This is a genomic window from Stappia sp. P2PMeth1 (assembly GCF_900185735.1).
Classification (GTDB): Bacteria; Pseudomonadota; Alphaproteobacteria; order Rhizobiales; family Stappiaceae; genus Stappia.
Genome location: NZ_FYAW01000061.1, coordinates 57,672 through 106,624, shown reverse-complemented (window position 1 = coordinate 106,624; position 48,953 = coordinate 57,672). Strand labels below are relative to the sequence as shown.

Here is a 48,953-nt window from a genome sequence, read left to right as displayed (position 1 = left end):
GCAACCCATCTTGGGCCATGGCGGTTCACCATGCCGCCGAAACAGGCCGGACATACGAACCGCTGTCGATCCGGGCACTCCTCGACTAATCGCTTGCCCTCAGGGGGCCGTCCACATACGGGTCGCGCTCACGCTTGCCCGGGAAGACGCGAAGAGAGGCTGAAGCGACAAACCAACCGCCAGAAACACAAATGGCGGCCGAACCTCCCGGTCCGCCGCCATCGCCAGGCCGCACCTATGCGACCATGCCTGAACCCTACCCGACCACCGTTACGGTGTCAAGGATTTTTTTCCTAGAATCTCACCTCTCAATAAACCCCACCCGCACCGTCTCCTCCATCGGGTTCTCGCCCGGCCAGTCGGCGACAAAATTCTCGTAGTCTTCCAGCGGGATGCCGTCCTCGGGGAAGGTCTGCCCGCGCACCGAGATGCCGGCGGCGTGCACGCTCTCCGGGTCGCCGGAGACCAAAGGGTGCCACCAGTAGAGATCGCGCCCTTCGGCGACCAGCCGGTAGGCACAGGTCGGCGGCAGCCAGGCGAGCTGCGGCACCAGCTCGGCGGTGAGCTGCAGGCAGTCGGACACGGTGGCGAAGCGGTTGTCGTAGTCGGAGCAGCGGCAGCTCTCGCCGTCGAGCAGGGTGCAGGCGAGCGAGGTCCAGACGACCTCGCCGGTGTCCCAGTCCTCCAGCTTGTTGAGGCAGCAGCGGCCGCAGCCGTCGCACAGGGCTTCCCACTCGGCCGGGCTCAGCTCGCCGAGCCGCCGGCCGGTCCAGAACGGCGCGCCGCCCGCGGCGATATCCGTCCCGGCCCCTTCTGCCCCAGCGTTGTCCGTCCCGCCCCCTGCCGCCCCTTGTGCGTTGCTGTCCTGAGGCATTCGTGATCCATCCACCGCCGGCATATCCTTGAAAGGCCCGGCGGATCGGAGGTAAAACGGATCGCGCCGGGTTGCTCCCGCAGCGGGAGCCTGCCCACGGCCATAGCAGAACGGAAGACCAAGGTGAACCAGCGATCCGGCGATGCCGACCCGCAGGACAGCCCGCAGCCGGCGCCCGCTTCAGGGAAAGGGCCGGCGACGCGCCGCCCGTTCGGCGCCCGCATGCGCTCGGCGATGCTGTCGGTCGATGCATGGGTCGACACCGCCCTGTGGCGGTCGTTCTCGTCGCTGCGCCGGGGGATCGAGGCCTATTCGGCCTGGCTGCGCCGGTTCCGCGCCCGCGGCGCCGGGCGTGTCGCCGCCGAGCTTGCCTCCGACGGGGTCACCTTCGGCCTGCTCGGCCTCGTGCTGATGCTGGCGCTTGCCCAGGACGCGTTCCAGCAGACCGAGCGCGCCGACTGGCGCACCACCGAGGATTTCTCCGTCACCTTCCTCGACCGCTTCGGCAACGAGATCGGCAAGCGCGGCATCCTGCTCAACGACACGGTGCCGCTGGAGGAGATCCCGGACCACCTGATCAAGGCAGCGCTGGCGACCGAGGACCGGCGCTTCTTCTATCATTTCGGCATCGACGTGATGGGCACCGCCCGCGCCATGGTGGAGAATGTGCGCGCCCGCACCGTGGTGCAGGGCGGCTCGTCGATCACCCAGCAGCTCGCCAAGAACCTGTTCCTCACCAACGAGCGGACGCTGGAGCGCAAGATCAACGAGGCCTTCCTGGCGCTGTGGCTGGAGATGAACCTCTCCAAGCGCGAGATCCTGAAACTCTATCTCGACCGCGCCTATATGGGCGGCGGCACCTTCGGCGTCGCGGCGGCGTCGGAGTTCTATTTCGGCAAGAACGTGCGCGAGCTCAGCCTGGCGGAATCGGCCATGCTCGCGGGCCTGTTCAAGGCGCCGACCAAATACGCCCCGCATATCAACCTGCCGGCGGCGCGGGCGCGGGCCAACGACGTGCTGACCAACATGGTGCAGGCCGGCTTCATGACCGAGGGCCAGGTGATCGGCGCGAGGCGCAATCCGGCGCTCGCCATCGACCGCAGCAAGGACCGCTCGCCGGACCACTTCCTCGACTATGCCTTCACCGAGGTGCGCGAGCTGGCGCGCAGCCATCCCGAGCTTGCCAACGACCGCATCGTCATCGTGCGCACCACGCTCGATCCCGGCCTGCAGCGCCAGACCGAGCAGGCGCTGCTGGAAAACCTGCGCGAACACGGCGAGCGCTACAGGGTGCGCGAGGGCGCGGTCGCCGTCCTGGTGCCGGAGACCGGCGCCGTGCGCGCCATGGTCGGCGGGCGCGACTATGGCGAGAGCCAGTTCAACCGCGCGGTCGCGGCGGTGCGCCAGCCCGGCTCCTCGTTCAAGCCCTTCGTCTACATCACCGCCTTCATGAACGGCTACACCCCGGCCTCGGTGGTGCCGGACGCGCCGATCTCCATCGGCGGCTGGAGCCCGCGCAACTATTCGCGCGGCTATGCCGGGCCGGTGACGCTGAAGACCGCCCTGACCAAGTCGATCAACACCGTGCCGGTGCGCCTTGCCCAGGCGATCGGCCGCGACAAGATCGTCGAATATGCGACGGCGATGGGCATCACCACCGAATTGAAGATCACCCGGCCGCTGCCGCTCGGCGTCGCCGAGGTCACCGTCATCGACATGGCCGCCTCCTATGCCAGCTTCGCCAGCGGCGGGCTGAAGGTGACGCCGACCACGATCCTGGAAGTGCGCAACTCCGCCGGCAGGATGATCTACCAGCAGGCGAGCGACCGGGCGCCGCCGCAGCGCCTGTTTCCGGAGGAGAAGGCCGGCGAGATGAACGACGTGCTGGTCAACGCGGTGGAAAACGGCACCGGCCGGCGCGCCCGCGTGCCCGGCGTCACCGTCGCCGGCAAGACCGGCACCACCCAGGCCTATCGCGACGCCTGGTTCGTCGGCTATACCGGCAACTACGCGGCGGCGGTGTGGTTCGGCAATGACGACTTCACCTCCACCGCCCGGATGACCGGCGGCAGCCTGCCGGCGATGACCTGGCAGGTGATCATGGACTATGCGCACAAGGGCATCGAGCTGCGGCCGATGCCCGGCGTCGACCGGCCGGCCCGCGGGGACGGCGCCATTCCGGTGGCGGAGGGCGCCGGCGCCGACCGGCCGCGCCTCCTGCGGGTGCAGTCGATCGCCGTCTTGCGGGAGATCGGCGCCCGGCTGGATGCCATCGGCAAGCGCGCCGAGGCCCCCGCACAGGCGGAGCCCGTCGCCCGGTGACGCTCGCCCTTGCCCGCGATCCGGAGACCGACGGTCTGGTGCCCGACCGGGTGCCGCCGATCCTGCGGCGGCGGCGGCGCAGCCTCGCGCTCGATCTTGCCATCGTCGTCGCCATCGCCCTCGGCGTCGGCTTCTCCACCGCGTATCTGGCGGTCGACCGGACGCCGGCCTTCGGCACCTTGCGGCTCGGCGTGTGGGAGGCGCGGCCGCGCCAGGGCACGCGCGAGGCCGATCCCTATTCCACCGCCACCCATGCGCGCAGCGGCCGCGTGCCGCTGGCCGGCGGCGAGGGGCTGATGTTCCTTGCCGCGACCGACAGCGCCGGCGATCTCCTGTCGCCGCGCTGCGACTACGAGATTTCCGGCCAGACCGCCCCGGCGCGGCTGTGGACGCTGGTGGCGCTGGATGGCGAGATGCGGCTGGTCGCCGGCGCCGCGCCGCGCAGCGGGCTGAACAGCCGCCACCTGCTGCGCCGCCCCGGCGGCGACTTCACCATCACCGCCGCGCCGCGCGCCCGGCCGGGCAACTGGCTGCCGACCTCCGACACCGCCGACGGGCTGGTGCTGGCGCTGCGGCTCTACGACACGCCGCTGACCACCGGCACGGGCGTCGCCAATGTGCCGATGCCGGAGATCCGCCGGGGGCTTTGCCGATGAGCGCGCCCGCCGCCCGCTCCCGCCCCTCCCGCTCGGCACGGCTGCGCCAGGCCGTCGACGGCATGGTGCTGGCGCGTTTCGCGCTGCTGCTGCTCGCCGGCCTGTTCCTCGGCGGCATCATTCACATCGCCACCGTGCTCGGCGTGCCGGGCCAGGTGCCGGAAACCGCCTATGCGCGGGTCGCCGCCTTCGGTCCCGACGGGGTGTTCAACCGCCTGCCGGACGTGGCGCCGGGGGCCGAGCCGCTGCCGATGCTCGACCCGATGATGATCCACGCCGCCTGCCGTTTCGACCTTGCCGAGGGGCCGCTGAAGATCGAGGCGGCGCTGCCGCCGCCCTTCTGGTCCTTCGCCCTGTTCGATGCCGGCGGGCGGGCGATCTACAGCCTCAACGACCGCACCTCCGGTGCCGGCGGCCGGCTGGACGTGCTGGTGCTCACCACCGAGCAGCTCAGCGTCCTGCGCGAGAACCCGCCGGAGGGCCTCGAAGACCTGATCGTCATCGAGACCGACGCCCTGCACGGCTATGCCCTGCTGCGCGCCTTCGACGGCGACCCGCTCTACCGCGACCGCATCGAGGCGGCGCTGGCGCAGGCGAGCTGCCGCAGGTTGTGACACACCCGGCGCTCCGGCGCTGATATCGATCGAAGGGTTCGCATGTTTCAAAAACCCGCCCTCCGCCTCTGCGCGGCCTCGCTCCTTTGGATCGGCACCATGCTCCCCGTTGACGCGCAATCGCTGAACGAACAGCTTGAGACGAGCTTTGCGGCCGGAGAGCTGCCCGGCCTGCACGGCGCCATCGCCGATTTTCAGGGCAAACGGCTGGCGGAGGTGTATTTTCCCGGCGAGGACGAACGCTGGGGCCAGCCGCAAGGCCTGCAGGACCACACGGCCGCCTCGCTGCACGACCTGCGCTCGGTGACCAAGTCGGTCGTCGGCCTGCTCTACGGGATCGCCCTTGCCGAGGGCAAGGTTCCCGCCCCGGACGCGCCGCTTTACGCGCAGTTCCCGCAATATCCCGACCTTCTGGCGGAGCCGGGCCGCGAGCTGATCCTGGTCCGGCACGCGCTGTCGATGCAGATGGGGACCGAGTGGGACGAGGACCTGCCCTACAACGATCCGCGCAACAGCGAGATCGCGATGGAAAACGCCCCGGACCGCTACCGCTTCATCCTCGAGCAGCCGATCCGCGAGGCGCCGGGCGGGGCCTGGATCTACAGCGGCGGCGCCGTCGCCCTGCTGGGAAAGCTGATCGAAAACGGCACCGGCCTGCCGCTCGACCGCTATGCCGCCGAAAAACTCTTCGCGCCGCTCGGCATTACGACCTTCGAGTGGGTCGCGGGCGCCGACGGCGCGCCGTCCGCCGCCTCCGGGTTGCGGCTGACGCTGCCGGATCTGGCGCGGATCGGCCAGCTCGTCGCCGATTATGGTGTCCATGACGGGCGGCAGATCGTGCCCCGCGACTGGCTGGAGCTGTCGTTCGAGCCGCGGGCCGAGGTCAACGACGTCACGCGCTACGGCTATCTCTGGTATCTGGCGGGCACGCCGGAGCGGCCCATCGCCATCGCCGTCGGCAATGGCGGCCAGCGGCTGACCGTGCAGCCCGACCCGGGCCTCGTCGTCGCCTCCTTCGCGGGCCGCTACAACGATCCCGAGAGCTGGCAGACCTCCTTCAAGGTCCTGATCGACTTTGCCGTGCCCGAGGCAAAGCGGCTGCTCGGCAAGTAGCCGAGGCGCGGCGGACCTCGCCACACCGCTCTCCTTCCGCACTGCCGGCCGCGGATAGCCCGATCCGCGCCAGAGCCCGCGCCCGCGCCCGGCACGGGGCGATATCGCCCCGCTCTCCCCCCTTGCCGGGCCGTTCGACCGCCGGCAAAGCCGCCGCGCCACGCGCGAAAAACCGCCCTGCAACTTCACTTATCCCCGTACGGGTATTTTTCCCGTAATGATTTAGGAATATAAACCTAAAATTGATAAGTGGAGGCAGAAATGACTGGACTGTCCGGAATTTCAGACCTCGCCGGCCTTGCCGGCGCCATGCCCGCGGCCCTTCGGCCCCGCCCGATGCGGGGCGCGGGACTGCTCGTCACCGCCTGTGTCCTGTCGGTGTTCGAGGTGGAGGAGGCCGACCTGTCGCAGCCGAGCCGAGGCCGGGCGCAGGTCGCGCTGGCCCGCCAGGTGGCGATGTATCTGCATCACGTCATCCTCGCGCGCACGCTCACCGACATCGCCCGCGAGTTCGGGCGCGACCGCACCACCGTCGCCCATGCCTGCCGGCTGGTCGAGGACCGGCGCGACGAGCCGGAGTTCGACACGATGATCGGCGGGCTGGAGACCGCGCTGCAGACCGGGCTGGCCGCCCTGCCCGCCCGGCCGCCATCGACCCGCTCCCAGGCCACCCGTCTGCCGGCAACCCGCCCTCTGACCGCCCGTGTCCAGGCCACCCGCCCCCTTCCCACCCACGGGACGGAGGCGTGAGCCATGGCGCCCTCGCAACGCGCGCTGGACCGTCTTCTCGCCCGGCTCGGCACGGCGCCCGCCTGGCAGCTTCAGCAAACCGCCGACAAGAGCCTGCGGCTGTGCGCCATGCCCGCCCGGCGCGGAGGCGCCCGCCCAGACGGCGCCCCCACCTCGCCCATCTCTCCCTCGCCCGCCTCTCCCTCGCCCGTCTCTCCCTCTCCCGTCTCTCCTTCGCCGGCCCCCTCCCTTGCCCCCTCTCTCGCTGTCGATCCGGCGCAGTTGCGCGCCGCCTTTGCCGCCGGGCTGGTGGAGCGGGGCGCTGGCTGCCTCACTCTGTCGCCGGCCGGCCGCGCCCGGCTGCGCCGTCTCGCCTCCGGCGAGGAGGATTTCGCCGCCCAGCACCGGGAGATCGGCACCCGCCGCATCGCCATTGCCGGGGCGGCCGACGAGATCGTCACCGTCAATCATGCCGAGAGCCCGCTCGCCTGGCTGCGCCGGCGGCGTGGCCGCGACGGCGAGCCGATCCTCGACGAGGGACAGTTCGCCGCCGGCGAGCGGCTGCGCGCCGATCACGCCTTTGGCGCCATCGTGCCGGGGATGCGCGGCATGGCCTGGTCGGCGCTCGGCAGCGGCGCGGGCGGCGGCACGCGCGATCCGCGCGGCGGGCTGGTCGAGCTCACCGACGCCACTTTGGCCGCCCGCGCGCGGCTGGAGCGGGCGATCCGGGAGGTCGGGCCGGAACTCGCCGGCGTGCTGATCGATGTGTGCTGCGAGCTCAAGGGGCTGGAGCAGGTCGAGCGGGAGCGGCGCTGGCCGCCGCGCTCGGCCAAGGTGGTGCTGCTGCTCGGCCTCACCCGCCTCGCCCGCCACTACGGCACCGGCTGAGCGGCGTCCTCCTCGCTCCCGTCTTCTTTCTCACCGTCTCGATCCCCTGTCGCCTCGCTGCCCTTGCACCGTTCCCCTTGCACCGCCCCCTCCCCGCGTCTTCCCGGGCAAGCGAAGCGCGACCCGGGACCGGAGAGGCACGGTGCCACCTTTTTGCCTGAGCGCTGCTGCAACCGCCCTCGGCTCTCCGATCCCGGATCTCCGGCTTCGCCTGCGTCCGGGAGGACGAAGGAGAGGACCGTGTGGGCGAGGCGATGTTGCGGGGGGCCTGCGCGCGCCCGCCGCTGCTCTGGCAGCCAATAGACCCCGGCGCGCGCTGCGCTTGGCCGGGGTGACGGCAGAGGGGATGAGTGGCCTTGCCATTCTCTTCGGCTGTCATCCCGGCCGCGCGTCAGCGCAGAGCCGGGAACCATTGGCAACCTCGGCAGGCGTGAGGCGGGGCGGCGTCGCCTCCCCCTCCACTGTCGCGCCTGCGCAGGCAGGTATCCAGTATCCGCCGGGGCGTGTTGTTGCGCATCGGCCGCAGCTACGGCCCGGGCAGCCCCCGCCCGCCTCTTTTCCGCCTGCACCGCCCCCTTCGCCCACCTCTCCTTGCGTCATTCCGGGCAAGGCGAAGCCGCGACCCGGAACCGGCGAGCCACGGCGGTTGCGGCATCTTTCGGGAGCGCGCCTCCTGCGCCCTCGGCCCGATCCCGCATCTGCGCTCGCACGCCGTCCGGGAGAGCGAAAGGCCCCCTTCAGGCGTCGGCGAGCGCGGCGCGGGCGTCGGCGCGGATGCGTTCGACCATCGATTTCAGGCCGTTGGCGCGCTGCGCCGACAGGTGCTCCTTGAGGCCGATGCGGGAGAAGATCGCGTCGAGATCGGTCTCGGCGATCTCCGCGGCGCTGCGCCCGGAATAGGTGGCGAGCACGATGGCGACCAGGCCCTTGACGATATGGGCGTCGCTGTCGCCCTGGAACACCAGGCGGGGGGCACCGTCCGCGCCGCGCTCCACCGACTTGACCAGCCAGACCTGCGAGGCGCAGCCGCGCACCTTGTTGGCGTCGATGCGCGCCTCTTCGGGGAACTCCGGCAGCATCCGCCCCAGTTCGATCACATAGCGGTAGCGGTCGTCCCAATCGTCGAGCAGATCGAAATTCTCAAGGATGTCGTCGAGCGGCGGGATCATGGGCAGCCATCAGTTTTAGGCGGTCTTTGGGCGGTCTTTGGGCTGTCTTCGAGCGGAGCGCGAAGCGGAGCGGACTTTCGTGACCCGCTATATAGTCCCTGCGGCAAGAGATGGGAACCGGGGGCAACTGTTCAAATTGCACCACAAGTGCGCGTCTCGTGCATAGTGGCTCGCCGTACTACAGACTGGCCGTGACTATTCGAGTTCAAATTGCTAATTTTCTGTGGATCGGGCGCAAAGGAATGATTCCTGCTCCCAAAGTATGGGATTTAGCGTTTGGGCGAGACCACAACTCATTATTTCTGCTTTGATGGCGACAAGGTCGGCGAGAAAGTTCAGCTTCACTTAATGAGCGAAGACTTGGATGGGGCTATTTTATTCTCAAATAGATTTGATGCCGTGATGAACAAAATCACGGAGATCATGGAAGAAATGTCAGCCAAATGCCTCTTCCGAGGCGGCGATAGCCTCATATTTCGTGGTTACAACGACATTCCTGATGATATGATTCCTTATAAATTCGAAGATGTTTCATTTTCTGTTGGCATCGGAACGAGTCTGCAATTGGCAGCACTTGGACTTTTCAAGGCCAAGGCTTCAGGTCGTTGCAGAATAGGGAGAATTTTTCGATGAAGGCTGCGGTTTGCGTACAGAGCGATCGAGTCGAAACCTATGCGGATGTCATGGCCGCAATTGTAACGCAATATCCTGCGGTTCGGGAATTTGAGTTTGTGTTTTTGTCCGGGCAGGACGAAGAGAAATTACTGAAGCAAATTGAAGAAAATGTCCGCAATTCACTAGAGTACGAGGCATATGTATTGGCGGAAAGACCTGCAAGATCTACGAAAAAAGTTAATTTATTGAACAAGAGCTCTTTCAAAGGTTGCAAGATGATCGATGTAACAGGAATTTCTAAAGAATTAATGTCTGAAATAATCCCAATAGCAATGGCTTCCGGTCAATCTATCTGCTCTTTATCTTGGAGTGATCGAATTAACAAAGAGCGAAAATATGTGGGGCGCGATGAATACAATTACTTTGACGCCATGAAATCTTCTGTAGTTCAGAACATTTATAAAACACAAAAAGCAGTCTGGATAATGTTTTACATACTATCTATAATAGTTTTTTTAATTGCTTTTTTGTATGGATCTCAGTTGCTAGGAGTCGACTTGATATCGGATAAATTAATTAATTTTCTTGGCATATTGGTTGGGTTGGCCGGCCTATTTTTATCCTATATTGCACTGAACTTTGTTCCAAGCCAAAGCAAAACAGGCAGTTAACAGAACAAAAACCCCGCGGGTGAACAGGGCAGCAGTTCACCCGCGGGCGGCGGAAGGGTCCGCCTTCAGTTTGCGCAAAACTGCAAGAGACTTGCAGACAGTTCCGGACGGTGGGCGAGCCGCCGGTCCGGGGACAAGTGGCCGGACAAGCGGTCCCACCAGTCCGGGGATACTCTTCGGGCGGCGGCGTCCGCGGCGGCAATTCGGTCGGTCGTCGGCCCGCAGTGTCGACCCGGCTCAGGCCGGCTCGGCTCAGCCCGGACCTGATCAGGCCGGGCGGTCGGCGCCCTTCGGCCGGGGCAGCGGCACCGGACCATTGCCGGGAAGCTGGCCCACAGACTGGCCCACAGACTGGCCGACGATCTGACCCGCAGCCGGACCGGTTGCCTGATTGCCGGTCTGTCCTGTTGCCTGACTGGCAGTCTGATTGGCAGCCGGCTCGCCGGCGGCCGGGGCCGCGCTGCCCGTCCCGGCCGGGGCCGCGCCCTCGCCAAGGCTCCAGACCGGCTCCAGGTCGGCGGCGGTCAGCGTGCCGGTCGCGCCGGTGGTGAGTTCGCCGTTCTCGTCGAGGTACTCGTAGATCATCCGCGCGCTGACCTTGGCCTTGGCGCCGATCTGCGAGATCGCCTGGCCGCCGGTTTCGCAGGTCTGCGGGTTGCGCTCGCAGAAGCTCGACAGGTCGCTGATCGTCGACTGGGCCGCGAAGAACGCGGCGACCGGGTTGATGCCGATGCCGTCCTTGCCGTCCTCGCCGGTGTCGATGGGCAGGATCAGCAGCACGAGCGCGATCCAGAATGCGCATCTCAGAAGAAAGAACATGGGTGCCGCCCTTGGCTGTCGTGTCATGTTCGGGAGCCGGTCGCCGAGATCGGTCGCCGGACCCGTTATGCCCGCAATCTAGCACGGACCCGCCAATGCCGGGTTGAGTCGCCGCTCTCAATTTTTCGCAATTTCGAGACGAGTTTTCGCAAAATTTGTCTCAAATTTTATCGAAATTCCCAAGCCCTGCCAAAGGCACGCCAAGGGTCCGCCAGCGCGCCGAACCGCCCTGCCGATCCACCGTGAAAACCTGAGGTTTCATGGTTCCTTAAACCGTTCCTGTGACCATTGCGGGCATGAGATCGAACACCCGGCGCTCCGCCGGAAAGACAGGCCGAAAAAGGCAGGAATGATGCCAGTATTGCAGGATCGGCTGAGGCTTGCGGCAAGCCATGTCGATGCCCTGGTCCACCCGGACGCGGCCCGTCAGGCGGCCGCCCGCGCCAGCCATGGCGCCTTCATCCGCGGGCATCTGGCCTGCGGCGCGCTGGCGCTCGTCCTGCTGCCGCTGCTCCTCGCCTTCAATGGAATCACCACCCCTGCCGCCGCCCTGATTCTCGGCTGGCTGACGGCGCATCTGCCGCTCGCCATGTATGTCTCGCGCACCGGCGACCTGGCGCGGGGACAGATCGCCTCGGCGGTGCTGTTCGCGCTGAGCTTCGGCACGCTCGCCGCGCTCACCGGCGGCGCCGCTTCGCCGGTGCTGCCGCTGCTGGTGCTGGCCCCGGTCGAAGCGGCGCTGTCCGGCCGCCGCCGCGCCGTCGTGCTTGTCGCCGCGCTGACACTGGCATTGGCGCTGGCATTGGCGCTCGGCCCCTCGCTGGCCGGCCTGACACTGACGGATGTGCCGGCCGAGATCGGCGGTTTCCTGCCGGTTTCTCTCGCCGTCGCGGCGGTTGCCGTGCTCTATGCGGGGCTGCTGGCGCTGCGTCTTGGCGCGGCGCTCGATCGCCGCGAGGCCGCGCTTCTCCAACGCGAGGCATGGGCGTCGACGGGCGCGCGGCTCGCCGCCGAGGCGGTGCTGCGGCATGGGCCCGGCGGGCGCGTGGAAGAGGTCGGCGAGGCGGCCGCGCGTCTCCTCGCGCTCGGCTCTGCGGCCGCCGCCGAGCGGGAGTTGACCGGCGACGGGCTGTTCGCCCGCATCCATGTCGGCGACCGGCCGGCCTATCTCAAGGCGTTGAGCGACACGGCGGCGGAGGGCCGGCCGCAGCACCTGCGCCTGCGGCTGCGCCGGGGCGCCAGCCGTCCGGGCGAGGCCGGCCGCGCCGCCCATGCCGTCGTCGACATGACCTTCCACCCGGAGCCCGGCGGCGAGGCAGGCCTCGTCAGCGTGCTGCGCGACGTCACCGCCGAGGCGGCGCTGGCGGCCGAGCGCGACGCGGCGCTCGCCGAGGCCGAAAAGGCGCGCGAGGCGCATTCGCGCTTCCTCGCCATCGTCGGCCACGAGCTGCGCACGCCGCTCAACGCCATTCTCGGCTTCTCCGACCTGTTGCAAAGCGAGGCGCCGAACGCGGCCGCGGACGACCCGCTACGGGTGCGCGACTTTGCCGGAACCATCCACCAGTCGGGCAGCCACCTGCTGCATCTGGTCAACGACATGCTCAACATGGCGCGGATCGAGAGCGGCCATTTCGAGATCGTCGCCGAGCGCTTCGACCTGCGCACCTGCCTCGACACCTGCCGGCGGATGATGGAGCCGGAGGCGTCGCGGCTCGGCCTGCGGCTGTCGGCGGACCTGCCGCTGTCGCTCGGCGAGGTGCAGGCCGATCCGCGCGCCTGCCGCCAGATCGCGTTGAATCTGCTGTCGAATGCGCTGAAATTCACGCCGCAGGGCGGCCGCGTCGTGCTGTTTGCCAGGTGCGAGCCGCAGGGCTTCGTCTTCGGCGTGCGCGACACCGGTATCGGCATCGCGCCGCAGGATCAGGAGCGGATTACCGAGCCCTTCGTGCAGGCCAGCGCCGGCCTTGCCCGGCTGCATGACGGCGCCGGCCTCGGCCTTGCCGTGGTCAAGGGCTTGACCAGCTTGAGCGGCGGGCGGATGACACTGGACAGCCGCGAGGGCGAAGGCACCTGCGTCAGCATCGCCCTGCCGGCCGTGCCGCCGGCGCCGCAAGCCTCAAGGGGGACAGTGGAGGAGGCGGCCGGGGGCGCCACAGGGAGAGCGACAGTTACGGACAGGCTCGCGGCAGCTCGGGGGGAGGCCGGCCGCGGCATCGGACATGACCTCAAGCGCAGCGCATGAGCGCAAGGAAGAAGACTGACAGCATGAGCCGTTCGCCCCGAAACCAGCCCGCCCCCGCCGCCCGGCGCGGGCGACGCCACGAACCGCTGGCCCCGCCCCGTCCCGCGACGTCGCAGGGGCTCGGTGCCGTGGCGCTCGACAATCCGGTGGCGGCCGGCGGCTGGCTGGTCATGGCGCTGACCGGCGGGCTGATCATCGCCAACGCGCTCGCCTTCCAGTCCGGCAGCCACCCGGCGCCGCTGTTCGCCACCCGCGACAACGCCCGGGCCGCGGCACCGTCGGCACCGGCCGTCACCCAGGCCCAGTTGGAGCGGGAACAACTGGTGCGCGACGTGCAGTTGGAGCTGCGCCGCCTCGGCATGTATGGCGGCTTGCTGGACGGGGTGAACGGGCCGGCGACCGAGCGCGGGGTGCGGGCCTATCAGCGCGCGCGCGGCCTTCCCGAGACCGGCGACATCAACACGGCGCTGCTGGCGCGCCTCGCCATGGACACGGGCGGGGCGAGCGACGGCCTGCCTCCCCTGCCCCCGCTGCCGCCGGAAACCGCACCCGGTCACTCGTCGAGCCAGCCCGCCCCTTCGTCGGCGCAGGGGCCCGAGGGAGCCACCGGCACGGTTCGCACCATTCGGGTGACGCCGCCGGTGCCGGCCCCGTCCGCGCCGCGCACGCAGCCCGTCGCCACGCCTGCCGCCTCCGGACCGGTGCCGCCCGCCCCGGTCGGCGGCCAGGCGCTCAGCGGCGAGCGCGCCCGCATCGCCCGGCTGCAGGCGGCGCTGTCGGAAATGGGCTATGGTCCCCTCGACGTCGACGGCTTCGCCGGCGAGCAGACCGCCAATGCCATCCGCCGCTTCGAGCTCGACCGGGGCCTTGCCATCACCGGCGTGCTCGGCCCGGTGGTCGAGCAGGAGATCGGCAAGGTGCTGGGCCGGCCGCTTTAACGCCCCGCAAGGCCCCGATCGAAACCGGATGCCCCGCGCGAAAGGATCGCCATGCGACTGACTTCCGGCTTCTGGGTCTCCGCCCTGATCCGACGCTGCTTCGGCGAGAACGCCTACGCCGGTGTCGTCTCGAAGGGCGCCGAGGAAGCCGGCGCCATCTACCTGGTGGTCGACCGGCGCGACGGCACCTGCGACCTCTACGGCCCTGCCCCGCAAAGCCTGTTCATGGACGCCCCCGTCGGCGACCGGCTGTTCGAGCGCCTCGCCGAGCGCGCCGAACGGGAGAGCGTCGAGGCCCGGCTCGCCTCCGAGCGGCGGATGGACCCGGACATCTGGGTCGTCGAGATCGAGGACCGCGAGGGCCGCACCTTCTGGGACGTCGCTTCCGATTGAGCGCCGATCCCTTGCCGCCGATCCCTTGCTGCCGATCCCTGGCCGCTGGCCTCTATCCCCGCCCCTGCCTGCCCGCCGCATACTGCTTGCGACGGACGGGAGCGAGGCCGATGGGGAAGAAGTATACGGGCAGCAGCGGTGACGGGGATAAGCCGTTTTCGGACCTCCAGGCGCGGGTGAGCGCGCGGCTCGGCATGCCGGCGGGGATATCTCCCACCGACGGGATCCGCTGGCTGGAGCGCGCGGCGGCCCAGGAGCGGCAGCTCGGCCTTGCCCGCTCCTGGGCGCACGATCCCAACCGGCTGCTGGCCCTGCGGCAGGCCCTGGCCTTGAGCGCCGCGGCAGCCCGCCAGCACGGGAACGGTGCCCGGCCGTGAGACCCACGCTCGGCGCGGTCAGTCCTTCCAGGGGATGGCGCCGGCCGGCACATGGCGGGCGAGCGCATTGACCGCCAGCATCACCAGCACCGTCGCCGCCACGGTGACGCTCGACATGGCGGCGGCAAGCGTCGTGTAGCCGCCGTCCTCGTAATTGAAGATCGTCGTGCCGATGGTCTCGTTGCCCGCCGACCACAGCAGCGCGGACACCGTCACCTCGTTGTAGGAGGTGAGGAAGACGAGGATAGCGCCGGAGGCCGCCGCCGGCGCGACCAGCGGGGCATGCACCCGGTAGAGCCGGCGGAAGAAGCCCGCCCCCGACACCCGCGCGGCATCGTCGAGGCTGGCATCCACCTGCATATAGGCGGCCATCACCGCGTTGAGGCCGATGGCGAGGAACACCGCCACATAGGCGACGAGGATGATCGCCATGGTGCCGTAGAGGCTGACGCCGAGCACCGGCAGCGGGCGCAGGAACATCAGGATGAAGGCGATCGACATGACGAGGCCGGGCACCGCATAGGCGACGTCCGCCTGGGCGGCGGCAAGGCCGGCGATCCGGCGTGCCGCGCCCCGGCGCATGGCGAGGAAATAGCCGAGCAGGATCGACAGGGCGGCGATCAGCAGGGCGGCAAGCGCGGCCGCCGCCGTGGAATTGGCGAAGGCGCGCAGCGTCACCGCCTGGCGGAACAGGATCTCGGCATAGTTCTCCAGCGTCAGGCTGCTTGCGACCAGCGGCAGGCCGTAGGTGCGCATCAATGACGTGGCGAACAGCGACAGCGCCGGCAGCAGCAAGGTGGCGGCGAGCAGCAGCCAGACCGTCGCCTCAACCGGCAGCCGGGCGCGGCCGAGATCGACGGCCAGCGGCTGTTGCGGCAGGCCGACCAGCGCGTTGCGCAGGCGCCGCTGCAGCAGCACCTGGATGCCGACAAGGCCGAGGGTAACGATGGCGAGCAGGATCGAGATCAGCGCCACGTCGCCGAGCACCGAGGGGCCGTAGCCGGCGAGCCGGCGCCAGATCAGCACCGGCAGGGTGGTGTAGCGCGCCGGAATGCCGATCAGCGCATTGATGCCGAAATTGCCGAGCGCGCTGACGAAGGCGAGCACGAAGCCGGCCAGCAGCGAGGGCGCCAGCAGCGGCAGGGTGATGCGCCACAGCAGGCGCGGCGCGCGGGCACCGGAGACGCGGGCGGCATCGCTGAGCTCGCGCGGGAAGGCGCGCAGGCCCGCCCGCACCACCAGGAAGACGATGGGCATGTGCTGGAACGAGAGCAGCGCGACGAGGCCGGTCAGCGAGTAGACCGGATGCGGCGCGCCGGCCGCCGAGGCCAGTCCCAGCGCCTGCAGCACCGGGGATGCCGGCCCCAGCGCCTGGCTCCAGGCGATCGCCGTCACATGCGGCGGGATCATCATCGGCAGCAGGATAAGGAAGACCAGCGGCGCCTTGGCCCGCACATTGGTGAGGCCGAGGGCCAGCGCCAGCACGGTGCCGAGCGCCGTGGCAAGGCAGGCGGACAGGAAGCTGCTTTCCAGCGAATTCCACAGCGCCCGCTGGACGGAGCGCGAGGCGAGCGTGTCGGCAAGGGGGCCGAGCGACAGTCCGCCGCCCTCCCCGGTCAGGCCGATGGCGAAGAGCAGCGCCAGCGGCACGCCGCACAGCAGCGTGACCAGAAAGGCGACGGCGGCGAGGGAGAGCCCCTCGCCGCCGGCGATCGCGAAGGCGGACGGACTGCGCAAATCCCGGTTACCCGCCGAAGATCTCTTCGAACTTCATCTTGTTGGCGGCGTCGCCCTCGAGCGCGGCGGCCGGATCGAAGTCGAGCAGCTTGATCTTGTCGCGGGCCGGGAAGCCTTCCGGAGCGGGCACGCCCGGATGCGCCGGCAGGTAGCCCTGCGAGGCGGCAAGGGCCTGGCCCTCTTCCGAGATCAGGAAGTCGACGAAGGCCTTGGCGGCCTCGACATTCTTCGCGGTCTTGAGGATCGCGACCGGCTCGGTGACGGCGGAGACGCCCTCCTGCGGGAAGACGAAAGCCACCGGCGCGCCTTCCGCCGCGCCGCGGATCGCCATGAAGTCGACCAGGAAGCCATAGAGCTTCTCGCCGCCGGCAACCGCCTTGTAGACGCCGCCATTGGCGCCCTGGGCGAGCGCGCCCTGCTCGGCGAGCCCCTCGTAGAAGGCCCAGCCGAGGTCCGGATGGCTGGTCACCGAGACCATGTGGATGGTCGCCGCGCCCGAGGTCAGCGGCGACGGCATGACGAAGCTGTCCTTCGCCTCCGGCTTCAACAGGTCCTTGTAGGACGCCGGCACCATCGCGGCGCCGGTGTTGTAGACGATGCCGGTGGTGATCAGCTTGGTGGAGAAATAGGTGCGGTCGGCATCCATGATCGCCGGATCGTAGGCCGAAACGTCGGCGCCCTCATGCGCCAGCAGCCGGCCTTCCTTCTTCAGGCTTTCCATCGTCACCGTGTCGGCGATCAGCAGCAGGTCCGGCTGCGGGTCGCCGGCGGCGAATTCGGCCTCGAGCTTGGCCATCACCTTGGGCGTGCCGTCGCGCACCCACTCGACCTCGACGCCCGGATGCTTCGCCTTGAAGGCGTCGACGGTCTGCTGCGCGTCGGCATTGGGCTGCGAGGTGTAGAGCACCAGCTTGCCGGACAGGTCGGCGAAGGCGGGCGTTGCGAGCGAAACCGTCAGAACGGCCGCGAGCAGCTTGGTCTTGATCATGCGAAACCCCGTGACTGGCGTGAGCATCCCGTTCGACGAAACGGGCGAACACGGGCCATAGCAGGCGCATGTAACAGTTTCTTGTGCGCCGGCCCACAGGCTCGGGATTATTGCAAGGCTCGCCGGGCGTCAGCCGGCATCGCGGCGCGAGGGGGCGGTGGCGGCAGAGGACGGCGGGGCGACCGACCGTCCGCCCTGGCCGTCGTGGCGCTCCGCATGGGAGAGACCGCCATAGGGCGAGGCGAGGCCGGCGGCGCGGGCCCGGCCGAGGACGGCGCGCGGCGCCTCCTCGCGGGTGTCGGCAAGCTGCGCCAGGGCGGCGGCGGGTCCGGCGCACAGCCCCTCCATCACCAGCATCGCGGCGCGCGGCGTCACCCGGTCATGCAGGGCAATGAGGCCGCGCAGGTGCTCCAGCGGGGCAGTCTGGCCGAGCACCCGCACCAGGACGCGGCCGCTTTCGCTGTCGCCGGTGCCGAGCGCCCTGAGCGCCAGCACCAGGGCTTCGCCGCCCGGATCGTCGACGATGCGCGCGGCGGTCTCCGCCGGCAGCGCCAGCGCATGGGCAAGACGCGCCGCGAAGACGGCAACGCCGCCGGAGAGCGCCGCCGCGACCAGGGCCTCCAGCACGGCGGGCTTGAAGGCGACGTTGAGCAGCCTGGGGTCGCCCCGGCGGGCCAGTTCGGCGAGTGCCCGCGCCTCGGCGGCGGCGATCGCCTCCATGCGGCCCGTGCGATCGAGATCGAGGAACAGGGCGAAGAGCAGCGGCGCCGGCAGGGCATGGCGGCGGGCAAGGTCGGCGGCGAGCGCCCGCAGCATCTCCTCGCGTTCCGACAAGAGCTCCAGCACCCGGTCGCCGGGAGGGCAGTCGGGGCGGGCCAGCAGCACTTTCAGCGTCGAAAGGTCCGCATGGCGCAGCAGCACATGAGCCACGGGTTCGGGCATCTGCGAGCGCGCGGCGATGGCCCGGTGCACGGCGGCATCGCCGCTGGCGGCGCGGGCGATCAGATCCGGTTCGGACAGGGCGCCCTCGCCCGCGAGCGCGGCGGCGGCGATGCCGCTGTCGGGATCGGCGGCAAGCAGGCTGAGACACTCCTGCGGCGCCGCCGGGGCGGCGGCGAGCAGCCGGGCGATGACGAGCCGCTGGCTCGCCGGCGTATCGGGCAGGAGTTGGCGGAAGAGCTCGGCGAAGATGCGCCGTTCGGAGACGTCGTGCCCCTCGCGCGCGACATAGAGCTCGGTGGCGGCGAGCAGCAGCCCGGCCTTGCGGGCATCGCCCGGCTCCATTGCCAGATCGAGGACGCCGTCCATCGGACGATGGTGCGCGCGGCGACGGTCGTCCGCGCTCTCGGAAAGAGCCGCGCCGGGAGGCGGAGACTTGCTGGAAACGTCGAAGGATCTGGACACGGGCCGTGACTGCCTGCGCTACGCATCTACACGTGCCCGCCGCTGGATTTCGCCGAAGTGAACCTACCGGAAGCGGACTGCGTAAAACTGCCAGAAAAGCGTTAGCGAGTTGTTAACCCTGACTCGTTCCTACTCACCTTACGGCAGTTGGTACAGCGTGACCTGCCAGGGGTCTGGGGCCGGCGCGCCACCGCGCACCGGGTTGGCTCACGGAGGGTGCTATGGGCACCGTGCTGAACTTTCATTGCGGCTATCGGCCGGGACGTCCCATCCGTCGCGGCCTGCCGCGCGGCCGGACCGGGCCGGCCGAAATCGTCATCTTCCCCGGCGTGCGGATCGAACGTCGCGACGGCGCCGGAACGCTTGATCTCGGCGCGCGAATCGGGCGCAAACAGGATAGCCTTGGGCATCCGGGTCTGGAGCGCGATCCCGGCAAGGCTCACTGAGCCGGACCACCCGCCCCAACACGGGGCGCGGGGGGCTCGACGGGAAAGAGCGAAGGTGACGATCCGCCGTCCGACAGCGCATGCGACCCTGGCCGAACGGCCTCCGGTCGCGGGGCGTCCGATGATCAAACACCGCGCGGGACGCGCTCTCGCGGGCGTGCTTCTGGTTGCCTGCACCGGGCTGACGCTCGCCGCCTGCCAGCGGCCGACCGGAGATTTCGGGCGCGCCGCACCTTCGGTGATCCACGACCGGCTGATGCCGGAGGCCGGGGCGGAACTCGCCGTGTCGCGCGGCGAGCCGATGTCGCGCTTCAACCTCACCGATGACGAACGCGAGATGCGCGATCGCGGCTGGACGCTGATCCGCCCACCGGCCAGCGAAGACTGGATCGAGGGCACGCGCGTCGAACTGATCCGCACCCGCATCCTGCCGGAGACCGCCAGCAAGCTCGACCCCGACCGCTACTACTCCTATCTCCGCTCCGACCGCTACCGCTCCAGCGAGGTGCGCTACGACAAGGTGGCCGCCGATGCCCGCGCCGACGCGGCCCTCGTTCCGCCGTTCTGCGAGGTGGCGACGCGGGTGATGAAGGCGGACGTGGAGCGGCTGCGCGCCCTCGGCCGGCGCGACATCTCCACCAAGGAGGAACTGGCCGGCGCCCAGGCGCGCGTTTGGGAGAACCGGCGCTATGTCGACTGGGCGAGCCAGGCGCTGCGCTACCGCCTCGTCTCCTATCGCACCGCCATCGACGCGCTGGAGATCGAAACGCCGTCCCATTCCAAGGTGTGGGACGCCAATGTCGCCTGGAAGAAGCTCGCCGCCGAGGTGGTGCTGCTGGAAAAGGGCTGCGAGGCGATCAACCGCTATGGCCAGGAGGCGGAGGCGCGGCGCTCGCGCATCTATTCCAACTGGGGCACGGAACGGCCGGCACCGAAGAAGTGAGCCGGCGGATCCGCTGTCATGCGATCCTCACACAGTCATGCGAAGGGGCTCGGTTGCGGGCGGCTCCCGCACCGCCGCGCCCCTCGTCAGGCCGCTTTCCCGATCCGAACACAGAACCGGAGTCCCATGTCGGTTTCCCTTCGCGCGCTGACCAAGCGCTTCGGCCAGCAGACGGCCGTCCGCGACATCTCGCTGGACGTGGAGGCGGGCAGCTTCTTCGCCATTCTCGGCCCCTCCGGCTGCGGCAAATCGACCTTGCTGCGGCTGATCGCCGGACTGGAGACGCCGGACGGAGGCGAGATCGCCATCGGCGGCGAGACGGTCGCCTCCCGCTCCCGCCATGTGCCGCCGGAAGCGCGCAATGTCGGCGTCGTGTTCCAGTCCTATGCGCTGTGGCCGCATATGAGCGTGCGCGACAACGTCGCCTTTCCGGTCGAAAGCGCCGGCCTTGCCGCCAGCGACCGCAAGCAACGGGTCGAGGGCAGCCTCGACAAGGTGGGGCTCTCGGCCTTCGCGGCGCGCAAGCCCGCCTCGCTGTCGGGCGGCCAGCGCCAGCGCGTCGCCCTCGCCCGCTGCCTTGCCCAGCAGGCCGGCACCATCCTGATGGACGAGCCGCTCGCCAATCTCGACCCGCATCTGCGCCAGTCGATGGAGGAGGAGCTTGCGCTGTTTCATCGCCAGACCGGGGCGACGACGCTCTACATCACCCACGACCAGCGCGAGGCCATGGCGCTGGCCGACCGCATCGCCATCCTGTGGGAGGGGCGCCTGCTGCAGGCAGCGAGCCCCGAGACGGTCTATCTGCGCCCGGCGAGCGAATCGGTGGCGCGCTTCATCGGCCGCTCGGCGCTGACCCGCGTCGAGGTGGAGACGGTGGAGGCCGGATCGGCCCGGGTGCGCGCCGGCGCCCACGCTCTCGAGGTTCGCGCCGCGCCGCAGGCGCGCGCCGGCGCGGGCACGGTGATGCTGCGGCCCGAAGACGTCGAGATTGCCGGAGACGATGGCGCGCCGCGCGCAAGGGTGCTGCATGCGAGCTATCGCGGCGGTTTCTTCGAGGCGACGGCGACCCTTGCCGGCATCGACGAGCCGCTGGTGCTGCACCTTGCCCGCAGGGTGGCGCCCGGCGAGGAGGTGCCGGTGCGTCTCGCCGGCGGCTGGCTGCTGCCGCAGGACGGCTGAGCCCCAATCGCCGGGCTACGGTCGTCGGGCTAAAGTCGCCGGCCGGCACGCGCCCCCTTCAAAAGGGGCAAGCCCCTCAAAAGCAAAGACCGCCGCGGAGGGATCCGCGGCGGTCTTGCTTTATGGCCGAAATCTCAAGGTCGACGTTCCGGCCCTACAGCCGCGCCAGACCTTTCGGCAGGGCTTAGCGGCCGCGCTTGCGCTGCTGGCCGAGGCCCATCTTCTTGGCCAGTTCCGAACGGGCCGCCGCGTAGTTGGGCGCGACCATCGGATAGTCGCTCGGCAGGCCCCACTTCTCGCGGTACTCTTCCGGCGACATGTCGTAATGGGTGCGCAGGTGCCGCTTGAGCGACTTGAACTTCTTTCCGTCCTCAAGGCAGATGATGTAGTCGGGCGTCACCGACTTCTTCACCGGAACGGCCGGACGCAGCGGCTCCGGCTCGGGCTCGACGGTCGAGCCGCTGGTCCGCTGGAGCGCATTGTAAACCTCGTTGATCAGACCGGCGAGGTCGGACGAGGCAACGGTGTTGTTGGACACATAGGCCGAGACGATTTCGGCGGTCAGGTCGATGAGATTGTCGTCGGCGACCGTATCAGTCATTATTCCACCCATCAGTTTATTCGGAACTTTTGCGAAATAGACCGACAAAAGTACGGTCAGACAAGCTCAGCGTACTGTTTCGTTACTGACGCGAGGCAATATCTGACTACGATTCTGCCGACCGAAAGCCATGTGTGTCGTATATATCGACAAAAAGGCAATCACAAGAGAAATTTTTGAATGAAACCCATGTAGCCAGATCGCGTTGCCAATCGATTGCCAAGGACGAACTAGATTTCGCAAAAACAAGAAAAGCAGATTGCGAATAAAAAGGCGAAATCAGGGCAGTTTCCCGGCCCGCCGCGAACCCGCACCCGCACAGCGGCGCGGACGCGCGGCGGCTTCGCCGTTCAGGTGTCGCGCTTGCCCATCTCGTCGATATGGGTATCGGAGCAGGGCCGGTAGCCGACTTCGTAGGACGCCTTGGCCAGAAGATGCGCGGCGACGGGCGCCGTCAGCAGGAAGAACACCACGCCTGCGAGCGCCCGCGTCAGCACGTCCACCTCGCCGGTATGGACCGCCAGGGCGATCAGCATGAGGCCCGAGCCGAGCGTGCCGGCCTTCGATCCGGCATGCATCCGCATGTAGACGTCCTTCAGCCGCAACAGGCCGAGCGTGGCGATCAGCGAGAAGGCCGACCCGATCACGAGGACCAGACCGACGGCAATTTCGAGAAACGGGGTCATCGTGCGCCCTCCCCTTGCGGTCCGGCAGAGCCGGCGACATTCGCTTTCGACCGCCCTTCGCGCAGTTCGGTCTCGCGGATCTCGTCGACGATCGTCGGATCGCGGGCAAGGCCGCGGTTGAGCACGAAACGGGCGAAGGCGACCGTCGCGAGGAACCCGACAAGGCCGAGCGCGATGGCGATGTCGACATAAAGGAAATAGTCGGTCTGCACGCCGATGGCGGCGATATAGCCGATGCCCACCGCCACCAGCATGTCGAGCGCGACAACCCGGTCCGGAAGGGTCGGCCCCCTGACGATGCGCAACACGATCAGCACGAAAGCCACCGTCAGCACGGCGAGCGAGATGTTGACACACACGTCCAGGAAAGCGGACGAGAATTCGGCAAGGCCGCTCATCGGAAGGCCTCCAGGATCTTGCGTTCGAAGCTGTTCTTGATGTCGTCGATGGTCGCCTGCTTGTCCGGCACGTCGATGCAGTGGATGTAGAGCGTGCTGCGGTCGTCGGACACGTCGACGGACAGGGTGCCCGGCGTCAGCGTGATCAGATTGGCGAGCATGGTGATCTCGAAATCCCGGTCGACGGTGAGCGGATAGGCAATGATGCCGGGCTTCAGTTCGATCTTCGGCCGCAGGACGATGGAGGCGACCCTCACCGCCGACAGCACCAGTTCGTAGACGAATGTCATCGCCAGGACGAAAATCAGCCAGAACCGCCGCAGATAGCGATCGGACCCGGTCTGCTCGCGGATGAGGTAGAGCGCCATCGTGCCCAGCAGGAAGCCGAACAGCAGGTTGACTTCGGCAAAGCTGCCGGTGACCGCGCCCCAGGCAAGCGCCAGAAGGATGTTGATGAGGAAAAGGCCGGTCATTGGACGGTATCTCCGAAGACGGACCGCAGGTAGCCGAGCGGCTCGACAAGGGTCAAGGCACCGCGCTGCGCCACCTGCATCATGAACTCGGGCTGCAGGCCGATCAGCACCACCAGGCCGAGCAGCAGGCCGATGGGAAGCCAGACGCCGGGGCCGCGCACCTCGTCCGGGACGACAAGGGTCGCGGTCAACTGGCCGTCGGCGGTGCCTTCCGCGCCGCCGCGCCAGAACGCGTAGATCCAGACGCGGCCGACCGCGATGGTGGTCAGCAAGCCGGTGAGCAGGATGGCGCCGGCGATCCAGCCATGGCCGTCCTGCAGGGCCGCGTCGACCAGCAGCACCTTCGGCCAGAACCCGGAGAACGGCGGCAGGCCCGACACGGCGAAAGCCAGCATCAGGAAGACGGCGGCGAGCACCGGGCTCGCCCGGTAAAGGCCGCCGAGTTCGCGCATCGAATAGGAGCCGCCGAGCGCCCGCATGACGCCCGCCGCCATGTAGAGCGCCGTCATCACGAGGATCGAATGAACCGCGTAGAAGATCGCTCCGGCCATGGCCGGCGCGGTGCCGATGGCAAGGCCGGCCAGCATCGAGCCGATGCCGGAGATGACGAGAAAGCCGAGCAGGCGGCGCAGGTCCGTCTGGGCCAGCGCGCCGATCACGCCGGTCAGCATCGTCGCAATGGCGACGACGGCGATCAGGTCGGACAGCATCAGCCTTGCATCCGGCAGCAGCACGCCGAAGATCCGCAGCAGGGCATAGACGCCGACCTTGGTCAGCAGGCCGGCGAAGAGGGCCGCCACGACGATCCGCGGCGTATGGTAGGAGGCCGGCAGCCAGAAATTGACCGGGAAGGCCGCGGCCTTCATGGCGAAGGCCAGGAAATACAGCACCGCCACGGTCATCAGCGGCCCCTCGAAGCCGCCCGCCGCCGCCTTGCGCGCGATGTCGGCCATGTTCAGCGTGCCGAGGATGCCATAGAGCAGGCCGGTGGCGATCAGGAACAGGGTCGTGGCGACGATGTTGAGCAGGGCGTATTTCACCGCACCGTCGAGCTGCGCGCGCTCGTTGCCGAGCACCAGCATGCCGAAGGACGAGATCAGCAGAACCTCGAACCAGACATAGAGGTTGAAGATGTCGCCGGTCAGGAAGGCGCCGCAAACGCCGGTCATCAGCAACAGCAGGAACGGATAGAAGCCGTAGCGGCGGCCGGACTTGTCGATATCGTTGATGCCGAAGACGGCCGCGGCGAGCGCCACGATCGACGACACCAGTGCCAGCGTCGCCCCCATGGCATCGACCGTGAACGCAATGCCGAAAGGCGGCAGCCAGTTGCCGGCGACCATGGTCAGCACGCCCTTGTCGAGCACGCGGGCAAGCAGGCCGGCGCAGGACAGGACCAGCAGCGTCAGGAAGATGATCGCCACCTTCGGCTGCGCGTCGGTGTTCTTGCGCGTCATCAGGCAGATCGCACCGCCGAGGATGGTGATCAGCAGCGGCGCCACAATCAGCCAGTCGCCCGGCGGCACCGCATCCATCCGCATGGCCTGCGAGAGATCAACGGGGTAGTCGGAAGCGGCCATGCTCAGTATCCCTGCGGCGGGGCGGTTTCACCGGTGGGCTCGGCAACGCGCATTTCGACGACATTGTCGGTGCCCAGTTCCTGATAGGCGCGGTAGGCCAGCACCAGCAGGAAGGCGAAGAAGGAGAAGGAAATGACGATCGCCGTCAGGATCAGCGCCTGCGGCAGCGGGTTGGCGATCGTCACGTCCGGCACCTGCAGCGCTGCCGGAATGACCGGCGGCACCTCTCGCAGCAGCCGGCCGGAGGTGAAGATCAGCAGGTTCACCGCATTGCCGAAAATGGCGACGCCGAGCAGCACGCGCACCAACTGGCGCGACATCAGCAGATAGACGGCGACCGAGAAGAACAGGCCGATCAGAATGGCAAAGGCGGGTTCCATCAGTCGCTCTCCCGCTCTTCCAGGCCAAGCGCGATCGAGGTGATGGCCCCGACCACGACGAGATAGACGCCGATGTCGAAGAACAGCGGCGTCGACAACGGCACCTCGACACCAAGCATATGCACATACCACCACTGGCTGGTCATGAAGGGCTGGCCGGTGAACAGCGAGGGCAGGCCCGACACGCCGCCGAGGAACAGGCCGGCGGCGGCGATGCTCATCGGATGGAAGGTGATGGCCCGGCGCACCGCGGCAACGCCGCAGCCGATGCCGTAGATGGCGAAGGCGGAGGCGGCGATCAGCCCGCCGATGAAACCGCCGCCCGGTTCGTTATGGCCGCGCAGCAGCACGAAGATCGAGAAAAGCACCATCAGCGCGGCCAGATAGGGGGCGATGGTGCGGAAGATGACCGTTCTCACAGGCGTGCCTCCCCGCTCTTCTGCAGCGCCTCGTCACCGGCGGCGCGGTCGAACGCCTCCTCCCTGGCATGTTTCGGCCGCACCCGGATCAGCGCCAGCACGCAGAGGCCGGCGAGCATGACCACGGCGATCTCGCCGAAGGTGTCGAAGCCGCGGAAGTCGACGAGGATCACGTTCACGATGTTGCGCCCATGGGCGATGGTGCGGCTGTAGGTCTCGAAGAAGTCCGACAGCGACCGGTCGAAGGGCAGTTCGGTGACGCGCATCAGCAGCGCCGCCAGCCCGACGCCGACGCCGAGCGCGATGGTGCCCTGCACCACGCGCGGCAGCAGCGGACGGTGGTCGCGCGGGCGCAGGTTGAGGCGCGTCATCACCAGCGCCAGGATCACCACCGACAGGGTCTCGACCATGAACTGGGTGAAGGACAGGTCGGGGGCGCCGAACAGCATGAAGATGACCGCGACGGCAAAGCCCTGGATACCGAGCGAGACGATGGCGGTCAGGCGGGTCTTGGCGATCAGGACGGCGATGAGACCGCTGACGGCGATCGCCAGGATGCCCCATTCGTAGAACCGCAGGTCCGGCACCGGCACGGCCGAGGGCCAGTTGCCGGTGAGCGTCAGCGGCACCAGGAGCGCCAGCGCCGTGACCAGGAAGGTCAGCGTCATATAGACGTCCAGCCGGCCGCCCTGGACCAGCCGGGTGAAGCTGCCGGAGAACGAGACGAGGCCGGCGATGACCTGGTCGAAGCCCTTGTCCGGCCCCCAGCCGATGGCCGCGAGCAGGCGCTGCATCTGCGCCCGCAGGACATCGAGCTTGAGATAGAGGACAATGCCCAGCGCGACGGTGATCAGCGACAGGATGAGGGCCGCGCCGATATAGCCGGGCACGAGATGGACATCGACCACGGTCGCGGTGCCGAGCACCGAAGAGACCACCGGCGAGATGAAGTAGACGCCGGTCGCATGGGCCATCACGGCCGCCGCGAGGCCGGCGAGCGAGAGGGCAACCGGCCCGGCATAGAGCAGCACCGGCCCCTCATGCGCGTGCTTCGGCGTCTCGACCTTCGGCCCGAGGAAGGGCTTCAGCGCCACCGCAGCGGCGATCACCAGCATCAGCGCATTGCCGATCACCGCGACGGCGGTGATCGTCAGGTGGGCGCCCGACGCCCCCCAGATGCCGTCATAGAGATATTCCTTGGCGATGAAGCCGACAAAGGGCGGCAGGCCCGACATCGACAGGGCGGCAAGGCAGGCGGCGGCGAAGGTGATCGGCATCGCCCCGCGCAGGCCGCCGAGCCTGGTCACGTCGCGTGTGCCGGCCTCGTGATCGATGGTGCCGGCGACCATGAACAGCGCGCCCTTGAACAGCGAGTGGGCGAGCAGATAGAGCACCGCGCCCTCGATCGCCTTGTCCCAGCTCGTGCCGGTCAGCATCACCAGCAGGCCGAGCGAGGCGACCGTGGTGTAGGCGAGCATCAGCTTCAGGTCGGTCTGGCGCACGGCGAGCAGCGTGCCGACCAGCAGCGTGATGCCGCCGAAGATCGGCAGGATCGTCGTCCACAGCGCCGTGTCGCCGAGCACCGGATGCATGCGCATCAGCAGGTAGACGCCGGCCTTGACCATGGTCGCGGAGTGCAGGAAGGCGGAGACCGGGGTCGGCGCCTCCATCGCGTTCGGCAGCCAGAAATGGAACGGGAACTGCGCCGACTTGGTGAAGGCGCCGCCCAGCACCAGCAGCAGCACCAGCGGATAGAGCGCCTGTTCGCGCAGGATGTCGCCGCCGGCGAGCAGCGTCGCCATGTCGGTCACGCCGGTCAGCGCGATGATCATCAGGAAGCCGGCGAGCAGCAGCAGCCCGCCGCCGCCGGTCACCACCAGCGCCTGTAGCGCGGCACGGCGCGAGGCGGCGCGCAGGTGATCGAAGCCGATCAGCAGGAACGAGGTGATCGAGGTCAGTTCCCAGAAGATGAACAGCGTGATCAGGTCGTTGCCGAGCACCAGGCCGAGCATCGCGCCCATGAACAGGAACAGGAAGGAGAGGAACCGCCCCTGGTGCGGATGGCCCTTCAGATAGCCGCCGGCATAGAGGATGATGAAGGTGCCGATGCCGGAAATGAGCAGCGCGAACAGCGTCGACAGGCCGTCGACATAGAAGGAGAAGCTGACCCCGTAGGCCGGCACCCAGTCCACCGCCGGCGCAAAACTGGCGCCGCCTGCGACCTCAGGCACGAGCCCTGCGAAGAACAGGAAGATCGCGGCCGGCACGAGGGCGAGCGGCCAGGCGGCATTGGCTCCAAACAGCCGCGTCGCGAAGGGGGCGATCGCCGCCGCGGCAAAGGGAGCGAGGACGGCGGCAAAGGTCGCCTCGGGGCCTGTGATCGACATGTGCCTCCTCAAAAAGATGAAACGAACCGGACAGCCGGGCGATCTGACGAATCAGCCCACCCTACGGAGTGTTCATGAAGATTTGCCTCACATATAACCAGCACAACAGGCCGGGCAAGCGATTTAGGGCCGGCGCGTGACAGTTTTCGCCATCGCCCGCCAAGCCTATTGTCGCAGAGGCCACAGGTTCCTATTTCTGGCAGTCGGAGTTGTCACTTCACCACCGGAGTGCGGACATGACGAACGCGGACCAGCACAAGAAACTCATGAAGAGCGACGAGGAATGGCGCGCCGAACTGACGCCGGAGCAGTTCCATGTCTTGCGCCGGGCCGGCACGGAGCGCCCGTTCTCCGGCCCCTATTGGAACGTCTTTCGCGGCGGCCTCTATTCCTGCGCCGGCTGCGGCACGCCGCTGTTCCGCTCCGATACCAAGTTCGATGCCGGTTGCGGCTGGCCGAGCTTCTTCGAGCCGGTGACGCCGGATGCGGTGAGCGAGCACGAGGACCGCTCGCATTTCATGGTGCGCACGGAGGTGCGCTGCGGCACCTGCGAGGGGCATCTCGGCCATGTCTTCCCGGACGGCCCGCCGCCGACCGGCCTGCGCTATTGCATGAACGGCACGGCGCTCACCTTCGAGGAAGAGTGAGGGCAGCCCCTGGCCCTGGAGCATTTCCGGTTTCCCCCGAGCCACGGACATGCTCTATCCCTTTGTTTTTACGCAATTCCGGACGGAAAACCGGTTCCCACTTTTCCTGGAATTGCTCTAGTCATCGCGGCGGATGATGCCGGTGACCGCACCGGCGAAGATCGCCGCGACGATCCAGCCGAGGATCACGAACACCTTCTGGGCATGGTGGGCGAACCAGCCCAACCAGCCGCGTGCGGGCGACGGCGCCCAGGCCGCCTCCTGCCCGATTTCGACCAGCGGCAACACCACATCGACGGCATAGAACAGGGCGTTGAAGCTCTCGTAGTCGCGACCAGGCCCCGTCGCGGAGGACCAGATCGCAGCGGCGTTGATGTCGAGACCGTCCGGCGCATTGGCGATCTCCGTCCAGCCCTCCGACACCAGCACGACATCCGAGTTCGGCGCGAAATCGCCGGCGTTCCAGGTGGCGAAGGACAGGCCGGCCATCACCGCGACCATGGCAAGCAGCGTCCAGATGCTGCGCATGGGAGCATGGCCATAGCCGGCGACGAGATTGAACAGCGCGTTGCGAAGCTGCAGCAAAGCCCCTGCCGTGCGCGCAACCGTGTTGGCCGCGAGCAACCGGTTGCGGAAATCGAGCCGGGCCAGCTCTCGTTCATAGGCGCTGGTGCCGGGTTCGAGCGGACGGTCCTTGTGGCGCAGATTGAAGGCCGGCGCCAGCGTGCGGGAAAGTGCCGCGGCTCCGTGAGCAGGCTGTTCGATCACCTCCAAAGCGGTTTGCGAGCGCTCGCGACTCAAACGCCGCACGTCGCGCCGATAGTGGATCTCCCGCCGCCGCCAGCTTCGGGCGGCCCGGCGCCGCTCCCGCTCCATGGCGATGAGCACCGCCTGCGCCTCGGCCCGATGGCCGCTGCCGCGCAGCACCTTGGCGAGTTGCTGATACGGCTGGGGGTGAAAGACGCCGTTGGGTTTCGCGCCCTTGCGCAGCCAGGCGAGGCGCATCTCCTCGTCGAGCGGGCCGTGGAGGTTGTCATAGGTCAGGCCGACAAGACGAAGAGAGTCCACCTTCTCCCAGCTCTCGAGGTCATCGACCAGGTCCGAGACATGAGCCGAGACGAGATCGACCGCGCCTGTCACCGAACCCACGCCGCGCCAGAAAAAGCCCCGCTCCACGCGCAAACGCTGTGCGTTCAGTGCCTTGCCACCACGGCCGACGAGCTTTGCGCCCTCGCAAGAAAGCTGACCACCGATGCGAGCACCGCAAAAGCTCACCTCCCCCTTTGAGGTCAAACCGTTAAGAAACACGTCGTCTGCGATCTGCGCGCCTTGCGCGTTCAGCGCCATGCCGCCGCCGCCGTCGAGCGTGGCGACGTCGCAGCCGAGTTGACCGCCGATGCGAGCGCCGGAAAAGCTCACCTCCCCCTTTGAGGTCAAACCGCTAAGAAACACATCACTCGTGATTCGCGAGCCTTGCGCGTTGAGCGCCTTGCCATCGCCGCCAACGAGCTTTGCGCCCTCGCAGGCGAGCTGACCGCCGATGGTTGCACCAGCGAGCAGGACTGACGCTGACGTCTCGACCCCGTCAAGCCACACGTCGCCCGTGACCTGGCAACCGTTAGCCGACAAGCCCTTCAGCCGGCTCCCCTCGAGATCAAGCCTTTGTAGAGCGGCCTGATCGGCCTCAATTCCGTCCGGAAACCCACAATTCCTGAGCACTGTCGCACCGCGCGCGGTGGCGAAGGCGAGATCGAGATTGCCGTCGATCCAGGCCCCCTTGACCTGGACGCCACGCTCATGGGTGCGGAAGGCCTCGCAGCCGCCGAGGATGAGATAGCGCAGCAGGTCGGCGCGGATCGTCCGCTCGGGCGAGGCATAGTCGGGCCGGGTGCCGTCGCCCAGCACGACCGGCTCGCCGCTCCGGCATTCGGCGAGAAGCTGTTCCTCGGCCAAGGTCAACTCACCGGCCCGGCGCCTCTCTTCAATCTGCGAATAGCTGCGGAGGGGCACCATCGGATCCGGTCAATATCTGCCTGAAATGCAACCGGAAGAATAGCAGTCCGGGCCGCCGCCACAAGCCGGGAAAGGGCGCGGCAGCGCAGGTCGGGGAGCGGGGCCGGGCGCAGGGAATGGAGAGCGGGCGCCCTCCCCTCACCAGACCGGCGGGGGGGTGATCCAGAGAATGCGGGTCCTGCCGTTCGCGATGTTGCGGAACTTGTGCGGCAGCGTGCTCTCGAAATAGAACGAGTCGCCCTCCGCCAGCCGGTAGACCGCGCCGTCGACATAGAGCTCCAGCCGCCCCTCCAGGACGACGCCGCATTCCTCGCCCTCATGATTGTAAGGGTCCTCGCCCGACCCGCCGTCAACCTCCAGCGCGATCTCCATCACCTGCAAGGCGCCCTCGTTGCGCGCGGTGAGGAATTCCTTGACCATGCCGCGGTCGCCGAAATCGGCGCGGCGGCGCTGGTTGACGCGCACGATCCGGCGGCTCTCCTGCTCGAGCGCCGCCTCGGCATCGCCGAACAGCGCGTGCACGGGGATGTCCAGCGCGCTGCAGACGGCGCGCAGGGCCCGGATCGACGGCGAGGAGATGCCGCGCTCGATCTGGCTGAGCAGACCGACCGAGACATTGGCCGCCTCCGCGACACGCTGCAGGGACAGGCCGCGCGCCTGCCGCGCCCGCCGCACCGCCAGGCCCAAGGTGCGATCGTCGTCCGTCGTTTCATCGCCGATCTCGGCGATCCCGGGACCCGGCGATCCGGAATTCATCATACGCTCAAACGCCTCCAGGTTCACCTTGGTGAAAAAATCCGAATCCCTCACCAGATCGGCAGATCATGCGGTTTCGACCGGAAGTTTAAGCTGTATCAGCCGTATGGGCAATTCAAAACCTCCGCGCTGCGGCCTTCCAGAGAGCCAAATTCACGACAGTGAACAATTTCAGCAGACTCCGATTGAAACCTTGTTCGTTTTCATTATGGTGAAAAGTCGGATAGCCGAGCGGATATCCGCCCCATCGACGCCCGTCCGCCCGCGCGGCATGCGGCCGATGCAGCCAAACACCAGAGGAAACCGCTATGATAAAGAAGCTTGCAGCCACGCTGATCCTGTCGGTCGGACTGACCCTGCCGTCGCTCGCCAAGGACCTCACCGTCGGCGTGACCACGACCGGCGTGCCCTTCACCTTCGTCGACACCGCCACCCAGAAGCCGACCGGCGCCATGGTCGACATCGCCGAGGCCATCGCCGCCGAGGCCGGCCTGACCGTCAAGTTCGAGCTTTCCGCCTTCTCCGCGCTCATCCCGGCGCTGACGACGGGCAAGATCGACCTGATCTCGGCCGGCATGTTCGCCTCCGAAAAGCGCATGGAAGTCGTGGACTTCTCGACCGGCGTCTACACCTATGGCGACGCCATGTTCGTCGCTGCCGCGGACGACACCGCCTACACGCTCGACATGCTGAAGGGCGAGACCGTCGGCGCGCAGGTCGGCACCGTCTTCGCCGACAAGCTGAACAGCCTCGGCATCTTCAGCGAGGTGAAACAGTACGACTCCCTCGCCGACATCATGCGCGAGGTGAAGCTCGGCCGCATCAAGGCCGGCTTCGGCGACAAGCCGATCATCGCCTACCAGATCGCCCAGAACCCGGACTTCGGCGTGCGCCTCGTCGAGGGTTACACGCCGATGAGCGAGGGAACGGTCGCGCTGGCGGTGGCCAAGGACAATCCCGAGCTGCTGGAGACGGTCAACGCCGCCCTCGCGAAGATGTCGGACAGCGGCGAGCTCGCCAAGATCTTCGCCAAATACGGCCTCTGAGACGGCCCAAGCCTTCCGATAGGGGGTGAACCGGCCGCCGGCTCACCCCACCTCGCTTTCCGTCACAGGCAGGCCCTTCGATGAACAAGTTCCTCTCTCAGTCCGCCGAGTACCTTCCCTTCCTCCTGTCCGGCGTCTGGCTGACGATCGCCGTCACCGTGCTGTCGCTGACGCTGGCGACCGGGCTCGGCCTGTTCTGGGCGCTGTGCCGGACATCGGGGATCCGGGCGCTGGCAACGCCGGTGCGCCTGCTTGTGGAGTTCATCCGCGGCATCCCGATCCTCGTCATCCTGTTCTACATCTATTTCGTGATGCCCGAGGTCGGCCTCGATCTCACCGCCTTCCAGGCCGGCGTCATCGGTCTTGCCCTGACCTATTCCTGCTATATCGGCGAGACGTTCCGCGCCGGCATCGAGGCGGTTGACCGGGGCCAGGTCGAAGCGGCCAAATCGATCGGCATGCGCCAGGGCCTGATGATGCGCCGGGTGGTGCTGCCGCAGGCCTTCCGCATCGTCGTCCCGCCCTACACCAACAACATCGTGATGCTGCTGAAGGACTCCTCGCAGGTGTCCGTCATCTCGGTCGCCGAACTCACCATGCAGGGCAAGATGCTGGCCTCCTCCACCTTCAACAACCTGACGGTCTTCACGCTGGTCGCCCTGCTCTACCTGTGCCTGACGCTGCCGCTGAACTTCGTCATGCGCCGGGTGGAAGTGGCAATGGGGAAAGCCCGATGATCACCTTCGAGAACGTTCACAAGGCCTATGGCTCCCACGAGGTGCTGAAGGGCATCGACGCCGAGATCGGCAAGGGCAAGGTGGTGTGTCTGATCGGCCCCTCCGGCTCGGGCAAGTCCACCCTGCTTCGCTGCGTCAACGGGCTGGAGACCTACCAGCAGGGCCGCATCGCCATCAACGGCGAGCAGGTCGACGCGACCAGCTCGACGATCCACGCGATCCGCACCAGGGTTTCGATGGTGTTCCAGCGGTTCAACCTGTTTCCCCATCGCACCGCGCTGGAAAACGTCATGGAAGGACCGATCCACGTGCTGCGCGAGGATCGCCAAGTGGCGCGGCAACGCGCCGAGGACCTGCTGACGCGGGTGGGCCTGGCCGAGAAGATCGACGCCTATCCGGCCTCCCTGTCGGGCGGCCAGCAGCAGCGCGTGGCGATTGCCCGGGCGCTGGCCATGCGGCCGGAGGCGATCCTCTTCGACGAGCCGACCTCCGCCCTCGATCCGGAAATGGTGGGCGAGGTGCTGCAGGTGATGCGTTCGCTCGCCGAGGAGCACATGACAATGCTCGTCGTCACCCACGAGATCCAGTTCGCGCGCGAGGTCGCCGACAACGTGCTCTTCCTCGACGGCGGGCGCATCGTCGAGCAGGGGCCGGCCGCCGAGGTGCTGCGCAACCCGCAGCATGAACGCACCCAGGACTTCCTGCGCAGGGTCACCCATCCCGTCTGAGGCCGCCGACCATGTCCCACACCATTCCCTCGCTCTGGGCCGCGACCGCCCGCCCGCCGCTGACCCTGCCGCCGCCCGAAGGCGATATGCGGGCCGATGTGGCGATCATCGGCGCCGGCTATACCGGCCTTGCCGCCGCGCTCAGCCTGTCCCGCGGCGGCGCCTCCGTCATCGTGCTCGACACGCAGGCGCCTGGCTTCGGCGCCTCGGGCCGCAATGGCGGCCAGGTCATTCCGGGCATCAAGATCGATCCGGACGAGATCGACGCGGTCTTCGGCGAGGCGACCACCGATTTTGTCGGCAAGACCGCCGAGACGACCCTGGCGCTGATCGAGGCGGAGGGAATCGATTGCGAGGCGAGCCGCGACGGCTGGGTGCAGGGCAGCGTCAAGCGGGCACATCTCGGCCTGCTCGAGCGGCGGGGCAGGCAGTGGCAGACCCGAGGTGCCGATGTCGACCTGCTCACCCGCGACGAGGTCCGCGCCCACACGGGAACGGCGATCTTCGAAGGCGGCTGGCTCGACCGGCGGGCCGGCAGGCTCCACCCGCTGAACTATGCCACGGGCCTTGCGCAGGCCGCGCTCGCGCAAGGGGCGGACATCCGCGTCGGGGCGGCGGCAATCCGGCTGGCGCGGGAGGGACAGGGCTGGCGCGTCAGCCTTGCCAATGGCGCCAGCGTGCTCGCCGGCCAGGTGATCGTCGCGACCAACGGCTACAGCGGGCCGCTGTTTCCCAAGCTGAGGGCAAGCCTCGTTCCGGCGGGAAGCTTCCAGGTCGCGACCGCGCCGCTGCCGGACGCGCTGCTGCAGCGGATCCTGCCTGGACGCTGCGTCGTCTCGGACACCCGCCGCGTTGGCAACTATTTCCGGATCGGGCCGGAAAACCGCTTGATGATGGGCGGGCGCGGCACCTTCTCCGACACCCCGGCGGACGCGGCCTACACCCGGCTGATCGGCAACCTGCACCGGACCTTCCCGGAAACCCGCGGCCTGCCGATCGCCTATCGCTGGACCGGCCGGGTCGCCATGACAGCCGACCACCTGCCGCATGTCCACCAGCCCCTGCCGGGCCTCACCATGGCGGCGGGGTATAACGGGCGCGGCGTGGCGCTTTCCAGCGCACTTGGCACGGCGATCGGCAGCCACCTTCTCGACGGTGCGCAGCCCCTGCCCTTCCGCTTCACGGACATCCGCCCGCTTCCCGCCCACGCCCTGCACCCGATCTATGCGACGCTGGCGATCTGGTACTATCGCCTGCGGGACGCATTGGAGACCTGACGGCGAGGCGCAGGCCCTTTCAGGCGACCGGCACCTGTCGCAGCATCGCCGCGACAATGGCTTCCGGATAGTCCTCCTGCACCAGATGGCCGGCCTCGGGTATCACCACCAGCGGCCGGTCGGAGATGCGTTCGGCAAGGTCGCGGCCCTTTTCCAGCGGGATCCAGTCGTCCTTCTCGCCCCACAGCACCGTGACCGGGCAATCCATCCGGCGATAGAGCCTCTCGATCTCGTCGGTGTAGCGCTGATCCATCTGGGCGATCTGCCGGTAGAAGGCGCGCTGCCCCACGTCGCCCGTCCAGGGGGCGGCATAGACGCGCAGCGCCTCGTCATCGAGCACCCGGGCGGCCGAGGTCTGCAGATAGGCGGTCACGAGGGGCCCGTGCATATAGGCCGGCATGCCGGCGAAGGCCGCCTCATGCTGACGCACATGACGGACGAAGGGCGAGCCCCAGGGCGCCAGCGCCACCGCGTCGAAGATCGTCAGCGACCCATAGGCGAGGCCATCGAGGAAGTGACCGCGCAGCGCCGTCGCGCCGCCGAAGTCATGGGCCAGCACATGTGGCCGCTCCAGTCCCCACTCCCGCAGAAGCGCCGCGAGAACCCGGTTCTGCACGCCGAGCGAGACATCCTGCCCCTCCCGCATCTCCGATTGGCCATAGCCGGCAAGATCGAACCAGTACACCGTCCAGTGCGGCGCCAGATGCGGCACGATCCGTCGCCAGACCTGAGAGGAGAACGGCGTCCCATGGATGGCAACCAGCGGCGGACCATTGCCTGCCCGCCCCCAGCGGATGGCGGATCCGTCGACGACGCTGGTGTACGGCAGGTCGAGAAGCATCCTTCGGCCCTCCCTGGCCTCGTCTTCATATTTACATTTAGCGAAATGACTATATGAATAAGCGCATGAGCGATGCAACCCCTGCCCCGGCAAATGCCCTGCGCGAGGCGCAACTGCGGGCGATTTCCAGCGATGTGCGGATGACGATCCTGCGCCTGCTCCGCGATCCGGCGGAGCATTTCTCCGGACAGGTTTCGGCGGACCCGGTCGCCTTCGGCGTCTGCATGACACTGATTGCCGAAGCTCTCGGGATCGCCCAGCCGACGGCGAGCCGCCATCTCGACCTGTTGCGGCAGGCGGGTTTTCTGACCGTCCGGCGGCAGGGAAAATGGTCCTATTGCCGCCGTGACGAAACCGCGATCCAGGACTTCCTTGCGTGGCTGGGGCAGGACCTCGGCGCATAAGGCGCGCAAGAAAGAACAAGCGCTCCCGTGTCCTTATTCTGCGGCGTCCTGCCTGTCGCGACGATGGCGCATGATCTCAGGCATGCTGATCTCGATCCAGTCGGCAAGGGCGGCAACCCGCTGACCGGCCTCCCGGCCGAGGTCCGTCAGGCTGTATTCCACATGCGGCGGCACCACTGGCCGGGCGTGCCGAATGACCAGGCCGTCGGCCTCCAGCATCTGCAGCGTCTGGGCCAGCATCTTCTCGCTGACCCCGCCAATCCGGCGGCGCAGTTCGGCAAAGCGATGGGTGCCCTGCAGCAGGGCGAGCAAGACCAGCACGCCCCAGCGGCTGGTCACATGCTTCAGCACATCGCGCGAGGGGCAGGCGACGTCAAAAAGCGCGCCGCGTCGCATTCGCTCAGAAAGCGTCTCGACGCTCGGCTCCGCTGCCGCTACCGCCATCGCACCAATCTTCGCAGCATCCCTGTGCATCGCCACCCGTGCCTCGTTCGGCGCCAATGCGCCGGCTCCCTCCCTCTCAAGCTAACCTTTATGTACGTACTTACATTTCGAAAGTACACCCTGCATATGGATGTCATCCGATCCGAAAGATCGTCCCTGTGACCCCACACGGAGTGACCCATGACCAGATTTGCAGTGACCGGTGCCAGCGGCGCCCTTGGCCGCCTCGTCATAGACGAGCTTGCGAAGAGCGAGGCGCCGCAGACGATCCGCGCCCTTGTCCGCTCGCCGGAAAAGGCCGCCGATCTCGCCGCGCGCGGCATCGAGGTGGTGCGCGGCGATTATGATGCCCCGGAAACGCTGGCGGCGGCGCTTGCCGGCGTCGACCGGCTGCTGCTCGTCTCTTCCAGCGAAGTCGGCAAGCGCGCGCCTCAGCACGCGGCGGTGATCGAGGCGGCAAAGGCGGCCGGCGTCAAGCTTCTCGCCTATACCAGCATCCTGCACGCGGACAACTCGCCGATGCTGCTGGCGAACGAGCACAAGGCAACGGAAGCACTGCTTGCCGACTACCCCGGCACGGTCGTGCTGCTGCGCAACGGCTGGTATTTCGAGAATTACTTCGGCGATATCGCTGCCGCTCTCGCCCATGGCGCGGTGGCGGGGGCGTCTGGCGAGGGACAAATTTCGGCCGCCGCGCGGGCGGATTATGCGGCAGCGGCGGCCGCGGTCCTGCGCGATCCGCCGGCCTCCTCGACGACCTATGAGCTGGCCGGCGACAGCGCCTTCACCCGCGCCGAACTGGCCGCCGAGATCGCCCGCCAGAGCGGCAAGCCGGTGAGTTTCGCCAGCATGAGCGAGGCCGATTTCTCTGCGCTGCTGGTTCAGGCCGGACTGCCGGAAGGCTTCGCCGGTGTGGTGGCCGATGCCGATGTGGCGGCGGGGAAGGGCGCGCTCCACGACGACAGCCGCACCCTCTCCCGCTTGACCGGCCGTCCGACGGAAACACTGGCCAGTGCCGTCGCGCGGGCACTTGCAGCGCAAGGGTAAATCCGCCACCGACCGGACCGGCGACGTTCGTCGCCGGTCCGGCTTTCCTCGGCTTGGACGGTCAGCCCGGACCGCCTGGCATCCGCCTCGCCTCGAAGACCTCGCGGGCCGCGTTCAGCCCGTTGATCGCCGCCGGCAGCCCGCCATAGACCGCCATCTGCCAAATCGCCTCGAGGATTTCGGTCTCGCTGGCTCCCGCCGCGAGCGTATGCTCGATGTTCACCTTGAGCTGCGGCGCGGTCTGGCCGCCGAGCACCGTCAGCGCCGCGACCGTGCAGAGCTGGCGCGTCCTGAGGTCGAGCCCCTCCCGCGCATAGTGGCGGCCATAGGCCCATTCGACCAGGCTTTCCGAAAAGCCCGGCAGCAGCGCGTCATAGCGCTCAGCCAGCGCCTCCTCCAGCTCGGGATTGAGCCGGGCGACGATCTGTCTCCCCTTCTCCAGCGCCGCCGGGATCATGCGACCTCCTTCCGGCGACGGGCCGCGCCGCCGCCGATGGCTGCCTCCGCCATCGGCGCGACCGGGTCAGCCACCTCGCCGCTCTCGATCCGGCGGTAGAGCGCCACCTTGTCGTCCAGCAGCGCAAGGGTGTCGGTCAGGCGTCGCAGATCCGCCGCCACCTTGTCGCGATGCTGCTCCAGCATCTCGCGACGCTCGCGCACCGAGGCAACGCCAGGGCGCACGCGCAATTCCGCATAGCGAATCCGCTCGCGCATGCCGAGGCCGGTCGCCTTGAGCCGCTCCAGAAAGCCGAGCCAGCGGAGCGCTGCCGCGTCATAGACGCGCCGGCCGCCGGCATCCCGCAAGGGCGGCGGGACCAGCCCGATCTTCTCGTAGTAGCGCAGCGTATCGACACTGAGGCCGCTGTGCCGCGCGAGTTCACCGATCATCATATGGCTGTCTCCTGTGTCAACGGCTTCGCATCCTGGGAGCTGGAGCGCGCTCCAGGTCAACAGGGTATCTCGATTTTTCCGCTCGGCATCGCAAGGCTTGCTCCGGCGCCGCTCAGGGCGATAATGGCGCCAGCCAGAGCCGGCGGCCGCAGGGACCACCGCACGAGCAAGCGGACCGGACGCGCCCGCCCCTCCCCCATCCCTGACCTTCAGCCGAAAGCCCATGACCGACACGCAAAAGCCCGCCCTGACGATCACCTATTGCCGCCAGTGCAACTGGATGCTGCGCGCCGCCTGGATGGCGCAGGAACTGCTCTCGACCTTCTCAGAGGAGATCGGCTCCGTGACGCTGGTGCCCGGCACCGGCGGCACCTTCACCATCACCTGCGACGGGTCGACCATATGGGACCGCAAGGCGGACGGCGGCTTTCCCGAGGCGAAGGTGCTGAAGGCGCGCGTCCGCGACCTCGTCTGGCCGGACATGAGCCTCGGCCACAATGACGGGCACAAGGGAGAGGGGTGAGCGTGAAACGCTCACCCTAACAAGCCACACGTCAAGATGTCGCCAGGCGGCCTATCCGCCGCGGTCCGCCGCCTGAAAGACCTCCTGTGCTGCATTGAGGCCGTTGATGGAGGCGGGCAGTCCGCCGTAGACGGCCATCTGCCAGATCGCCTCGATGATCTCCGTTCGGCTGGCGCCAGCGGCGATCATATGCTCGATGTTGATCTTGAGTTGCGGGCCCGTCTGGCCGCCCAGAACCGCCAGCGCCGCGACCGTGCTGTGAACCGGCGTGCAAAGCTGGCGCGTCTTCAGATCGAGCTCTCCGCGCGCAGCGGTGCGGGAATAAGCCGATCGTCTCGTAGTGGCGCAGGGTATCGGCTCTCAGGCCGGTCCGCTGCGGCGGGTCGCCTATCATCATCACACAGCCTCGGCCGTCGACACCCCGAAGGCCGCTTCCAGTCGGGCCGTGTCCTCGAAAAACAGATAGTGCTCGATCTTCCCGTCGCACAGCTTCGCTCGCAAGGCCCAAGTGGACACGAACAGGCGCCCGGTGTGGCGGACGCGGTGCCGGAAGTGCCCCGATGCGAAGCCGAGCTTCGGGCTTTCCAGAGAATCCTCGACCTCGAAGGCCTCCGTTTCGAAGGCCGCGCGCAGCTCTCCAAGGAAGGCCCGCATCCCCTCCTGTCCGTGATAGGTGCCGTAGATCGGCAGGCGCGGGTCGGATGTCGCGCGAACCCCGACGATGATCGCGTCCGCTGCGATGAAGGGCAGAACCCTCTCCACATCGCCGCTCGTCAGGGCCGAAAAAAACGCTTCAATAACGCTCATGGAGCTGTCTCCTGTTGGAACCAGCCTCGGACCCTGGGAGCTGGGGTGCGCTCCAGGTCAAGAGGAAAATCTCAATCCGTCCCCTCCTGACACCGTTGTGTCAGCATGATGCGGGTTTCCGGCGGACAAAGCCGGAACACGGGGTTTCCCAAACGCGGCTTTGGGACCATATTGCCGCCATGGCCAAGCGACCCTCTACCTCCTCCCCGTCTTCTGCGTCGTCCTCCGGCAAAACCGGCAAGCCCCGCCCCGCCGAGGACCGTGACGATGCCCCGCCGCAAGGGTTCGGCGAGGCGCCGCAGGCTGCCTTCGAGGGAGCACCGCTCAGCGGCCCGGTGTCGGATTGGGTGCGGCAACTGACCGAGGACGAGCCTGCGCCCAAGGGGCGGAGCGCGGCGGAACCGGCGACGAAGGAGGCCAGGCCGGCGCGCACGGCGCGCGGCACCTCGATGGGCGTCGCCAGCACCCCGCGGGAGCGCGCAGCCGGCGGGCTCAACCCCGTCGCCGGGCTGGACATGAGCCTGGAAGACGCCGAAGCCCTGCTGGCGAAGCAGGTGGCGGAGACGAAGAAGGCGCGCAAGGGCCAGAAGGGGAGCAAGAAGCCGGCGCCGGAAATGTCGGACGGCACCACCGGCCACACGGCAACGGTGCAGGCGCTCACCGACCTGATCACCTCCGGCAATCCGCTGCACAAGAACGGCGTCGCCTGGGTGCCGCACCGTCCGGAGCGGCCTGCGAAGTCGGAAGGCGGCGTTCCGATCAAGCTCGTCTCCGAGTACGAGCCGCGCGGCGACCAGCCCACCGCCATCGCCGACCTGGTCGAGGGGCTGGAGAATGCCGACAAGACGCAGGTGCTGCTCGGCGTCACCGGCTCGGGCAAGACCTACACGATGGCGCAGGTGATCGCCCGCACCCAGCGTCCGGCGCTGATCCTGGCGCCGAACAAGACGCTGGCGGCCCAGCTCTACGGCGAATTCAAGTCGTTCTTTCCGGACAACGCGGTCGAGTACTTCGTCTCCTATTACGACTACTATCAGCCGGAAGCCTACGTCCCGCGCACCGACACCTATATCGAGAAGGAAAGCTCGGTGAACGAGCAGATCGACCGGATGCGCCACTCGGCCACCCGGGCGCTGCTGGAGCGCGACGACGTGATCATCGTCGCCTCGGTGTCCTGCATCTACGGTATCGGCTCGGTCGAGACCTATACTGCGATGACCTTCGCCATCGAGGTGGGCGAGCGCATCGACCAGCGCCAGTTGCTCGCCGATCTGGTGGCGCTGCAATACAAGCGCAACGATGCGGCGTTCCAGCGCGGCACCTTCCGGGTGCGCGGCGATACGGTCGAGATCTTCCCGGCGCACTACGAGGACCGGGCCTGGCGCATCTCGATGTTCGGCGACGAGATCGAGGCGATCACCGAATTCGACCCGCTCACGGGTCAGAAGTCGGCGGAGATGAAGAGCGTCAAGATCTACGCCAATTCGCATTATGTGACGCCGAAGCCGACGCTGGCCCAGGCGGTCAAGTCGATCAAGGCGGAGCTGGTGCAGCGGCTGGAGGAGTTGAACGCCCATGGCCGGCTGCTGGAAGCGCAGCGGCTGGAGCAGCGCACGCTGTTCGACCTGGAAATGCTGGAGGCGACCGGCTCCTGCGCCGGCATCGAGAACTATTCGCGCTACCTGACCGGACGCAACCCCGGCGAGCCGCCGCCGACCCTGTTCGAATACCTGCCGGACAACGCGCTGGTCTTCGCCGACGAGAGTCACGTCACCATTCCGCAGATCGGCGCCATGTATCGCGGCGACTTCCGCCGCAAGGCGACGCTGGCGGAATACGGCTTCCGCCTGCCCTCCTGCATGGACAACCGGCCGCTGCGCTTCGAGGAATGGGACGCGATGCGGCCGCAGACGGTCTGCGTGTCGGCAACGCCCGGCTCCTGGGAGATGGAGGAGGCCGGCGGCGTCTTCGCCGAACAGGTCATCCGCCCGACCGGTCTCGTCGATCCGCAGATCGACATCCGCCCCGCCTCCTCGCAGGTCGACGACCTCTTGGGCGAGGTGCGCGCGGTGGCGGCCAAGGGCTATCGCACACTGGTCACCGTGCTGACCAAGCGCATGGCCGAGGACCTGACCGAATACCTGCACGAGAACGGCGTGCGCGTGCGCTACATGCATTCCGACATCGACACGCTGGAGCGCATCGAGATCATCCGCGACCTGCGGCTCGGCGCCTTCGACGTGCTGGTCGGCATCAACCTGCTGCGCGAGGGCCTCGACATTCCCGAATGCGGGCTGGTCGCCATTCTCGACGCCGACAAGGAAGGCTTCCTGCGCTCCGAGACGTCGCTGATCCAGACCATCGGCCGCGCGGCGCGAAATGTCGACGGCCGGGTGGTGCTCTATGCCGACCGGACGACCGGGTCGATGGAGCGGGCGATCGCCGAGACCAACCGCCGCCGCGAGAAGCAGGAGGCCTACAATGCCGAGCACGGCATCACGCCGGAGAGCGTGCGCCGGTCCATCGGCGACATCCTGCAGTCGGTCTACGAGCAGGACCACGTCACGGTCGATGCCGGCTTCGCCGAGAGCGGGAACCTGGTCGGCCACAATCTCAAGGCGCATATCGAGGATCTCGAGAAGCAGATGCGCGAGGCGGCCGCGGACCTCGAGTTCGAGACCGCCGCGCGGCTGCGCGACGAGATCAAGCGGCTGCAGGAGACGGAACTGGCGCTGGCCGACGATCCGCTGGCCCGCCAGTCGATGGTGGAGGAGCGCAGCGGCGGTTTCCGGGGCGAAAAGAAATACGGCGCCAGCGCCAACTTGCCGAACGCCTCGAAAGTGCGGAAGAATACGCTCGACGAGATGACCGTCGGACGCACCGAGGTACCGCTGTCCAAGGGACCGCTGCCGAAGAAGCCCGGCAGTTCTCCGGAAGACGATGTCAGGCCGGTCGTGCGCGGCAAGATCGGGACGGGATCCTATGAGGACCCGGCGGAGGAGCGCCAGCGCCGCGGCCGCCCGAAAAAGAGCGGCCGTCCGGGGCGGTAGTTTGAAGCGCCGGCCTCAAGGCCTCTTAGCGAGCACAGCGACGTCCATTGGCTGATCCGGCAGCAGATGATGGAGACACGCCCCATCATCTGAGGCGCCGATCGCAGCACAAGGAACCGGGGCACTTCCTACCGCGACCGCAACCAGCACACGAGCTTCTCCGCGTTGTCCCGCATCATCTGCTCGATCGGAGGATTGTGGCACTGACAAGCGGCCATCTTTTCGACCGCTTCGATGAAGTCATCTTTCTTCGCATCGACTGTTGCAAGTCTCAGCAACTCGTTCTGATGAATGTCTCCATACGTCGCCGTATATTTGGTGCACCCTGGGTTAGCAAACGCCCCATTGTGGTCGAACTGATTCTGGGCGACAGTGAGGGTCGCGCCGCCGCCACCGCACCAAATCGCATCGCTGATGGGACTGGTGCCCGCATCAACCACGATGGAGCCGCATTTGCCCGCATCGAACGCAGCAATGTCTTGTGCCGCCCCATTCGATGCGGCGAATGTGAGGCCGATCAGGCAGGCCGCTGCCATGGTGAGAGTCTTCATCTCTGAATTCCTCCGTTCTCGAAGCTTCTGCTCATCTGCCTCGGCAATAGACTGCCGGGAAGATGGGCAGGCTGCCTCTCACCACCTAAAGTTGTCATGATGCAAATGAACCATGCCGGGCTCCATGGCAGCCGGCACCCCAACGTGGGCCACCAATCCCGCCAGTGGGCAGCGGATGCCACCCCTGAGGTTCCCGCAGCCTACCTCCCGCCGAGGCGATCCAGCAGCCTGACCAACTCGCTCTGGCGGGACGTGGCAGTCTTCGAGAACACGGACTGGAGTTGGTTGCGCACGGTGTGAATGCTCAGCGAACGCTGCTCAGCATAGGCTTTGAGGGAGAGTCCGTCGGCAAGCGCGGTCGCCAGGGCAGTTTCCGCCGGTGTCAGTCCGAACAGCGAAGCCAGCAGATGTGCACCCGCAAGCGACCCTCGCGACGGGTCCTTGACCACAAGCATCGCAGCAGCCATCGCGTTGCCGAGCAGGCCGGAGAGTTCGACCGTCGTCTCACTGCCGGACGGAAAGGGTAAGACCATCGCCACATGCGGCTGCCGATGTTCCTTGTCGCAAATCGGGAAGACATCCGGCACACGCCCCGCAAGCCCTGCGCGCAGGGCTGCCAACGCACCCACGATCATCTCGTTGGCTCGCGGATCGAAGGTTCGCAGACTGCGGAATGCATCGAAATGAAACAGATCGCCTCTCGCGGACAGCTCTTCGGCGGACCTGTTGCCGTGCAGTACGCGGCCGTCGCTGGATAGCAGGAAAACGGCATAACCGGACCGATCCAGTGCCTCTTGATAGCCTTGGCCGACGCGTTGCGCCTCGGCGAGGGCCCGCCAGGATTGGAATGCACGGCGCAGATGCGGCGCCAGCATGTCGAGCAGATCGATCCACTGCCGTTCCTTTCGGTCCCGATCACGGAAGCGTATGTTGCCGCCAAGCACGACGAAGCGGCCGCCATCGTTGAACAGGACAATTCCGCCGCCGCCGCCGATTTCCTCCTGCGGGCGTATCCAGTCGTTGAAGAACTCGGTCTTGATGAGTTCCTCTGTCGAACAATAGCTCTCGCTATAGTTGGCCTTGCCGATCTGCGAGCGCGCGATGCCGGGCAACCATGCATTTTTGTCGTAGTAGTGAGCGGCGTATACTTCGATCATGGCAGGGTCGTACCTTTCGCACTGAAGCGAGACCTGCCTCTGTGCCAAGATGTCGTACCCGAAGAACTGCGTGTGGATTCCCCCCATCGCCTCAGACAGAACCTCGATGAGAGCCTGCCAATTGCCGGTCATCGGCGCCTTGTAGATTGCCTCAATAATGCGGTTATATTGCTCCAATGAAATATCTATCATCGGCTTTCCTCGACATAACCGACACTTCCAGCTCGCACCGATCAACTGGCGTCATGAGCTGGGGCTTTGGACGAGCGGACTTCTTTACGCGAGTGATTTCAAGGAACATAAAAATACAGACGACACTTCCAATGCAGATGATGGCGCCCGAGAGATCAAAATACTATCCAGTCCAGGCAAGCCTAGCCTGCGACCGCCAGCATTGCTTCAGATCGCTCGACGCTCGCCGATTCATTCCATTGTTTCTGTCGTTCCCCTTCCTCAGGGGAATTATTAGCACACGGATAAATTTGGTGGAATATGATCCGAAGCGACAAGGTTCGCTAGGCATCCAGAGACGAAAGCATACTGACTGTAGGATCATCTGGAGAGACCGGAAAAACGGCTGGCCTAGGTCGTGGACTCATAATTGTGCCGGAAACGGCGTCTGGCCCGGCAATGATATGCCAGGAGGAGCGCGACGGCCGGGGCAGGTCCCCCGGCCGAGCGGTCCGACGCCGCAATGTGATGCCGGACCGACGCCCTTCAGGTCTGTGCGAACCTGCCGGCAACAGCGTCGCAAACCCTTGAAAACCGGACGGTTTCCTGCGGCCTTGCTCCTTGTATCCGATCAGGCTCGCGCAGGCCGTTTCTCGCCAGAATTATGAGTTCACGACCTAGAGCCAGACCCTCATACGACGAAACAGAGAGGCCCGACTGGAGCATGGCCGCACCTTCCAAGGCTCAGGCGATGCGGCCCCATGCGGTCGCGGGAGCGGCGCTTTCCGGGCGACCTGTCCGGATCGCTCTCGCGTTGCTGTTTCTGCTCCCCGTCCTGCCGGCGGCGGCGCAGGAGCTGCCGGCCTGCGCGGTCACGGGCGCCGCATCGGTGATGATCAACGGCCGTCCCGCCTTGCGCCTGTCGGATGTGGCGGCCTGTCCGCCGGGCCTGTTCGAGCCGGTGCCGGGCGTTTTCGTCGAAGGCGAGCCGGCCGTGCGCTTCGTCGCGCCGGCACAGGGCTGCGTCGCGGCGGGCTCCGCCAACGTGACCATCGAGGGGACGGGCGCGGCGCGCACCGGCGACGTGGCCTGCCCGGCCAAGTGATCCGGAAGCCCTGGGTCCGGGCTAAAAAGACGCAGCGTTATCCCGTGATTCCAGCGCTCCTCCGGGGACTTCCCCATGTCGCGCCACTGCGGCATGCGCTATAGAAGCGGAAGGTCCCGGCCCGGAGTCCGCTGCGTGAGCCTTCGCAAACTTGCCAATCGTTTTCGTGCCCGCCGCGCCGGGCTGGTCTCGCCTCCCCTTGCCGACGGGCATGACGAGGTGATCACCGCCGGCGGGGCGCGCCAGCTTTATCATTCGCGCTTCAATCCGGCCTGGTTCGGCGAACTCGGCATCGCTCCGAAGGTGATCGTCGACCTCGGCTCCTTCGACGGCGGCGACGCCTTCCGCTTCGCCCGTGCCTTCCCCGATTGCCGGGTGGTGACGGTGGAGGCCGACCCGCAGCGTTTCGCGCTGGTCAGCAACAATCTCGCCGGCGAGCGGGTTGAGGTGCTCAACTGTGCCGCCTGTGCCACGGACGGGCCGGTCGACTGGCATCCGGCGACCATCGATGGAGAAGTGTACGGCCAGGGCTCGCTCTACGCCCATACCGACACCTATCGCAGCCGCTTCTCCCATGTGGCGCAGCAGGCGGCGACGCAGGTGGAAGGGCGGCGCTTCGACACGCTGTGTGCCCGGCTCGGCATCACCGCCATCGACCTGCTGCACATGGATATCGAGGGCGCGGAGGCCGCTGTGCTGTCGAGCCTGGGGCCGGTGCGGCCGACGCTGATCTACATGGAGTTCAGCAAGGGCTATTTCGCCGGTGCGCCGGACGGACGCGCGACCCATCGCCGGCTGGAGGAACTGGGCTACCGGATGGTGCTCGACCTGTCCAGCGACCGGCTCTATCTGCGCGCCCGCTAAGGGGTGAGGCTTCAGGTCTCCGGCTCGGTCTCGAAGCGCAGCGGAAAGCCGTTGGCGCGCCCGGCCTCGGTCGCGCGGGTCGCCTTGGTCTCGGCGACGTCGCGCGGAAAGACGGCAACGACGCACACGCCCTGTTGATGCGCGGTGAGCATCACCCGCACCGCCTCGTCCTCGCTCATGCGGAATTCCGCCGCGAGCACCGCCACGACGAATTCGCGCGGCGTGAAGTCGTCGTTGAGAAGCAGCACCTTGTAAAGGCGCGGCCGCTCCGTCCGCGTCTTCGCGGACGGCTGCAGCGTTGTGGACCTGTCGCTCATGGTCGTGCTTTTATCACACAGCAGCGCGCTTGTGCACCGGGCGCGAAGACTGAGGATGCGCACGCGCGCAAGCGGGCGCCGCTCTTGCCAAGCCCCACGAAAGCGCCTACCTCCGCTCCATGTTGAAGACACCTCACAGCCCCCTTTCCGATGCCGCGGCTGCGCCGGCGCCGCGGGCGGACCAGCGCCCCCTCACCCTCATCGCCCATGGCATCGCCCGCGAGGATCCCTACCACTGGCTCCGCGCGGAGAACTGGCAGGAGGTGATGCGGGCGCCCGACACGCTCGATCCCGCCATCCGCGCCTATCTGGAAGCGGAGAACGCTCATCTCGAAGCCGGCATGGCCGACACCAAGGGCCTGCAGGAGACGCTGTTTTCCGAGATGAAGGGGCGGATCAAGGAAGACGACAGCAGCGTGCCGATGGCCGACGGGCCCTATGCCTATGGCTTTGCCTATATCGCCGGCGGCCAGCATCCGCGCCTCGTCCGCATGGCGCGCGAGACGGCCGAGCGCGGCGGCGAAGCCGAGGAGATCCTGATCGACGGCGACAAGGAGGCAGCGGGCAAGGCCTATTTCCGTCTCGGCGGCGCCATGCACTCGCCCGACCATTCGCGCCTTGCCTGGGCCTTCGACGACACCGGCTCGGAGTTCTACACCCTCCTGGTGCGGGACCTTGCCAGCGGGCGCGATCTCGACCAGCGGATCGAGGACACCGGCGGCGGCGGCGTCTGGTCCGCCTGCGGCCGCTATCTCTTCTATGTGCGGCTCGATGCCAACCACCGGCCCTCGAAGCTGTTCCGTCATGAGGTCGGCACCGACCCGGCCGGCGACGTGCTGGTCTACGAGGAGGCCGATCCGGGCTTCTTCATGAGCATCGGCAAGACCCAGTCCGGCCGCTTGCTGACCATCGACATCCACGACCACGAGACCTCCGAGGTCCGCCTGATCCCGGCCGATGCGCCGCTTGACGCCCCCGTCACGGTGGCGGAGCGCATCACCGGCACCGAGTATTCGGTGGAGGACGACGGCGGCGACACGCTGCTGATCCTGACCAATCACGGCGGGGCGGAGGACTTCCGCATCATGAGTCTGCCGCTCGCCGCTCTGCGCGCGGGCGCCGGCCCGGAGGCCTGGCGGGACGTGGTGCCGCATCGCGAGGGGCGGCTGATCCTCTCCTTCACCTGCTACGCCAAGCACATGGTGCGGCTGGAGCGCGAGGACGGGCTGCCGCGCATCGTCGTGCGCCGCATCGCCGACGGGCTGGAACATGCCATCGCCTTCGACGAGGAGGCTTATTCGCTCGGGCTTTCCGACGGCTACGAGTTCAACACCAACCGGATCCGCTTCTCCTACTCGTCGATGACGACGCCGGCCCAGGTGTTCGACTACGACATGGAGACGCGCGCGCGCACCCTGCGCAAGACGCAGGAGGTTCCGTCCGGCCACGATCCGCAGGCCTATGTGACGCGGCGGCTCCAGGTGCCGGCCGGCGACGGCGAGACGGTGCCGGTGTCGCTGCTCTACCGCAAGGACA

Annotated in this window: 51 protein-coding genes and 1 pseudogene (1 of these 52 only partly in view); 27 read left to right on the top strand and 25 right to left on the bottom strand. The window is 67.4% G+C overall.

What is annotated here, in order from left to right; translation table 11 throughout:
* Positions 1-301: 301 nt before the first annotated feature.
* Entirely contained in the window at positions 302-874 is a 573-nt protein-coding gene (locus tag P2PM1_RS25190) for a YcgN family cysteine cluster protein (protein ID WP_186400993.1), read from the bottom strand.
* Between the two features lie 123 nt (positions 875-997).
* Here P2PM1_RS25190 and P2PM1_RS25185 point away from each other — a divergent pair, with 123 nt between their 5' ends.
* The 6 genes from P2PM1_RS25185 to P2PM1_RS25160 all read left to right on the top strand — a co-directional run bounded on the left by P2PM1_RS25185 (position 998) and on the right by P2PM1_RS25160 (position 7,196).
* Positions 998-3,196 (top strand): transglycosylase domain-containing protein, encoded by a 2,199-nt coding sequence (locus P2PM1_RS25185; protein ID WP_371637121.1) that lies wholly within the window; start codon positions 998-1,000, stop codon positions 3,194-3,196.
* Positions 3,193-3,852 (top strand): DUF1214 domain-containing protein, encoded by a 660-nt coding sequence (locus P2PM1_RS25180; RefSeq protein WP_186400992.1) that lies wholly within the window; start codon positions 3,193-3,195, stop codon positions 3,850-3,852. The genes P2PM1_RS25185 and P2PM1_RS25180 overlap by 4 nt, the downstream gene beginning before the upstream one ends.
* Positions 3,849-4,466 (top strand): DUF1254 domain-containing protein, encoded by a 618-nt coding sequence (locus P2PM1_RS25175; protein WP_208985423.1) that lies wholly within the window; start codon positions 3,849-3,851, stop codon positions 4,464-4,466. Before P2PM1_RS25180 ends, P2PM1_RS25175 begins: the two co-directional genes overlap by 4 nt.
* 99 nt (positions 4,467-4,565) lie before the next feature.
* Positions 4,566-5,579 carry a serine hydrolase gene (locus P2PM1_RS25170; RefSeq protein ID WP_186400991.1) on the top strand — a complete coding sequence of 338 codons (1,014 nt, stop codon included), beginning with the start codon at positions 4,566-4,568 and terminating at the stop codon, positions 5,577-5,579.
* A gap of 261 nt (positions 5,580-5,840) precedes the next feature.
* Positions 5,841-6,329 carry a helix-turn-helix domain-containing protein gene (locus P2PM1_RS25165; RefSeq protein ID WP_186400990.1) on the top strand — a complete coding sequence of 163 codons (489 nt, stop codon included), beginning with the start codon at positions 5,841-5,843 and terminating at the stop codon, positions 6,327-6,329.
* Positions 6,330-6,332: 3 nt separating this feature from the next.
* Positions 6,333-7,196, top strand: a complete 864-nt coding sequence (locus P2PM1_RS25160; RefSeq protein WP_186400989.1) for a DUF6456 domain-containing protein — start codon at positions 6,333-6,335, stop codon at positions 7,194-7,196.
* A gap of 737 nt (positions 7,197-7,933) precedes the next feature.
* On the opposite strand, the gene P2PM1_RS25155 is transcribed toward P2PM1_RS25160, so the two are convergent.
* Positions 7,934-8,365, bottom strand: coding sequence for a SufE family protein (locus tag P2PM1_RS25155; RefSeq protein ID WP_186400988.1), 432 nt, complete (start codon positions 8,363-8,365; stop codon positions 7,934-7,936).
* Between the two features lie 276 nt (positions 8,366-8,641).
* On the opposite strand from P2PM1_RS25155, the gene P2PM1_RS25150 reads away from it, so the two are divergent.
* Complete coding sequence (locus P2PM1_RS25150) at positions 8,642-8,998, top strand: mCpol domain-containing protein (RefSeq protein WP_186400987.1); 357 nt, start codon at positions 8,642-8,644, stop codon at positions 8,996-8,998.
* Positions 8,995-9,651, top strand: coding sequence for a hypothetical protein (locus P2PM1_RS25145; RefSeq protein ID WP_186400986.1), 657 nt, complete (start codon positions 8,995-8,997; stop codon positions 9,649-9,651). The genes P2PM1_RS25150 and P2PM1_RS25145 overlap by 4 nt, the downstream gene beginning before the upstream one ends.
* Before the next feature lie 267 nt (positions 9,652-9,918).
* Here the strand turns inward: P2PM1_RS25145 and P2PM1_RS25140 are convergent, their stop codons facing one another.
* Positions 9,919-10,470, bottom strand: coding sequence for a DUF5330 domain-containing protein (locus tag P2PM1_RS25140; RefSeq protein ID WP_186400985.1), 552 nt, complete (start codon positions 10,468-10,470; stop codon positions 9,919-9,921).
* A 349-nt stretch (positions 10,471-10,819) separates the two neighbouring features.
* On the opposite strand from P2PM1_RS25140, the gene P2PM1_RS25135 reads away from it, so the two are divergent.
* The 4 genes from P2PM1_RS25135 (at position 10,820) to P2PM1_RS25120 (ending at position 14,420) form a co-directional block, all read left to right on the top strand.
* Positions 10,820-12,712 (top strand): HAMP domain-containing sensor histidine kinase, encoded by a 1,893-nt coding sequence (locus tag P2PM1_RS25135; protein WP_186400984.1) that lies wholly within the window; start codon positions 10,820-10,822, stop codon positions 12,710-12,712.
* Between the two features lie 23 nt (positions 12,713-12,735).
* A complete protein-coding gene (locus P2PM1_RS25130) occupies positions 12,736-13,650 on the top strand; it encodes a peptidoglycan-binding domain-containing protein (RefSeq protein ID WP_208985422.1) in 915 nt (304 codons plus the stop codon).
* A 51-nt stretch (positions 13,651-13,701) separates the two neighbouring features.
* Complete coding sequence (locus tag P2PM1_RS25125) at positions 13,702-14,043, top strand: DUF1491 family protein (protein WP_186389999.1); 342 nt, start codon at positions 13,702-13,704, stop codon at positions 14,041-14,043.
* A 110-nt stretch (positions 14,044-14,153) separates the two neighbouring features.
* Positions 14,154-14,420, top strand: a complete 267-nt coding sequence (locus tag P2PM1_RS25120) for a hypothetical protein (RefSeq protein ID WP_186400983.1) — start codon at positions 14,154-14,156, stop codon at positions 14,418-14,420.
* A gap of 18 nt (positions 14,421-14,438) precedes the next feature.
* On the opposite strand, the gene P2PM1_RS25115 is transcribed toward P2PM1_RS25120, so the two are convergent.
* The 3 genes from P2PM1_RS25115 to P2PM1_RS25105 all read right to left on the bottom strand — a co-directional run bounded on the left by P2PM1_RS25115 (position 14,439) and on the right by P2PM1_RS25105 (position 18,453).
* Positions 14,439-16,157 (bottom strand): iron ABC transporter permease, encoded by a 1,719-nt coding sequence (locus P2PM1_RS25115; protein ID WP_208985421.1) that lies wholly within the window; start codon positions 16,155-16,157, stop codon positions 14,439-14,441.
* Between the two features lie 7 nt (positions 16,158-16,164).
* Positions 16,165-17,142, bottom strand: a complete 978-nt coding sequence (locus P2PM1_RS25110) for an ABC transporter substrate-binding protein (protein WP_371515153.1) — start codon at positions 17,140-17,142, stop codon at positions 16,165-16,167.
* Positions 17,143-17,274: 132 nt separating this feature from the next.
* The gene (locus P2PM1_RS25105) at positions 17,275-18,453 is read right to left on the bottom strand and encodes a DUF2336 domain-containing protein (RefSeq protein ID WP_186400982.1); all 1,179 of its coding nucleotides are present in this window, start codon (positions 18,451-18,453) and stop codon (positions 17,275-17,277) included.
* A gap of 317 nt (positions 18,454-18,770) precedes the next feature.
* On the opposite strand from P2PM1_RS25105, the gene P2PM1_RS25100 reads away from it, so the two are divergent.
* The 3 genes from P2PM1_RS25100 (at position 18,771) to P2PM1_RS25090 (ending at position 21,117) form a co-directional block, all read left to right on the top strand.
* Positions 18,771-18,995 (top strand): hypothetical protein, encoded by a 225-nt coding sequence (locus P2PM1_RS25100; RefSeq protein WP_186390003.1) that lies wholly within the window; start codon positions 18,771-18,773, stop codon positions 18,993-18,995.
* Between the two features lie 121 nt (positions 18,996-19,116).
* Positions 19,117-19,938, top strand: coding sequence for a hypothetical protein (locus P2PM1_RS25095; RefSeq protein ID WP_208985420.1), 822 nt, complete (start codon positions 19,117-19,119; stop codon positions 19,936-19,938).
* 126 nt (positions 19,939-20,064) lie between these two features.
* Positions 20,065-21,117 carry an ABC transporter ATP-binding protein gene (locus tag P2PM1_RS25090; protein WP_186400981.1) on the top strand — a complete coding sequence of 351 codons (1,053 nt, stop codon included), beginning with the start codon at positions 20,065-20,067 and terminating at the stop codon, positions 21,115-21,117.
* Positions 21,118-21,301: 184 nt separating this feature from the next.
* Here the strand turns inward: P2PM1_RS25090 and P2PM1_RS25085 are convergent, their stop codons facing one another.
* The 8 genes from P2PM1_RS25085 to P2PM1_RS25050 all read right to left on the bottom strand — a co-directional run bounded on the left by P2PM1_RS25085 (position 21,302) and on the right by P2PM1_RS25050 (position 28,041).
* Positions 21,302-21,718 (bottom strand): MucR family transcriptional regulator, encoded by a 417-nt coding sequence (locus P2PM1_RS25085; RefSeq protein ID WP_186390005.1) that lies wholly within the window; start codon positions 21,716-21,718, stop codon positions 21,302-21,304.
* A gap of 350 nt (positions 21,719-22,068) precedes the next feature.
* Positions 22,069-22,404, bottom strand: coding sequence for a monovalent cation/H(+) antiporter subunit G (gene mnhG, locus P2PM1_RS25080; RefSeq protein ID WP_186390006.1), 336 nt, complete (start codon positions 22,402-22,404; stop codon positions 22,069-22,071).
* The gene (locus P2PM1_RS25075; RefSeq protein ID WP_186400980.1) at positions 22,401-22,802 is read right to left on the bottom strand and encodes a cation:proton antiporter; all 402 of its coding nucleotides are present in this window, start codon (positions 22,800-22,802) and stop codon (positions 22,401-22,403) included. Before P2PM1_RS25075 ends, mnhG begins: the two co-directional genes overlap by 4 nt.
* Complete coding sequence (locus tag P2PM1_RS25070) at positions 22,799-23,275, bottom strand: Na+/H+ antiporter subunit E (protein WP_186400979.1); 477 nt, start codon at positions 23,273-23,275, stop codon at positions 22,799-22,801. The genes P2PM1_RS25075 and P2PM1_RS25070 overlap by 4 nt, the downstream gene beginning before the upstream one ends.
* The gene (locus P2PM1_RS25065; RefSeq protein ID WP_186400978.1) at positions 23,272-24,855 is read right to left on the bottom strand and encodes a Na+/H+ antiporter subunit D; all 1,584 of its coding nucleotides are present in this window, start codon (positions 24,853-24,855) and stop codon (positions 23,272-23,274) included. Before P2PM1_RS25065 ends, P2PM1_RS25070 begins: the two co-directional genes overlap by 4 nt.
* A 2-nt stretch (positions 24,856-24,857) precedes the next feature.
* A complete protein-coding gene (locus P2PM1_RS25060) occupies positions 24,858-25,235 on the bottom strand; it encodes a Na+/H+ antiporter subunit C (RefSeq protein WP_186390010.1) in 378 nt (125 codons plus the stop codon).
* Positions 25,235-25,654, bottom strand: coding sequence for a Na+/H+ antiporter subunit B (locus P2PM1_RS25055; RefSeq protein ID WP_186390011.1), 420 nt, complete (start codon positions 25,652-25,654; stop codon positions 25,235-25,237). The genes P2PM1_RS25060 and P2PM1_RS25055 overlap by 1 nt, the downstream gene beginning before the upstream one ends.
* A complete protein-coding gene (locus tag P2PM1_RS25050; protein ID WP_186400977.1) occupies positions 25,651-28,041 on the bottom strand; it encodes a putative monovalent cation/H+ antiporter subunit A in 2,391 nt (796 codons plus the stop codon). Before P2PM1_RS25050 ends, P2PM1_RS25055 begins: the two co-directional genes overlap by 4 nt.
* Positions 28,042-28,277: 236 nt before the next feature.
* Here P2PM1_RS25050 and msrB point away from each other — a divergent pair, with 236 nt between their 5' ends.
* Complete coding sequence (gene msrB / locus P2PM1_RS25045; RefSeq protein WP_186400976.1) at positions 28,278-28,688, top strand: peptide-methionine (R)-S-oxide reductase MsrB; 411 nt, start codon at positions 28,278-28,280, stop codon at positions 28,686-28,688.
* A 117-nt stretch (positions 28,689-28,805) separates the two neighbouring features.
* Here msrB and P2PM1_RS25040 read toward each other — a convergent pair whose 3' ends face one another.
* Both P2PM1_RS25040 and P2PM1_RS25035 read right to left on the bottom strand, forming a co-directional pair.
* A complete protein-coding gene (locus tag P2PM1_RS25040; protein WP_186400975.1) occupies positions 28,806-30,641 on the bottom strand; it encodes a hypothetical protein in 1,836 nt (611 codons plus the stop codon).
* A gap of 198 nt (positions 30,642-30,839) precedes the next feature.
* The gene (locus P2PM1_RS25035) at positions 30,840-31,460 is read right to left on the bottom strand and encodes a cupin domain-containing protein (RefSeq protein ID WP_208985419.1); all 621 of its coding nucleotides are present in this window, start codon (positions 31,458-31,460) and stop codon (positions 30,840-30,842) included.
* A gap of 305 nt (positions 31,461-31,765) precedes the next feature.
* Here P2PM1_RS25035 and P2PM1_RS25030 point away from each other — a divergent pair, with 305 nt between their 5' ends.
* From P2PM1_RS25030 to P2PM1_RS25015, 4 genes are all read left to right on the top strand, one after another.
* A complete protein-coding gene (locus P2PM1_RS25030) occupies positions 31,766-32,503 on the top strand; it encodes an ABC transporter substrate-binding protein (RefSeq protein WP_186390015.1) in 738 nt (245 codons plus the stop codon).
* An 80-nt stretch (positions 32,504-32,583) separates the two neighbouring features.
* The gene (locus tag P2PM1_RS25025) at positions 32,584-33,240 is read left to right on the top strand and encodes an amino acid ABC transporter permease (RefSeq protein WP_186390016.1); all 657 of its coding nucleotides are present in this window, start codon (positions 32,584-32,586) and stop codon (positions 33,238-33,240) included.
* Positions 33,237-33,968 (top strand): amino acid ABC transporter ATP-binding protein, encoded by a 732-nt coding sequence (locus P2PM1_RS25020; protein ID WP_186390017.1) that lies wholly within the window; start codon positions 33,237-33,239, stop codon positions 33,966-33,968. Before P2PM1_RS25025 ends, P2PM1_RS25020 begins: the two co-directional genes overlap by 4 nt.
* A gap of 11 nt (positions 33,969-33,979) precedes the next feature.
* Positions 33,980-35,245 carry an FAD-binding oxidoreductase gene (locus P2PM1_RS25015; protein ID WP_186400974.1) on the top strand — a complete coding sequence of 422 codons (1,266 nt, stop codon included), beginning with the start codon at positions 33,980-33,982 and terminating at the stop codon, positions 35,243-35,245.
* A gap of 19 nt (positions 35,246-35,264) precedes the next feature.
* Here the strand turns inward: P2PM1_RS25015 and P2PM1_RS25010 are convergent, their stop codons facing one another.
* A complete protein-coding gene (locus P2PM1_RS25010; protein WP_186400973.1) occupies positions 35,265-36,086 on the bottom strand; it encodes an alpha/beta fold hydrolase in 822 nt (273 codons plus the stop codon).
* Positions 36,087-36,151: 65 nt separating this feature from the next.
* Here P2PM1_RS25010 and P2PM1_RS25005 point away from each other — a divergent pair, with 65 nt between their 5' ends.
* Complete coding sequence (locus tag P2PM1_RS25005) at positions 36,152-36,490, top strand: helix-turn-helix transcriptional regulator (protein ID WP_186394188.1); 339 nt, start codon at positions 36,152-36,154, stop codon at positions 36,488-36,490.
* A gap of 33 nt (positions 36,491-36,523) precedes the next feature.
* On the opposite strand, the gene P2PM1_RS25000 is transcribed toward P2PM1_RS25005, so the two are convergent.
* Positions 36,524-36,934: a helix-turn-helix domain-containing protein gene (locus tag P2PM1_RS25000; RefSeq protein ID WP_186400997.1), complete on the bottom strand. Its 411-nt coding sequence runs from the start codon at positions 36,932-36,934 to the stop codon at positions 36,524-36,526.
* Between the two features lie 180 nt (positions 36,935-37,114).
* Between P2PM1_RS25000 and P2PM1_RS24995 the strand changes: the two genes are divergently transcribed.
* Positions 37,115-37,981 carry an NAD(P)H-binding protein gene (locus tag P2PM1_RS24995; RefSeq protein WP_186400972.1) on the top strand — a complete coding sequence of 289 codons (867 nt, stop codon included), beginning with the start codon at positions 37,115-37,117 and terminating at the stop codon, positions 37,979-37,981.
* A 61-nt stretch (positions 37,982-38,042) separates the two neighbouring features.
* On the opposite strand, the gene P2PM1_RS24990 is transcribed toward P2PM1_RS24995, so the two are convergent.
* Both P2PM1_RS24990 and P2PM1_RS24985 read right to left on the bottom strand, forming a co-directional pair.
* Entirely contained in the window at positions 38,043-38,438 is a 396-nt protein-coding gene (locus P2PM1_RS24990; protein WP_186400971.1) for a carboxymuconolactone decarboxylase family protein, read from the bottom strand.
* The gene (locus P2PM1_RS24985) at positions 38,435-38,872 is read right to left on the bottom strand and encodes a MerR family transcriptional regulator (protein WP_186400970.1); all 438 of its coding nucleotides are present in this window, start codon (positions 38,870-38,872) and stop codon (positions 38,435-38,437) included. The genes P2PM1_RS24990 and P2PM1_RS24985 overlap by 4 nt, the downstream gene beginning before the upstream one ends.
* A 223-nt stretch (positions 38,873-39,095) precedes the next feature.
* On the opposite strand from P2PM1_RS24985, the gene P2PM1_RS24980 reads away from it, so the two are divergent.
* Complete coding sequence (locus P2PM1_RS24980; RefSeq protein WP_186400969.1) at positions 39,096-39,395, top strand: SelT/SelW/SelH family protein; 300 nt, start codon at positions 39,096-39,098, stop codon at positions 39,393-39,395.
* 51 nt (positions 39,396-39,446) lie between these two features.
* Here P2PM1_RS24980 and P2PM1_RS24975 read toward each other — a convergent pair whose 3' ends face one another.
* Both P2PM1_RS24975 and P2PM1_RS24970 read right to left on the bottom strand, forming a co-directional pair.
* Positions 39,447-39,749, bottom strand: coding sequence for a carboxymuconolactone decarboxylase family protein (locus tag P2PM1_RS24975; protein WP_186400996.1), 303 nt, complete (start codon positions 39,747-39,749; stop codon positions 39,447-39,449).
* Positions 39,750-39,791: 42 nt separating this feature from the next.
* Positions 39,792-40,202 carry a nuclear transport factor 2 family protein gene (locus P2PM1_RS24970; protein ID WP_186390025.1) on the bottom strand — a complete coding sequence of 137 codons (411 nt, stop codon included), beginning with the start codon at positions 40,200-40,202 and terminating at the stop codon, positions 39,792-39,794.
* Between the two features lie 407 nt (positions 40,203-40,609).
* On the opposite strand from P2PM1_RS24970, the pseudogene uvrB reads away from it, so the two are divergent.
* Positions 40,610-42,946, top strand: a pseudogene (uvrB, locus tag P2PM1_RS24965) (excinuclease ABC subunit UvrB); the annotation flags it as partial.
* Between the two features lie 434 nt (positions 42,947-43,380).
* Here uvrB and P2PM1_RS24960 read toward each other — a convergent pair.
* Both P2PM1_RS24960 and P2PM1_RS24955 read right to left on the bottom strand, forming a co-directional pair.
* Positions 43,381-43,803, bottom strand: a complete 423-nt coding sequence (locus tag P2PM1_RS24960) for a hypothetical protein (RefSeq protein WP_186400967.1) — start codon at positions 43,801-43,803, stop codon at positions 43,381-43,383.
* A 200-nt stretch (positions 43,804-44,003) separates the two neighbouring features.
* A complete protein-coding gene (locus P2PM1_RS24955; protein WP_186400966.1) occupies positions 44,004-45,152 on the bottom strand; it encodes a helix-turn-helix transcriptional regulator in 1,149 nt (382 codons plus the stop codon).
* Positions 45,153-45,945: 793 nt separating this feature from the next.
* Here P2PM1_RS24955 and P2PM1_RS24950 point away from each other — a divergent pair.
* Together P2PM1_RS24950 and P2PM1_RS24945 are read left to right on the top strand one after the other, a co-directional pair.
* Complete coding sequence (locus P2PM1_RS24950; RefSeq protein ID WP_186400965.1) at positions 45,946-46,236, top strand: PAAR domain-containing protein; 291 nt, start codon at positions 45,946-45,948, stop codon at positions 46,234-46,236.
* 135 nt (positions 46,237-46,371) lie between these two features.
* Complete coding sequence (locus P2PM1_RS24945; protein WP_186400964.1) at positions 46,372-47,100, top strand: FkbM family methyltransferase; 729 nt, start codon at positions 46,372-46,374, stop codon at positions 47,098-47,100.
* An 11-nt stretch (positions 47,101-47,111) separates the two neighbouring features.
* Here the strand turns inward: P2PM1_RS24945 and clpS are convergent, their stop codons facing one another.
* Positions 47,112-47,417 carry an ATP-dependent Clp protease adapter ClpS gene (gene clpS / locus P2PM1_RS24940; RefSeq protein WP_186390029.1) on the bottom strand — a complete coding sequence of 102 codons (306 nt, stop codon included), beginning with the start codon at positions 47,415-47,417 and terminating at the stop codon, positions 47,112-47,114.
* Between the two features lie 119 nt (positions 47,418-47,536).
* Here clpS and P2PM1_RS24935 point away from each other — a divergent pair, with 119 nt between their 5' ends.
* Positions 47,537-48,953 carry the 5' portion of a S9 family peptidase gene (locus P2PM1_RS24935; RefSeq protein ID WP_186400963.1) on the top strand. 731 nt of this gene lie beyond the right edge of the window, so only the first 1,417 of its 2,148 coding nucleotides appear in the window; the start codon lies at positions 47,537-47,539; its stop codon lies beyond the right edge, outside the window.

What these genes read in the sequence shown, in the direction of transcription:
- P2PM1_RS25190 (WP_186400993.1), bottom strand. Translation starts at nt 874, where the DNA reads ATGCCTCAGGACAGCAACGCACAAGGGGCGGCAGGGGGCGGGACGGAC.
- P2PM1_RS25175 (WP_208985423.1), top strand. Translation starts at nt 3,849, where the DNA reads ATGAGCGCGCCCGCCGCCCGCTCCCGCCCCTCCCGCTCGGCACGGCTG.
- P2PM1_RS25170 (WP_186400991.1), top strand. Translation starts at nt 4,566, where the DNA reads ATGCTCCCCGTTGACGCGCAATCGCTGAACGAACAGCTTGAGACGAGC.
- P2PM1_RS25165 (WP_186400990.1), top strand. Translation starts at nt 5,841, where the DNA reads ATGACTGGACTGTCCGGAATTTCAGACCTCGCCGGCCTTGCCGGCGCC.
- P2PM1_RS25160 (WP_186400989.1), top strand. Translation starts at nt 6,333, where the DNA reads ATGGCGCCCTCGCAACGCGCGCTGGACCGTCTTCTCGCCCGGCTCGGC.
- P2PM1_RS25155 (WP_186400988.1), bottom strand. Translation starts at nt 8,365, where the DNA reads ATGATCCCGCCGCTCGACGACATCCTTGAGAATTTCGATCTGCTCGAC.
- P2PM1_RS25145 (WP_186400986.1), top strand. Translation starts at nt 8,995, where the DNA reads ATGAAGGCTGCGGTTTGCGTACAGAGCGATCGAGTCGAAACCTATGCG.
- P2PM1_RS25140 (WP_186400985.1), bottom strand. Translation starts at nt 10,470, where the DNA reads ATGTTCTTTCTTCTGAGATGCGCATTCTGGATCGCGCTCGTGCTGCTG.
- P2PM1_RS25135 (WP_186400984.1), top strand. Translation starts at nt 10,820, where the DNA reads ATGATGCCAGTATTGCAGGATCGGCTGAGGCTTGCGGCAAGCCATGTC.
- P2PM1_RS25130 (WP_208985422.1), top strand. Translation starts at nt 12,736, where the DNA reads ATGAGCCGTTCGCCCCGAAACCAGCCCGCCCCCGCCGCCCGGCGCGGG.
- P2PM1_RS25125 (WP_186389999.1), top strand. Translation starts at nt 13,702, where the DNA reads ATGCGACTGACTTCCGGCTTCTGGGTCTCCGCCCTGATCCGACGCTGC.
- P2PM1_RS25120 (WP_186400983.1), top strand. Translation starts at nt 14,154, where the DNA reads ATGGGGAAGAAGTATACGGGCAGCAGCGGTGACGGGGATAAGCCGTTT.
- P2PM1_RS25105 (WP_186400982.1), bottom strand. Translation starts at nt 18,453, where the DNA reads ATGGACGGCGTCCTCGATCTGGCAATGGAGCCGGGCGATGCCCGCAAG.
- P2PM1_RS25100 (WP_186390003.1), top strand. Translation starts at nt 18,771, where the DNA reads ATGGGCACCGTGCTGAACTTTCATTGCGGCTATCGGCCGGGACGTCCC.
- P2PM1_RS25095 (WP_208985420.1), top strand. Translation starts at nt 19,117, where the DNA reads ATGATCAAACACCGCGCGGGACGCGCTCTCGCGGGCGTGCTTCTGGTT.
- P2PM1_RS25090 (WP_186400981.1), top strand. Translation starts at nt 20,065, where the DNA reads ATGTCGGTTTCCCTTCGCGCGCTGACCAAGCGCTTCGGCCAGCAGACG.
- P2PM1_RS25085 (WP_186390005.1), bottom strand. Translation starts at nt 21,718, where the DNA reads ATGACTGATACGGTCGCCGACGACAATCTCATCGACCTGACCGCCGAA.
- mnhG (WP_186390006.1), bottom strand. Translation starts at nt 22,404, where the DNA reads ATGACCCCGTTTCTCGAAATTGCCGTCGGTCTGGTCCTCGTGATCGGG.
- P2PM1_RS25075 (WP_186400980.1), bottom strand. Translation starts at nt 22,802, where the DNA reads ATGAGCGGCCTTGCCGAATTCTCGTCCGCTTTCCTGGACGTGTGTGTC.
- P2PM1_RS25070 (WP_186400979.1), bottom strand. Translation starts at nt 23,275, where the DNA reads ATGACCGGCCTTTTCCTCATCAACATCCTTCTGGCGCTTGCCTGGGGC.
- P2PM1_RS25065 (WP_186400978.1), bottom strand. Translation starts at nt 24,855, where the DNA reads ATGGCCGCTTCCGACTACCCCGTTGATCTCTCGCAGGCCATGCGGATG.
- P2PM1_RS25060 (WP_186390010.1), bottom strand. Translation starts at nt 25,235, where the DNA reads ATGGAACCCGCCTTTGCCATTCTGATCGGCCTGTTCTTCTCGGTCGCC.
- P2PM1_RS25050 (WP_186400977.1), bottom strand. Translation starts at nt 28,041, where the DNA reads ATGTCGATCACAGGCCCCGAGGCGACCTTTGCCGCCGTCCTCGCTCCC.
- msrB (WP_186400976.1), top strand. Translation starts at nt 28,278, where the DNA reads ATGACGAACGCGGACCAGCACAAGAAACTCATGAAGAGCGACGAGGAA.
- P2PM1_RS25035 (WP_208985419.1), bottom strand. Translation starts at nt 31,460, where the DNA reads ATGATGAATTCCGGATCGCCGGGTCCCGGGATCGCCGAGATCGGCGAT.
- P2PM1_RS25030 (WP_186390015.1), top strand. Translation starts at nt 31,766, where the DNA reads ATGATAAAGAAGCTTGCAGCCACGCTGATCCTGTCGGTCGGACTGACC.
- P2PM1_RS25025 (WP_186390016.1), top strand. Translation starts at nt 32,584, where the DNA reads ATGAACAAGTTCCTCTCTCAGTCCGCCGAGTACCTTCCCTTCCTCCTG.
- P2PM1_RS25020 (WP_186390017.1), top strand. Translation starts at nt 33,237, where the DNA reads ATGATCACCTTCGAGAACGTTCACAAGGCCTATGGCTCCCACGAGGTG.
- P2PM1_RS25015 (WP_186400974.1), top strand. Translation starts at nt 33,980, where the DNA reads ATGTCCCACACCATTCCCTCGCTCTGGGCCGCGACCGCCCGCCCGCCG.
- P2PM1_RS25010 (WP_186400973.1), bottom strand. Translation starts at nt 36,086, where the DNA reads ATGCTTCTCGACCTGCCGTACACCAGCGTCGTCGACGGATCCGCCATC.
- P2PM1_RS25005 (WP_186394188.1), top strand. Translation starts at nt 36,152, where the DNA reads ATGAGCGATGCAACCCCTGCCCCGGCAAATGCCCTGCGCGAGGCGCAA.
- P2PM1_RS25000 (WP_186400997.1), bottom strand. Translation starts at nt 36,934, where the DNA reads ATGGCGGTAGCGGCAGCGGAGCCGAGCGTCGAGACGCTTTCTGAGCGA.
- P2PM1_RS24995 (WP_186400972.1), top strand. Translation starts at nt 37,115, where the DNA reads ATGACCAGATTTGCAGTGACCGGTGCCAGCGGCGCCCTTGGCCGCCTC.
- P2PM1_RS24990 (WP_186400971.1), bottom strand. Translation starts at nt 38,438, where the DNA reads ATGATCCCGGCGGCGCTGGAGAAGGGGAGACAGATCGTCGCCCGGCTC.
- P2PM1_RS24985 (WP_186400970.1), bottom strand. Translation starts at nt 38,872, where the DNA reads ATGATGATCGGTGAACTCGCGCGGCACAGCGGCCTCAGTGTCGATACG.
- P2PM1_RS24980 (WP_186400969.1), top strand. Translation starts at nt 39,096, where the DNA reads ATGACCGACACGCAAAAGCCCGCCCTGACGATCACCTATTGCCGCCAG.
- P2PM1_RS24970 (WP_186390025.1), bottom strand. Translation starts at nt 40,202, where the DNA reads ATGAGCGTTATTGAAGCGTTTTTTTCGGCCCTGACGAGCGGCGATGTG.
- P2PM1_RS24960 (WP_186400967.1), bottom strand. Translation starts at nt 43,803, where the DNA reads ATGAAGACTCTCACCATGGCAGCGGCCTGCCTGATCGGCCTCACATTC.
- P2PM1_RS24955 (WP_186400966.1), bottom strand. Translation starts at nt 45,152, where the DNA reads ATGATAGATATTTCATTGGAGCAATATAACCGCATTATTGAGGCAATC.
- clpS (WP_186390029.1), bottom strand. Translation starts at nt 47,417, where the DNA reads ATGAGCGACAGGTCCACAACGCTGCAGCCGTCCGCGAAGACGCGGACG.